At 69.2% G+C, this 53,939-nt stretch carries 60 protein-coding genes and 2 pseudogenes (1 of these 62 running past the window's edge); 24 read left to right on the plus strand and 38 right to left on the minus strand.

The window, feature by feature from the left end:
* Positions 1 to 461: 461 nt before the first annotated feature.
* The 3 genes and pseudogenes from ACFKCF_RS16750 to ACFKCF_RS16760 all read right to left on the minus strand — a co-directional run bounded on the left by ACFKCF_RS16750 (position 462) and on the right by ACFKCF_RS16760 (position 2,293).
* Complete coding sequence (locus ACFKCF_RS16750) at positions 462 to 599, minus strand: hypothetical protein (protein WP_394494520.1); 138 nt, start codon at positions 597 to 599, stop codon at positions 462 to 464.
* Between the two features lie 562 nt (positions 600 to 1,161).
* Positions 1,162 to 1,254 (minus strand): annotated as a pseudogene (locus tag ACFKCF_RS16755) (GntR family transcriptional regulator); the annotation flags it as partial.
* A 487-nt stretch (positions 1,255 to 1,741) separates the two neighbouring features.
* Positions 1,742 to 2,293, minus strand: a complete 552-nt coding sequence (locus ACFKCF_RS16760) for a hypothetical protein (RefSeq protein WP_394494522.1) — start codon at positions 2,291 to 2,293, stop codon at positions 1,742 to 1,744.
* Between the two features lie 245 nt (positions 2,294 to 2,538).
* On the opposite strand from ACFKCF_RS16760, the gene ACFKCF_RS16765 reads away from it, so the two are divergent.
* Both ACFKCF_RS16765 and ACFKCF_RS16770 read left to right on the plus strand, forming a co-directional pair.
* A complete protein-coding gene (locus ACFKCF_RS16765; protein ID WP_394494524.1) occupies positions 2,539 to 3,174 on the plus strand; it encodes a TetR/AcrR family transcriptional regulator in 636 nt (211 codons plus the stop codon).
* A gap of 216 nt (positions 3,175 to 3,390) precedes the next feature.
* Positions 3,391 to 6,900 (plus strand): WD40 repeat domain-containing serine/threonine protein kinase, encoded by a 3,510-nt coding sequence (locus ACFKCF_RS16770; RefSeq protein ID WP_394494525.1) that lies wholly within the window; start codon positions 3,391 to 3,393, stop codon positions 6,898 to 6,900.
* 351 nt (positions 6,901 to 7,251) lie between these two features.
* On the opposite strand, the gene ACFKCF_RS16775 is transcribed toward ACFKCF_RS16770, so the two are convergent.
* From ACFKCF_RS16775 to ACFKCF_RS16795, 5 genes are all read right to left on the minus strand, one after another.
* The gene (locus ACFKCF_RS16775; RefSeq protein WP_394494527.1) at positions 7,252 to 7,581 is read right to left on the minus strand and encodes a hypothetical protein; all 330 of its coding nucleotides are present in this window, start codon (positions 7,579 to 7,581) and stop codon (positions 7,252 to 7,254) included.
* Between the two features lie 381 nt (positions 7,582 to 7,962).
* Positions 7,963 to 8,481 (minus strand): hypothetical protein, encoded by a 519-nt coding sequence (locus ACFKCF_RS16780; RefSeq protein WP_394494528.1) that lies wholly within the window; start codon positions 8,479 to 8,481, stop codon positions 7,963 to 7,965.
* A 314-nt stretch (positions 8,482 to 8,795) separates the two neighbouring features.
* On the minus strand, positions 8,796 to 9,941 hold the full coding sequence (locus ACFKCF_RS16785) for a hypothetical protein (RefSeq protein WP_394494530.1): 1,146 nt from the start codon (positions 9,939 to 9,941) through the stop codon (positions 8,796 to 8,798).
* Between the two features lie 244 nt (positions 9,942 to 10,185).
* Complete coding sequence (locus ACFKCF_RS16790; protein WP_394494532.1) at positions 10,186 to 10,584, minus strand: hypothetical protein; 399 nt, start codon at positions 10,582 to 10,584, stop codon at positions 10,186 to 10,188.
* Between the two features lie 311 nt (positions 10,585 to 10,895).
* Positions 10,896 to 11,396, minus strand: coding sequence for a MarR family winged helix-turn-helix transcriptional regulator (locus ACFKCF_RS16795; protein WP_394494534.1), 501 nt, complete (start codon positions 11,394 to 11,396; stop codon positions 10,896 to 10,898).
* Between the two features lie 72 nt (positions 11,397 to 11,468).
* Here ACFKCF_RS16795 and ACFKCF_RS16800 point away from each other — a divergent pair, with 72 nt between their 5' ends.
* Positions 11,469 to 12,326, plus strand: coding sequence for an LLM class flavin-dependent oxidoreductase (locus ACFKCF_RS16800; RefSeq protein WP_394494536.1), 858 nt, complete (start codon positions 11,469 to 11,471; stop codon positions 12,324 to 12,326).
* Positions 12,327 to 12,364: 38 nt separating this feature from the next.
* Here ACFKCF_RS16800 and ACFKCF_RS16805 read toward each other — a convergent pair whose 3' ends face one another.
* From ACFKCF_RS16805 to ACFKCF_RS16815, 3 genes are all read right to left on the minus strand, one after another.
* Positions 12,365 to 13,369: a LysR family transcriptional regulator gene (locus ACFKCF_RS16805; RefSeq protein WP_394494538.1), complete on the minus strand. Its 1,005-nt coding sequence runs from the start codon at positions 13,367 to 13,369 to the stop codon at positions 12,365 to 12,367.
* A gap of 79 nt (positions 13,370 to 13,448) precedes the next feature.
* The gene (locus tag ACFKCF_RS16810) at positions 13,449 to 13,880 is read right to left on the minus strand and encodes a nucleoside deaminase (RefSeq protein WP_394494539.1); all 432 of its coding nucleotides are present in this window, start codon (positions 13,878 to 13,880) and stop codon (positions 13,449 to 13,451) included.
* Between the two features lie 94 nt (positions 13,881 to 13,974).
* Positions 13,975 to 14,169, minus strand: a complete 195-nt coding sequence (locus ACFKCF_RS16815; RefSeq protein ID WP_394494540.1) for a hypothetical protein — start codon at positions 14,167 to 14,169, stop codon at positions 13,975 to 13,977.
* 118 nt (positions 14,170 to 14,287) lie between these two features.
* Between ACFKCF_RS16815 and ACFKCF_RS16820 the strand changes: the two genes are divergently transcribed.
* On the plus strand, positions 14,288 to 14,734 hold the full coding sequence (locus tag ACFKCF_RS16820) for an Lrp/AsnC family transcriptional regulator (protein WP_394494541.1): 447 nt from the start codon (positions 14,288 to 14,290) through the stop codon (positions 14,732 to 14,734).
* Here ACFKCF_RS16820 and ACFKCF_RS16825 read toward each other — a convergent pair.
* The gene (locus ACFKCF_RS16825) at positions 14,731 to 15,054 is read right to left on the minus strand and encodes a hypothetical protein (protein ID WP_394494543.1); all 324 of its coding nucleotides are present in this window, start codon (positions 15,052 to 15,054) and stop codon (positions 14,731 to 14,733) included. The genes ACFKCF_RS16820 and ACFKCF_RS16825 overlap by 4 nt on opposite strands.
* Positions 15,055 to 15,186: 132 nt before the next feature.
* Entirely contained in the window at positions 15,187 to 16,017 is an 831-nt protein-coding gene (locus ACFKCF_RS16830) for an NAD(P)H-binding protein (protein ID WP_394494545.1), read from the minus strand.
* Between the two features lie 20 nt (positions 16,018 to 16,037).
* On the opposite strand from ACFKCF_RS16830, the gene ACFKCF_RS16835 reads away from it, so the two are divergent.
* A complete protein-coding gene (locus ACFKCF_RS16835) occupies positions 16,038 to 16,160 on the plus strand; it encodes a hypothetical protein (protein ID WP_394495114.1) in 123 nt (40 codons plus the stop codon).
* A 24-nt stretch (positions 16,161 to 16,184) separates the two neighbouring features.
* On the opposite strand, the pseudogene ACFKCF_RS16840 reads toward ACFKCF_RS16835, so the two are convergent.
* Both ACFKCF_RS16840 and ACFKCF_RS16845 read right to left on the minus strand, forming a co-directional pair.
* Positions 16,185 to 16,328, minus strand: a pseudogene (locus ACFKCF_RS16840) (hypothetical protein); the annotation flags it as partial.
* A 24-nt stretch (positions 16,329 to 16,352) separates the two neighbouring features.
* On the minus strand, positions 16,353 to 17,744 hold the full coding sequence (locus ACFKCF_RS16845) for an NAD(P)/FAD-dependent oxidoreductase (RefSeq protein ID WP_394494547.1): 1,392 nt from the start codon (positions 17,742 to 17,744) through the stop codon (positions 16,353 to 16,355).
* 432 nt (positions 17,745 to 18,176) lie between these two features.
* Here ACFKCF_RS16845 and ACFKCF_RS16850 point away from each other — a divergent pair, with 432 nt between their 5' ends.
* Together ACFKCF_RS16850 and ACFKCF_RS16855 are read left to right on the plus strand one after the other, a co-directional pair.
* Entirely contained in the window at positions 18,177 to 18,362 is a 186-nt protein-coding gene (locus tag ACFKCF_RS16850; protein ID WP_394494549.1) for a hypothetical protein, read from the plus strand.
* Positions 18,359 to 19,696, plus strand: a complete 1,338-nt coding sequence (locus tag ACFKCF_RS16855) for a cytochrome bc complex cytochrome b subunit (protein ID WP_394494551.1) — start codon at positions 18,359 to 18,361, stop codon at positions 19,694 to 19,696. Before ACFKCF_RS16850 ends, ACFKCF_RS16855 begins: the two co-directional genes overlap by 4 nt.
* 137 nt (positions 19,697 to 19,833) lie before the next feature.
* Here ACFKCF_RS16855 and ACFKCF_RS16860 read toward each other — a convergent pair whose 3' ends face one another.
* The 3 genes from ACFKCF_RS16860 to dnaE all read right to left on the minus strand — a co-directional run bounded on the left by ACFKCF_RS16860 (position 19,834) and on the right by dnaE (position 24,882).
* Positions 19,834 to 20,712: an alpha/beta fold hydrolase gene (locus ACFKCF_RS16860; protein WP_394494553.1), complete on the minus strand. Its 879-nt coding sequence runs from the start codon at positions 20,710 to 20,712 to the stop codon at positions 19,834 to 19,836.
* A gap of 253 nt (positions 20,713 to 20,965) precedes the next feature.
* Positions 20,966 to 21,403: a DUF6300 family protein gene (locus ACFKCF_RS16865; protein WP_394494554.1), complete on the minus strand. Its 438-nt coding sequence runs from the start codon at positions 21,401 to 21,403 to the stop codon at positions 20,966 to 20,968.
* Entirely contained in the window at positions 21,328 to 24,882 is a 3,555-nt protein-coding gene (dnaE, locus tag ACFKCF_RS16870) for a DNA polymerase III subunit alpha (RefSeq protein ID WP_394494556.1), read from the minus strand. The genes ACFKCF_RS16865 and dnaE overlap by 76 nt, the downstream gene beginning before the upstream one ends.
* 469 nt (positions 24,883 to 25,351) lie before the next feature.
* On the opposite strand from dnaE, the gene ACFKCF_RS16875 reads away from it, so the two are divergent.
* A complete protein-coding gene (locus ACFKCF_RS16875) occupies positions 25,352 to 25,897 on the plus strand; it encodes an RNA polymerase sigma factor (RefSeq protein WP_394494558.1) in 546 nt (181 codons plus the stop codon).
* Entirely contained in the window at positions 25,890 to 26,156 is a 267-nt protein-coding gene (locus ACFKCF_RS16880) for a hypothetical protein (protein WP_394494560.1), read from the plus strand. The genes ACFKCF_RS16875 and ACFKCF_RS16880 overlap by 8 nt, the downstream gene beginning before the upstream one ends.
* Before the next feature lie 21 nt (positions 26,157 to 26,177).
* Here the strand turns inward: ACFKCF_RS16880 and ACFKCF_RS16885 are convergent, their stop codons facing one another.
* Together ACFKCF_RS16885 and ACFKCF_RS16890 are read right to left on the minus strand one after the other, a co-directional pair.
* Complete coding sequence (locus ACFKCF_RS16885; RefSeq protein ID WP_394495099.1) at positions 26,178 to 27,383, minus strand: MFS transporter; 1,206 nt, start codon at positions 27,381 to 27,383, stop codon at positions 26,178 to 26,180.
* A gap of 50 nt (positions 27,384 to 27,433) precedes the next feature.
* Positions 27,434 to 28,594 (minus strand): pyridoxal phosphate-dependent aminotransferase, encoded by a 1,161-nt coding sequence (locus ACFKCF_RS16890; RefSeq protein WP_394494562.1) that lies wholly within the window; start codon positions 28,592 to 28,594, stop codon positions 27,434 to 27,436.
* A 47-nt stretch (positions 28,595 to 28,641) separates the two neighbouring features.
* Here ACFKCF_RS16890 and ACFKCF_RS16895 point away from each other — a divergent pair, with 47 nt between their 5' ends.
* Complete coding sequence (locus ACFKCF_RS16895; protein ID WP_394494564.1) at positions 28,642 to 29,187, plus strand: helix-turn-helix domain-containing protein; 546 nt, start codon at positions 28,642 to 28,644, stop codon at positions 29,185 to 29,187.
* Positions 29,188 to 29,220: 33 nt separating this feature from the next.
* Positions 29,221 to 30,048 carry an alpha/beta hydrolase gene (locus ACFKCF_RS16900; RefSeq protein WP_394494565.1) on the plus strand — a complete coding sequence of 276 codons (828 nt, stop codon included), beginning with the start codon at positions 29,221 to 29,223 and terminating at the stop codon, positions 30,046 to 30,048.
* Between the two features lie 36 nt (positions 30,049 to 30,084).
* Here the strand turns inward: ACFKCF_RS16900 and ACFKCF_RS16905 are convergent, their stop codons facing one another.
* Positions 30,085 to 30,579, minus strand: coding sequence for a hypothetical protein (locus ACFKCF_RS16905; RefSeq protein ID WP_394494566.1), 495 nt, complete (start codon positions 30,577 to 30,579; stop codon positions 30,085 to 30,087).
* An 85-nt stretch (positions 30,580 to 30,664) separates the two neighbouring features.
* Positions 30,665 to 31,156 (minus strand): RrF2 family transcriptional regulator, encoded by a 492-nt coding sequence (locus tag ACFKCF_RS16910; RefSeq protein WP_394494568.1) that lies wholly within the window; start codon positions 31,154 to 31,156, stop codon positions 30,665 to 30,667.
* 82 nt (positions 31,157 to 31,238) lie between these two features.
* Here ACFKCF_RS16910 and ACFKCF_RS16915 point away from each other — a divergent pair, with 82 nt between their 5' ends.
* Complete coding sequence (locus ACFKCF_RS16915) at positions 31,239 to 31,982, plus strand: SDR family oxidoreductase (RefSeq protein ID WP_394494570.1); 744 nt, start codon at positions 31,239 to 31,241, stop codon at positions 31,980 to 31,982.
* Positions 31,983 to 31,995: 13 nt separating this feature from the next.
* Here ACFKCF_RS16915 and ACFKCF_RS16920 read toward each other — a convergent pair whose 3' ends face one another.
* On the minus strand, positions 31,996 to 32,370 hold the full coding sequence (locus tag ACFKCF_RS16920) for a nuclear transport factor 2 family protein (protein WP_394494571.1): 375 nt from the start codon (positions 32,368 to 32,370) through the stop codon (positions 31,996 to 31,998).
* A gap of 106 nt (positions 32,371 to 32,476) precedes the next feature.
* Here ACFKCF_RS16920 and ACFKCF_RS16925 point away from each other — a divergent pair, with 106 nt between their 5' ends.
* Positions 32,477 to 34,048, plus strand: a complete 1,572-nt coding sequence (locus tag ACFKCF_RS16925) for a WYL domain-containing protein (protein WP_394494572.1) — start codon at positions 32,477 to 32,479, stop codon at positions 34,046 to 34,048.
* Between the two features lie 102 nt (positions 34,049 to 34,150).
* On the opposite strand, the gene ACFKCF_RS16930 is transcribed toward ACFKCF_RS16925, so the two are convergent.
* From ACFKCF_RS16930 to ACFKCF_RS16940, 3 genes are all read right to left on the minus strand, one after another.
* Positions 34,151 to 34,684 (minus strand): MerR family transcriptional regulator, encoded by a 534-nt coding sequence (locus ACFKCF_RS16930; RefSeq protein ID WP_394494574.1) that lies wholly within the window; start codon positions 34,682 to 34,684, stop codon positions 34,151 to 34,153.
* A gap of 10 nt (positions 34,685 to 34,694) precedes the next feature.
* On the minus strand, positions 34,695 to 35,555 hold the full coding sequence (locus ACFKCF_RS16935; protein ID WP_394494576.1) for an SDR family NAD(P)-dependent oxidoreductase: 861 nt from the start codon (positions 35,553 to 35,555) through the stop codon (positions 34,695 to 34,697).
* A gap of 99 nt (positions 35,556 to 35,654) precedes the next feature.
* Positions 35,655 to 36,056 carry a MerR family transcriptional regulator gene (locus ACFKCF_RS16940; protein WP_394494578.1) on the minus strand — a complete coding sequence of 134 codons (402 nt, stop codon included), beginning with the start codon at positions 36,054 to 36,056 and terminating at the stop codon, positions 35,655 to 35,657.
* Positions 36,057 to 36,083: 27 nt separating this feature from the next.
* Here ACFKCF_RS16940 and ACFKCF_RS16945 point away from each other — a divergent pair, with 27 nt between their 5' ends.
* From ACFKCF_RS16945 to ACFKCF_RS16955, 3 genes are read left to right on the plus strand one after another with little or no spacing between them, the layout of a single operon-like run.
* On the plus strand, positions 36,084 to 36,965 hold the full coding sequence (locus ACFKCF_RS16945) for an NAD(P)-dependent oxidoreductase (RefSeq protein WP_394494580.1): 882 nt from the start codon (positions 36,084 to 36,086) through the stop codon (positions 36,963 to 36,965).
* Positions 36,962 to 37,393, plus strand: a complete 432-nt coding sequence (locus tag ACFKCF_RS16950) for a PPOX class F420-dependent oxidoreductase (protein WP_394494582.1) — start codon at positions 36,962 to 36,964, stop codon at positions 37,391 to 37,393. Before ACFKCF_RS16945 ends, ACFKCF_RS16950 begins: the two co-directional genes overlap by 4 nt.
* Before the next feature lie 9 nt (positions 37,394 to 37,402).
* Entirely contained in the window at positions 37,403 to 37,534 is a 132-nt protein-coding gene (locus tag ACFKCF_RS16955; RefSeq protein ID WP_394494583.1) for a hypothetical protein, read from the plus strand.
* Here the strand turns inward: ACFKCF_RS16955 and ACFKCF_RS16960 are convergent, their stop codons facing one another.
* Positions 37,535 to 37,948, minus strand: coding sequence for a hypothetical protein (locus ACFKCF_RS16960; protein ID WP_394494585.1), 414 nt, complete (start codon positions 37,946 to 37,948; stop codon positions 37,535 to 37,537).
* 93 nt (positions 37,949 to 38,041) lie between these two features.
* On the opposite strand from ACFKCF_RS16960, the gene ACFKCF_RS16965 reads away from it, so the two are divergent.
* From ACFKCF_RS16965 to ACFKCF_RS16975, 3 genes are all read left to right on the plus strand, one after another.
* A complete protein-coding gene (locus tag ACFKCF_RS16965; RefSeq protein ID WP_394494586.1) occupies positions 38,042 to 38,518 on the plus strand; it encodes a GNAT family N-acetyltransferase in 477 nt (158 codons plus the stop codon).
* Between the two features lie 63 nt (positions 38,519 to 38,581).
* Positions 38,582 to 39,964: an SUKH-4 family immunity protein gene (locus ACFKCF_RS16970; RefSeq protein WP_394494587.1), complete on the plus strand. Its 1,383-nt coding sequence runs from the start codon at positions 38,582 to 38,584 to the stop codon at positions 39,962 to 39,964.
* Between the two features lie 42 nt (positions 39,965 to 40,006).
* Positions 40,007 to 40,732: a hypothetical protein gene (locus tag ACFKCF_RS16975; protein WP_394494589.1), complete on the plus strand. Its 726-nt coding sequence runs from the start codon at positions 40,007 to 40,009 to the stop codon at positions 40,730 to 40,732.
* A gap of 273 nt (positions 40,733 to 41,005) precedes the next feature.
* On the opposite strand, the gene ACFKCF_RS16980 is transcribed toward ACFKCF_RS16975, so the two are convergent.
* The gene (locus ACFKCF_RS16980; protein ID WP_394494591.1) at positions 41,006 to 41,461 is read right to left on the minus strand and encodes a GbsR/MarR family transcriptional regulator; all 456 of its coding nucleotides are present in this window, start codon (positions 41,459 to 41,461) and stop codon (positions 41,006 to 41,008) included.
* 59 nt (positions 41,462 to 41,520) lie between these two features.
* Complete coding sequence (locus ACFKCF_RS16985; protein WP_394494593.1) at positions 41,521 to 42,147, minus strand: FMN-binding negative transcriptional regulator; 627 nt, start codon at positions 42,145 to 42,147, stop codon at positions 41,521 to 41,523.
* Between the two features lie 34 nt (positions 42,148 to 42,181).
* Here ACFKCF_RS16985 and ACFKCF_RS16990 point away from each other — a divergent pair, with 34 nt between their 5' ends.
* The gene (locus ACFKCF_RS16990) at positions 42,182 to 43,510 is read left to right on the plus strand and encodes an aminotransferase class I/II-fold pyridoxal phosphate-dependent enzyme (RefSeq protein ID WP_394494595.1); all 1,329 of its coding nucleotides are present in this window, start codon (positions 42,182 to 42,184) and stop codon (positions 43,508 to 43,510) included.
* A gap of 2 nt (positions 43,511 to 43,512) precedes the next feature.
* Here ACFKCF_RS16990 and ACFKCF_RS16995 read toward each other — a convergent pair whose 3' ends face one another.
* Positions 43,513 to 44,172, minus strand: a complete 660-nt coding sequence (locus ACFKCF_RS16995; RefSeq protein ID WP_394494597.1) for a hypothetical protein — start codon at positions 44,170 to 44,172, stop codon at positions 43,513 to 43,515.
* A 379-nt stretch (positions 44,173 to 44,551) separates the two neighbouring features.
* Between ACFKCF_RS16995 and ACFKCF_RS17000 the strand changes: the two genes are divergently transcribed.
* A complete protein-coding gene (locus ACFKCF_RS17000; protein ID WP_394494599.1) occupies positions 44,552 to 45,460 on the plus strand; it encodes a M23 family metallopeptidase in 909 nt (302 codons plus the stop codon).
* 51 nt (positions 45,461 to 45,511) lie between these two features.
* Here ACFKCF_RS17000 and ACFKCF_RS17005 read toward each other — a convergent pair whose 3' ends face one another.
* Genes ACFKCF_RS17005 through ACFKCF_RS17025 form a run of 5 tightly spaced genes read right to left on the minus strand, consistent with a single transcriptional unit; the run spans position 45,512 to position 49,478 of the window.
* Positions 45,512 to 45,646 carry a hypothetical protein gene (locus tag ACFKCF_RS17005; protein WP_394494600.1) on the minus strand — a complete coding sequence of 45 codons (135 nt, stop codon included), beginning with the start codon at positions 45,644 to 45,646 and terminating at the stop codon, positions 45,512 to 45,514.
* 14 nt (positions 45,647 to 45,660) lie between these two features.
* A complete protein-coding gene (locus ACFKCF_RS17010) occupies positions 45,661 to 46,260 on the minus strand; it encodes an ATP/GTP-binding protein (protein ID WP_394494602.1) in 600 nt (199 codons plus the stop codon).
* Complete coding sequence (locus ACFKCF_RS17015; protein ID WP_394494604.1) at positions 46,241 to 46,639, minus strand: DUF742 domain-containing protein; 399 nt, start codon at positions 46,637 to 46,639, stop codon at positions 46,241 to 46,243. The genes ACFKCF_RS17010 and ACFKCF_RS17015 overlap by 20 nt, the downstream gene beginning before the upstream one ends.
* Positions 46,636 to 47,070: a roadblock/LC7 domain-containing protein gene (locus ACFKCF_RS17020; RefSeq protein ID WP_394494606.1), complete on the minus strand. Its 435-nt coding sequence runs from the start codon at positions 47,068 to 47,070 to the stop codon at positions 46,636 to 46,638. The genes ACFKCF_RS17015 and ACFKCF_RS17020 overlap by 4 nt, the downstream gene beginning before the upstream one ends.
* On the minus strand, positions 47,067 to 49,478 hold the full coding sequence (locus ACFKCF_RS17025) for a nitrate- and nitrite sensing domain-containing protein (RefSeq protein ID WP_394494608.1): 2,412 nt from the start codon (positions 49,476 to 49,478) through the stop codon (positions 47,067 to 47,069). Before ACFKCF_RS17025 ends, ACFKCF_RS17020 begins: the two co-directional genes overlap by 4 nt.
* 650 nt (positions 49,479 to 50,128) lie before the next feature.
* On the opposite strand from ACFKCF_RS17025, the gene ACFKCF_RS17030 reads away from it, so the two are divergent.
* Both ACFKCF_RS17030 and ACFKCF_RS17035 read left to right on the plus strand, forming a co-directional pair.
* Complete coding sequence (locus tag ACFKCF_RS17030; protein WP_394494610.1) at positions 50,129 to 50,383, plus strand: hypothetical protein; 255 nt, start codon at positions 50,129 to 50,131, stop codon at positions 50,381 to 50,383.
* A gap of 155 nt (positions 50,384 to 50,538) precedes the next feature.
* Complete coding sequence (locus ACFKCF_RS17035) at positions 50,539 to 51,528, plus strand: S66 peptidase family protein (protein ID WP_394494612.1); 990 nt, start codon at positions 50,539 to 50,541, stop codon at positions 51,526 to 51,528.
* Positions 51,529 to 51,536: 8 nt separating this feature from the next.
* Here ACFKCF_RS17035 and ACFKCF_RS17040 read toward each other — a convergent pair whose 3' ends face one another.
* Complete coding sequence (locus ACFKCF_RS17040) at positions 51,537 to 52,229, minus strand: MFS transporter (protein ID WP_394494614.1); 693 nt, start codon at positions 52,227 to 52,229, stop codon at positions 51,537 to 51,539.
* A 50-nt stretch (positions 52,230 to 52,279) separates the two neighbouring features.
* Between ACFKCF_RS17040 and ACFKCF_RS17045 the strand changes: the two genes are divergently transcribed.
* Positions 52,280 to 52,921: a class I SAM-dependent methyltransferase gene (locus ACFKCF_RS17045; protein WP_394494616.1), complete on the plus strand. Its 642-nt coding sequence runs from the start codon at positions 52,280 to 52,282 to the stop codon at positions 52,919 to 52,921.
* 74 nt (positions 52,922 to 52,995) lie between these two features.
* Here the strand turns inward: ACFKCF_RS17045 and ACFKCF_RS17050 are convergent, their stop codons facing one another.
* Together ACFKCF_RS17050 and ACFKCF_RS17055 are read right to left on the minus strand one after the other, a co-directional pair.
* Positions 52,996 to 53,580, minus strand: a complete 585-nt coding sequence (locus ACFKCF_RS17050) for a hypothetical protein (protein WP_394494618.1) — start codon at positions 53,578 to 53,580, stop codon at positions 52,996 to 52,998.
* A gap of 169 nt (positions 53,581 to 53,749) precedes the next feature.
* A protein-coding gene (locus ACFKCF_RS17055) for a hypothetical protein (RefSeq protein WP_394494620.1) crosses the window boundary here: on the minus strand, positions 53,750 to 53,939 show its end. Its footprint extends 200 nt past the window's final position; 190 of the gene's 390 nt are visible here — the last part of the coding sequence; its start codon lies off the right edge, out of view; its stop codon occupies positions 53,750 to 53,752.

Below are 53,939 nucleotides of genomic sequence, written 5' to 3' on the forward strand. Positions count from 1 at the left end.
ATACAACGCGACGGCGTCCGCCTTGAACTCCGGCGGGTACGACTTCATCGCCACGTGGAACTCCTTGTCTCCGGATCTCCATCATCCGGTACTCAAGGTGTCCACACATCGGGGGCAAGGGCCCCTCTTGTTGTCCGGAGTCTTTGCCGCGTTGTCCTGGACCCACGGAGGGCTATTTCGGACATCCCCGGGCCGCCTTAGACCTTAGATCTCCAGCACGACAAGAGGGGCAAATAATGGGATTTCACGTACTGGGACCCTTGGAGATCCACACGGGGGGTGGAGCCGTCGACGCCTACGTGAACCGGGCCGGGCTCCTGCGCGGCATGGGCGACAGCGTCCACGTCCGGCGAGACGTCGAGGCCGGCATGGCGCTCGCGCCCTCCGACCCCCACCTGCTGCGCCTGCGCGGCCAACTCCTGGCCGAGGACAACGACATTCCGGCCGCCGAGGCGGCCCTGTCAGCCGCGGTCGCAGCCGATTCCAGGCTGGCCGAGGCGGGAGCGTCCCGCGATGCGCCGGCCGACCAGGACGGAGACCTGGACGCCCCCGTCCAGTTCTTTGACATCCACGCGGACGTTGCCGCGGTTGTAGAACACCTCGGGAGAGGGCGGGGGCCGGCCGGGCGGCCTGGTCGTAGTCGTTCAGCGCCTCGGTCAAGCGCCCGAGGTGCCGGTGGAGGGCAGCGCGCTCGAAATAGGCGCGTGACTCGTGCGGGCCGACGGTGATGACCGCGCTGTAGTCGCCGATGACCTGCTCGTGGTCGCCGGACAGAGCCCGGACGGTGGCCTGGTGCGTAAGCATCACCAGCCGCAGCAGCGCGTGCTCGTCCGGGCCGAACGTTTCGTCCAGTACGGTCAGCCCTGTCTCGAGCAGGCGCAGCGCTCGTGCGGGTCCGTGCCGTGCGGGTGGGGTCAACGGGCAGTTCCGGCCCGGCCATGGCGACGGCCATCAGCGGGCAGCGGTCGATCGCGCCGTACGTCGAGGCGAGCCGACCGGCTGCGCCAGGACCTGGCCGCCGCCAATGAACAGCTTGGCGAGGTGCGCGGGCAACTCACCGCTGCCCAGGCCGCAGCGCAGACCGCAGCAGGCGGAAGCCGCAGGCACCGTCGCGGCCGGTGGCCGCGACGGGCGGTGCGGAGGCGAGGACTATGGAGTCCCGGACGGCTTGCCGCCAGCGCCTTCCGTCTCTGCGATGAACGCCGCCTTACCCTGCTCGCGGTGACGGCGCGCGAACCGGTCGGAGGCCAGCCGGCGAGAAGTGAAAGGCGATCCCGGGGCAAGGCGCTGGACTGTGACGCAACGACCCCGAACGAAGTCGAATGATCTCACGCAGCTACATCAGCGTTGATCACGGCGAGACTCGTATGACGCGGTGAATGATCGTGCTGATAAGCAAGAGGCCCCGGTTCAAGTCCTGGTAGCCCCACAGAGTTTCACCAGCTCAGAGGCTAGATCCCAAGATCGATGATCTGGCCTCTTGATCGTTTGGCCGTCGCGCCGAACCTCGTGAGCGCGTGGTCCCGTGTTCAAGTAGATTCTCCGGGTTCCTTCCGAGGATCTGGAGTCTCCAGCCCAATCGGGAGTCTCTTGCCATCGGTATCCGCGCCCTCGAAGTCGAGAACCAGGGCGGACTCGGCAAGATCAGCGCGGCTGGGCTCCGTGCACTTCGCATGGAACGCGGGTTAGCCGTGAAGCCGAACAGCGGCGCGAGGGCGCTGTCATGCGCGGCGCTGTCGTGTCACCGCCACGTGGCCCGTTTGATGATGTCGCGCAGGCCTCGGGTGTTCCAGCCGTCGACGATGAGGAGTCCCTCCTTGGGGAGGTACCACTCGCGCTGGATGAAGGTCCTGGTGCGCTTGTCGGTCTTCTGGGCGTAGCACTCGCCGGTCCATTCGCGGTACTGAGCCTCGTGGCCGCGACCCACCTGGCGCTGAGCCGACACCGCCGGCTTGTCTCCGGGGAACTTTTCGGAGTACTTGGATTCGAACCGGCAGGGGGCCGGGAGCCCATCCGGAGCGAAGGGGCGGTCGGCGCGGTAAGGCTCGAGACCCTGACCGCCCGTGAGGACCTTGCCGGAGACCAGTTCGAAGCTCGGGCAGTCGGAGTTCGCGGCCTCACACGGCCCAGTCGTCACCGTGATCCAATCGTTGCCGTGAGTTTGGGCGTTGACCTTCAGCTTCTGCCAGTTGGAGGGGACGGTCAGAGTCATCCCCCGATAGGTGATGTTCTTGGTCTTCGAGGCGGACGCCGATGCGGTGGCAGCCGTCGGCACGCTGACCGATGCCGCCACACTCGCCACAACCGCTGCCACGATTACACGCTTGAACATGCATCGTCTGACTACTGAGTCCACACAGAAGTTCTCACCAATGGCAATCTGGCCGGAACCCGGCGAAGTTTGGCCTGGAAGATCAGGGCCAAGCCGGCCACCAGGATGCCCAGGCCCAGCATCGGGCGATGCGGGGAGTGCTGCCATGCCTTATTTCGCACGCTTGTACTTTATAGGAGACCGTACAGGTGTGCTGTAATAGAGGCATGCCGAAGATCGTGGACCACGAGCAGCGGCGCGAGGAGCTCACCCGGATCGTGTGGGGCATCATCAGCCGGGACGGGATCGAAGGGGCCACGGTCCGCAAGGTGGCCGAGGCGGCAGGAGTCTCGGTCGGCGGGTTGCGCCACTATTTCGACAATCAGCGCGGCCTGCTCAGCTTCGCGGCGCAGGCGGTCGCCAGAAGCGTCGCCAAGCGCATCACCGGCCACCTCGATGCGGACCTGCCGGGCACACAGCGCGCCCAGCTCATCCTCGAAGAGCTTCTTCCCCTCGATGACAACCGCCGCGTCGAGGTGGACGTATGGCTGGCATGTCTGGTGCGCTCGCATGTGGATGAGTCCCTGGCGGACCTGCGTGACGCGAGTTGGTCGGGGGAGCGCCACATCTGCCGGCTGGCGATCGCCTCTTGCCACGGGCTGCCGCTCCCCGATCGCGTGGGACAGGAGTTCGCCGACACCGGGCTGGAAGGCCAGGCCACGCGCCTCCACATGTTCGTGGACGGCCTGACGCTCCAGACGGCGACCTTTCCGCACAACTTCACGCCTCAAGCCATCCGTCGAATCGTGCACGACGAACTACGCCTCATTGAGGCGCAGTTCACGTCACTGAGGCCTGGCTGACAGCGCGCGGCGATGTCGCCCTGAACGTCGCGCACGCGATGGCGATGATCGTCGAGAGCCCGCTTCCGAACGGACGCAGGACGGAGAGGCATGATTCGGGTTCGAGGAGGACACGCCGGTCGACTGTGCGTTCGGGCTTGGCGTGCTTGGGCTCCACACCGATGTTCAGCCTCCGGCAGACGTCCTTGACCTTCAGCTCATCCGGAGTTTCCCGCAATGGCACTCTCCACGGTCCCTCTCACCCCATCCGATCCGCGGCGTCTGGGTCGTTACTGGCTGGCCGGCCGGTTGGGCGCGGGCGGCCAGGGCGTCGTCTACGAGGGCTACGGGGAAGCGGGAGAGCGGGTCGCGATCAAGGTCCCCAGGTACGACAGCGCCGAATCACAGGCCAGGCTCGCGAAGGAGGCGGCAGCGGCCCAGCGGGTGGCCTCGTTCTGCACCGCCAAGGTGATCGAGGCACAGGTCGACTCGGCGCCGCTGTACATCGTCAGTGAGTTCGTGCCGGGGCCGAGCCTGAGGCAGGTGGTGGCGGAGTCGGGCTCGTACGAGGAGGACGCGCTGCACCGGTTGGCGATCGGGGTGGCGACCGCGCTGACCGCCATCCACCAGGACGGGATTGTGCATCGCGATCTCAAGCCGGACAACATCATCATGGGGCCGGACGGGCCGCGCGTGATCGATTTCGGTGTGGCCCGTGAGGTGGGGCCGACGACGAGCGGGCCGATCATGGGCACGCCCGGATACATGCCGCCGGAGGTGTTCTCGGGGTGGGGCGCGAGCGAGGCGGCCGACCTGTGGGCATGGGCGATGGTGGTGCTGTTCGCGGCCCGGGGCAAGGACGTGATCGAAACGGGGGATCCGGCCGCCGTCATCGGGCGGGTGATGAAGTTCGAGCCGGACGTGTGCGACCTTCCTGAACCCCTGGACACGTTGGTGGCCGCGGCGCTTGCCCGGGATCCCACGCAGCGGCCGACCGCCGGGGAGGTGCTGCTGCGGCTGCTGGGCCATGGCGGCGATGACCTGCTCGAACGCGGACTTACGCAGGCGGGTGCCCTGACCGGACGGCCCGAGCCCGATCTGGGCGCGATCGCGGAGGAGCTCTACGGCGAGCTGACCGAGGCCGAGCGTGCGACCGTGCCCGAGGTGTTCCTGCGGATGATCGACGGCGACGAACTCCGGCCCGTCGGCAGGGACGAGCTGCCGGACTCGCAGGCCGTGGACGCGATGCTCACCTTGTTCGGCGCCGCGGGCCTGGTCACGCGGTCCGGCACCGCGTACGAACTGGCCACGCCCGGCCTCCTGCACGCCTGGCCCCGGCTGCGCGACTGGGTGGCGGGCAACCGTGAAGGGCTGCCCGTCCACCGGCGACTCGCCGAGGCGGCCGCGCTGTGGAATGAGCACGGCAGGAGACCGGCCGACCTGCTGCACGGCTCGGCGCTCGACCGGACGCTGCAGTGGGCCGCCACCGCGCACAAGGACCTCACGCTGGGACGGCGCGAACGCGAGTTCCTCGACGAGGCGGTAAGCCTGGCCCGTACGAGGGCGAGGAGACGCCGTCTGGTCGCGGCGGCCCTGGCCGTACTGCTCGTGGTCGCGCTCGGCGGGCTCGGCACCGCGGAGTACCTGCGCAGGGAGTCGAGCCGCCAGCGCGACGACGCGCTGGCGCGGGAGCTCGCGCTGCGGGCCGCCGACCTGCGGCAGAGCGATCCTCAGGTCGCGAAGCTGCTGAGCGTGGCCGGCTGGCGATTGAGCCCGGAGCTGCCCGAGACCCGCGGCGCGCTCTACGACTCGCTCTCTCAGACCGCGGCCTCCGTCTTCCTCGACCCCGACTACACGGCCGCGACCGTGCAGAACCTCAGCCAGGACGGCCGCGTGCTCGTGTCCGTGGACGGCGGGACAGCCAGGATCTGGGACGTCACCGGCCAACGGCGGATCGGCGTGCTGTCCGGGGTGAGCGCGGGCGTGTCCCAAGCCGCGCTCGCCCCCGACAAGCACACCCTTGCCCTCCTCGACCACGAGGGGGTACGGCTGTGGGACACACGCACCGGAAGACCGCTCGGCGCCCCCATCGCCCGCCGAGGCAGGCAATCGGGCGGCGGCACGCTGAGCTTCGACGGCTCCGGGCGTTACCTCGCCATTCCCTGGGGAGCGAAAGCCCTGCCCGAATGGTGGGACGTCGCCAAGCGTAAGCAACTCACCGCTCCCTCGGGAGCCGCGCTCAACGCGATCAGCCGGAACGGCCGCTTCGGCTACGTGGTGAAGGGCTACGACGCGGAGTTGTGGGACCTGCGCCGGGGCAAGAGGATGCCGATCCCGCCGGTCGGGCGGGACAAGGGCGCCATCAACCAGACCACCTTCAGCGACGACGGCAAGCTGATGATGACCACGGAGCTGGTGAATTCGAAAGAGACGAGCAGGATCCGTATGTTCGAGCTGCCGTCCGGCGAGGAGGTGATGAGCCAGGAGGGCGGGATGGGCCCGGGGGGCGGGGTGGGCCCGGAGGCCGGTTTCGTCTTCGGCGACGCTTTCATCGCCAACTGGGGCGGCCAGGAGCGACTGACCTTTCAGCGCCGCTCCACCCCTGACACGGTGTACAGCCAGGCCATGCCCGCCTTCTTTGACACGGTGTACAGCCAGGCCATGCCCGCCTTCGTCGGCGGGCTCCGCTTCGACCTCGACGGCCGGGCCGTCCGCTATCTGGATGAACACGGCGCCGTCCACACCGAGGACGTCTCGATGGTCTTCGACCCGCCGATCGGCGGCGGCAGCGAGAGCGGGAACGTACGGCTGGCTCCCTCCACGCGCGTGCTGGCCGCGATCTGGGGGGACCGGGTAGAGGCCAGGGACGCGGCGACGGGCCGCGCTTTGATGAAACTGATCAGCCGGTCGGGCGGTGGCGGCGCGACCGCCTTCAGTCCCGACGGCCGCCGGCTCGCCCTGGCCGCCGACGACACGGTCCACATCGTGGATCTGACCGCGTTCAAGGTGTCGGCCCGGCTCAAGCTGGGGGGCGGCGTCGAGCAGGGCGCCCAGGCGCTGGCGTTCAGTCCGGACGCACGCACGCTGGCCGTGTCGCGCTACGGGGAGCACGGTCGCGTCGAACTGTGGGACCTCGAACGCGGATCTCGACGAGCGGAGACCGGGACGGGGGCGAACGACCTCGCCTTCCGCCCCGACGGACGGCTGCTCGTGACCGGAAACCCGCTCCAACTCATCGATCCTGAGAAGGGCGCCACCCGGCCTCCCGAACAGGGCACCGGGCAGCTCGCCGGCGCCTTCGCCTTCAGCCCGGACGGCCGGCAGGTGGCCTTCTCCGGGCCCGGCCGACTCACTCTGTGGGACGGCGACGTCAGGACCAGAATCGCCGAGTTCCCCGCGGTGCCGGGCAGCGAGGCCACCATGCTGGCCTGGTCGCCCGATGGGCGCACGATCGCGACGTACGAGAAGGGCTTGCGCGTACGTCTCTGGGACGTGCCGAGCCGGCGACCGCTGGGCGTCGTCTTCGACGGCAAGCAGGCGGCGGACGGCGCCGACGGCGGGTGGGTGGCATTCTCTGCGGACGGCACGAAACTCCACACCGCCGCCCCCGACGGCACGATCCGTGTGTTCGACGTGGACGAGCGGCACGTGGCCACGACCCTGTGCGCGCGCGCCGGTCGTACGCTTACCGCCGGTGAATGGTCCCGCCACCTGCCTGGCATCGAACCGTTCACGATGTGCCCCTAGCCAGTAGGGCCTCGGCGAATGCCGGAGCACCCGGTGAGGTGGTCGGGGTGAAGGGTGCCGGTACGCCGACACGCAGCGCCTCGGCGAACCCTCCGCTGTGTTTCCACGACCCTGGATCGTCACCACCTGGGTGCCGGGCACGCCTTCCGACCGCGCCCCCCGTCACGCGCGCGGGCCGCTTCAACCGCCAGTGGTCGCTGGCCGACTGCTCTGAGGGGCTTTACCAAGCAGGCCACCGAAGCCACTGAGCCGGGGCTGCTCCCCGACAGGCGTCCGTCGAAGCCGGACACGCCTATGGTGGGTCCGAATGCACCGGTTCGTCGGCTTCGCGATTGCTCTACGCGATTCGGCCTAGCGGACCATTTTGAGCCCGGTGTGCCAGACGTACCCGTGTCCTCCGCCGTTCAGGTTCCAGACTTCGGTCCACTTCCAGGTGGGCTTGTTGTCCCAGCAGTAGCCGTGGAACTTGGTGCCCTTCTTGGCCACCCGGTAGCCGGAGCTGAGGCTCTTGCGCTTGTGCACCTTGACCGCCCACTTCGCCTGGACGATGCAGGGCCACAGAGCGGTCGAGGCCTTGGTGGCGCCTTCGGTGGCGCTGGTGGCGTGTGCTGAGGAGACCAGCACGCCGGAGGTGAGCGCGGCCGCCACGGCCAGGGTGGCGATCTTTCCTACGGATCTCATGTCCGGCAATTTAGGCTTGCAGGTGTTGAGGATATGTTGAGTATCCGTCGAGCTTCCTGGACGGGGCCGCAGGCCAGAGGGAGACGCCGTCTGCACAAGGCTCTCGACGGCTGTGGGGGTCCCACAGGTTGCCCGCGGCGCCCTGGACAAGCCGTCGCCATCGAGCGCCCTTGGCCCCGTACGGCGGGTGCCGAAGTGAGGCGATCGTGAGGCCTCAGCCCGATGCGGTCGTGGTCGGGCGTCAGCGATCCAGGACGTTGCGGCCGAAGGAAGGCCGCGTGGCATTTCGCATCATGGGCCTGCTCAAGGCACGCGACGATGACGGCCGAGATCGCACGTCGACCGGGCTCGGCCCTGTTTCAGGCCGCTGTCGATCGCTTCCTAAGATCTCAGTCGCCGATCTGCACGAGCGCCCGGTTCTCCCCACGCCAGCACGGCCTGGCAGATCGCGAGAACGAAGAATCCGAAGGCGGCCACTACAGGCCCAATACCGGGGACCAGATCGGGATGAGACGGCACGACGGCCGCACCGCACGCGACAACGTCCACTGCGGCGAGTGCGGCGCCCAGCACATGAACGCCACCTGACGGCCGGATTAGGGCGACCGCCGCCAGCAACGACGCGATGATCGCGCCACCCGCGAACGCGAACGTCACCAGGAGCATCACCGGAACTGCGCGATGAACGTCCAGATAGGACAGTCCCAGATGGCCGACCACGACTTGGCCGAAACCCGGAGCGAATCCCTCGGCTTGTCCGGCCGTGCCCGACCGGGCCGGCGCGATCCAGGGCAGCGATCCCGAAACGACCACGGCGGACAGCCCCGCCACCAGCCCAGCGCGGGCCGCACGATGGGCCCCGCTCTGATGGCCGCGCGGCCGCGCCGACAACTCGCTCATTCGCCTCCGGACCCGACCGCCATGATCTCCCCGCCAGGGGTTGATGGTGCTACGGGCACCAACCATCTCTCGCCTGGTGTGCGGTCCTCGTGGAGGCGGCGGAAAGTCACCCTCCAGAGCGTCCCGGAGCCGGGGATCCGCTCGTCCTGAACGGGACCGTCATCCGCGACCTGGAGTCGACGTTCCCCGGCGGCGTGGTGACCGGCGTGCAGGCGAGCACCAGGGCCGACAGGACGGGCGGAGCCACAAGGGATGGGGAGACCAGGCTTTCCGGCCCAGCCACGTACAGGCGTGCGCCGACAGATGATCACATTTCAGCGCCACTCGATGAACGCGGCAGCGTCGCCGAGCGCGGAGAACTTCCCGGTTCGCTCGACCTTCTGGGGTGTGGATCCCGGCTTGGTGTCGCAGAGGTAGTAATCCTTTGCGGCGCCATTCTCGGAGAGAAACGCGAATCTCTGACCGTCGGGGGAGATCACCATGGCGTGGTTGCTGTAGTCGTTGCTGGGGATTATGGGCGCTCCAGGCTTCGCATCCGAGGCGGTGTCAAGCGCGGCGAACCTGCCGTCCTCGCTACAGAGCACCGTGTCGTTGTCGAGCCACCCGACGCCGCCACAAGAGACGTATCTGCCCTTCTCCACGAGGTCCGGGCCCACCCCTTGGCCCTCCGCAGGAACGTCCAGGACGCGACCTTCAGCCAGGAGGCGTTTGCCGTCCGGCGAGAGGAAGGCGCTGCTGGCCACCACCGCCCTGCTCGGCGTTCCCCCCACCATGATGAGGCGGTAGGCGATCCTGACCTCCAACTGGTCGACCGCCTTGTGGTCCCCGGCAAGTGCTCGGCTCGCGACGCGGTCCTTGGTTGAGATCCCAGGCTGGTCGGTTACCTCGTACGTGAACCAGACCGCGCTCCCGTCCCGCGAGAAGGCCGCGTTGTGCTCGTGCGGAGTATTGCCGAAGCCCTCGTTCCCGGTCAGATCGGTGAACCTGCCCGAACGGTCGACGTACCCGACATGAGTCGCCGCGGTCTGCGGGTCCTCGGTGACCACGGCCATCTTCGTGAAGTCCTGGTCGAAGAGTGATCGGATGGCAGCCACATCCCCGGCATCAGCGGGCAGCTCATCCGGCTCGCACAGTTGCCTTACGGCGGTATTGGGCTCGGACTTGTCGTACTCGACAATCGCCGTCTCCGGCAGCCGAAACTCCGCATGCGCCATGTGCTTCCAGCTTTGCGGGTTCCAGCCGTCGACGTTGATGACTCCTCCGCGGTCGTTCCCCCGCGAGCAGACAGCCGTAATGATGATGTTCTGCTGGGTGAAGTCTCCACCGGTGCCGGTCTCCGAAGACCCCTGACTGGTGTCTGCTTCCGGCCCGCGCTCTTCGCCGGCTGCGGAACAGGCAACGAGACCTGCTGCCAAGACCACCGAGAAAAGGGCCGCCGTTGCTCTCGGCGTGTCAACCATTCGTCTGTCCCCTGTCCAATTTCGGCCCGCTTCCTACAAATGGCGTTGACGAGTCGACACCCCATCAGTGGCCGATGAAAGCGAGTGGTTTCGAGATAAGGCCGAGGTTGCAGCGTCGGCCGTGATCAACACCTGTGCTGCTTTCCGCAGTGGCCGAGCAACCTGCTGACGACAGCAAATCCGGGGACCCGCCGCCAGGATGAAGGGGATGGCTGCGCGTCTTTTGACTCACATAATGGGGTGCCTACGTGTGATCACGATCGGCGTTCGGCCGGCAGGTCTCGTAGTTCGAGTGGCGGATGCTTCGGAAGTTGTCGACGGACATCCAGCCGTACGTCCCCGTCCCCTTGACTCGGCCGTAGACCCAGAGATTGCCGCGCCCGTTCCGTGTCCAGCAGTGAAAGTAGATGACCCGGCCCCTGCCGAGCCTGGTCACGTTCCCGCACCGGTCCGCGTAGGGCCCCTTCTTGAGGTTGAACGAGCCCTTCATCACGCCGTAGCCGCCGTCCAGGTTGGAGGTGGCGGGAGCGATGCACGGGCTGGGAGGGCCGGCCGCCGACGCCGCCGGCCCGTACACGAGCGTCCCCGCCATGACCGCGCCGACCGCTGCCAGCATCCCTAGCGTCCTGGTTTTCCACTGCATGTTGCCCCCTTTGCCGTGTGATCGACTGGTGATCCTCATGGTGCGGCGGGCAGTGTTGAGACCAGGTTGAGGATTTGTTGAGGCGGGCCGGGATCGGGCGCCCCGACTCCAGACGACACACCTGCGCCCCGGTTACCTCTCACCCGTCCACGTCCAGCGCGCCAGCTAGGTCCACCAGATCACCCTGCGCGGTCCGATCGCGCCCGACTCCAGCTCTCAGGCCAATGCCGGCAGCGGGTTCGACGAATCCGCCTTCGTCATCGATGGGGGAGCCAGATAGCCATATGGAAAGCGGATATCACGGACATACATCAAACTCTCTTCGCAGGCCCTTCGCCTTGGGCCTCTGGGATTGTCCCGGCATCCGACAGGTGGGTGAGGACGGTCGCGGCGATTGTCCCCAGCGCCTGGATCTGCTCGGCGGAAAGCAGGTCGATGAAATGGCGGCGGACGGACTCGACGTGAGCCGGAGCGGCCTCCTGGATGGCGCGCAGCCCGCCCTCAGTCAGCACGATCATCGCTCCTCGGGCGTCGCCCTTGGGCTCCTCCCTCCTGACCAGACCTCGCTGCTCCATCCGGGAGATGTGCCGTGACAGGCGGCTCTTCGACCAGAGCATGCGATCGGCCAGTTTGGTGAGCCGCCACCGATGATCCTCGGTGGACGTCAGCGCCGAAAGGACGTCGTAGTCGGGGGCCGACAACCCCGTGTCACGCATGAGATCCCGGCTGACCTGCGCGTCCAGGAGCAGCCGCATCCTCCGGTATCCGATCCAGGCCCTGAACTCGGCGTCATCCAACCAACGTGGCTCCATGCCGGCCGAGCTTAGTTGACGTGTAACCAACTCCAAGTTTAGGTTTACATGTAAACCACAGACTAGGGAGCAATGGTGTTCGGATTGAACATCTCGACCTCGGCGGCGCCGGGGGCTGCCCCGGCAGGTGACGCTCGGGCGGCCGAGGAGCTCGGATTCGACTTCGTCTCGGCCTCGGACCATCCCTGCGGGAGCGAGCCATCGTACGAGGTGTGGACAATGCTGACCTGGGTCGCGGCCGCAACCTCAAGGATCAGGGTCGCCACGCGCGTGTTGGGAGTGCCGTACCGATCGCCCGCGATGGTGGCCAAAATGGCCGAGGCCCTGCACCGGCTCTCCGGCGGCCGGCTGATCCTGGGGCTCGGGGGCGGTTATTCGGATGAGGAGTTCCGGGCGTTCGGGCTGGGGGTGCCCACAGCCCGGGAGAAGGTCGACGGCATGGTCGAGGCGATCCACATCATCCGCGGCCTCTGGTCAGAACCACGCTTCACGTTCGAGGGCACCCGATACCACACGCACGATGCCGCCATGGAGCCGAAGCCCGCCAGCCCCATCCCGATCTGGCTCGGCACATACGGCAAGCGGGCCCTGGAGGCGACCGGCCGGCTGGCCGATGGCTGGATCCCGTCTCTCGGCTTCGCCCCACCGGAGCAGGCGGCCGGCATGAGGGAGCGCGTCCTGTCCCACGGACGTCCCGTGGAGTGCGTCTACAACGTCTCCTTCCACATCGGCGGCCGCGCGGATGAGGGCGCGGTGGTGGCGGGATCGGCGCAGGAGGTGACCGACCGGCTCGCGAGCTTCGTCGGCCTGGGCTTCACATCGATGAACTTCACGCCGGTCGGCCCGAACCCGCGCGAACAGGCGGAACGCTTGGCCACGGAGGTCCTCCCGGTTCTACGCGCCGCCGTGGGGAGTCGAGGGCGCGGCTGACCGGGACACCACTCAGCGGCGTGTAGAGCCCTGGTAGATCACCTGGGTCGTACAGGAAGGTCGGGAAGATCCCGGTGACGATCAGCAGGATCAGGTTGTGGATCGCGATCTGGCCGAGCAGGAACGACCACTGGTCCGGTAAGCCTCACGTTACCGCCGTCAAGGCTCCCGAGGTCACGTACGACCCGCGCGAGTGACCTGATGAGTTCGTTCTCCGCATCGCTGCTGCGCCACACCATGGCATACAGGAGTGCGTCCAGGTCCTTGACGGGCAGATAGGTGATGTCCGGCCGTACCCAGTAGCGGGTCATGTGGGCGGGGAAGAGGGTGACGGTCTCCGCCATGCTGGTCCAGGTGAGGGCGTCTTCGGCGTCTCGCACGAGAGGGCCGCGTTCGATCACGCGACCTCGGCGGGTCTGGCGGGGCGCAAAACTGTCGAACCAGTAGGCAGGCACGGTTTCGTTGTCGGGATGCTGGAAATCGGCGACCATCTCCAGCGAGACCGACGTCCGCTGGGCGAGCTCATGGTCTGCGGAGACGGCAAGCACCCGGGGGTCGGTCAACAGGACCGGCCCCACGGTGAGGTCGGGTTCTTCCACCGGTAGCCAGGCGACCAGGACGTCGACGTCTCCGCGCCGCAGCGCAGTGAAGGCGTCAGGGAATGCGATGCTCTGGACGTGCAGTCTCCACCGCGGGTGGCGTGCGCGGAAGGTGTCCCAATAAGAGCGCAGGTCGTGGGCGTTGATGGGAAGCATGCCGACGCGGAGCACGCCGGTGATGCCCCGGGCGGCCAGTCGGGCGCGCTGCACGCTGTCCTTGAGCCCGGCGTACAGGGGTAGGAGTTCATCTCTGAGCTGCTCGCCGATCGGCGTCAGCCGTACGCTGCGGCTGGTCCGGTAGAACAGCTCGCCGCCGATCTTCCGCTCCTGCTGCTTGATCACCTGGCTCACCCGCGCGGGGGTGATGTGCAGCCGCGCGGCGGTGCGGCCGAAATGCAGCTCCTCGGCCAAGGTCAGGAAGATCTCGACGTCTCGTAGTTCCATGCACGTCCCTCAAGGTGAAGCTACACCGAACCGCAGGTCGCGCTTCGCTGGAGATCCTGCACGACATGCCTCTGCCGGATCAACTCCGGTAGTAGCCGTCGATGGGGACGCGTGCCTCCTCGAACAGCGCCGGGCCGTCCTGCTCGACCGTCGGCCAGCCTGATCCTGGATTGAGTTCGACGAGCTGCTCGGTGGACAGCGCGTAGACGACCCGGCCCAGCCCGGAGCGGATGATGCCGCCGGTGCACATGCCGCACGGCTGGCAGCTGGTGTACATGGTGGTGCGGGCGGCGGTGCGCTCGTCGAGTTCGCGGGCCGCCCAGCGGGCGAGCTTGAGCTCCGGGTGGGCGCTGATGTCGTTGTCGCGCCGTACGGTGTTGTGGGCCTCGATCAGGATCTCGCCGTCCGGCCCGGCCAGCAGGGAGCCGTACGGCGCGTCGCCCAGGGTGACGGCGGCCGCGGCGATGTCGATCGCGCGGCGCAGCAGCTTCTCGTCAGCGGCGGTGATCATGAGCAGGTCCTCCACTGTGTGGCCACGGCGGTGAGGGCCTGCCACGCTTCCTGTGGCCGGCGGGTCTCCTGAAGGTCTCCGTGGTAGGGATCGATCACGACGGTGCCGACCCCGAGCAGGCGGAGCTGGTCGAGGGTGCCGACCCGGCGAGGCGCTCGGGGCCGTCGACCTGCGTGGTCGTCAGCCGAAGGGTGGCCCGGTACTCGTCGGTCGGCTTCCCGCGCTCGGCGAACGGCACGCGCAGCGCCTCGAAGCCCTGGCGCGCCCGGCCGACGCCGACCCCCGGCATTCGGTACGTTGACCCCCAGACGCATGGGTCGAGGTTATAGCGGTCAGCCGGGCAAGCGGAACCCACTTTGCCCGGCTCTGGTCGCCTATCTCCGCGAATCTTTCGCTAAATTCCCCCTATGGCCGTGAATCTCGACGAGGTCGACTGGGCGATCATCGACCAGTTGAAGCAGGAAGCCCGCATCTCCCTGAGCGAGCTGGGGCGGCGGGTGAATCTCAGCCCGTCAGCCACCACCGAGCGCGTGCGTCAGCTGGAGGCGCAGGGCGTCATCACCGGCTACCACGCCGTGGTCGACCTGGCCAAGGTCGGCTATCCGGTGCTCGCCCTGGTCCGGCTGAAGTACCCGGGCAACCGCCACCAGCCGTTGCGCCAGCTGCTCGCCGAGCGACGGGAGATCCTGGAGTGCCTGCGCACCACCGGGGACGACTGCTACACCCTGAAGGTGGCCGCGACCTCGATGGGGCACCTGGAGACCCTCATGGACGAGCTGGCCGGCCTCGGCAGCACGACCACGAGCGTCGTCTACAGCCAGACGCTGCCCTATCGCGGACCCCACCGGCCTTAGGCGATTCCCGGAGCGCCGTGCGCCTCCACCGAAAGATCCTGCCAATCGTCCCAGGTCTTGAGCCGGTCGGCGTAGGCCTGCTGGATCATCGGGTGGAAACCCTGACCGAACAGCCCCCGCAGGGGCGGGTTGTCGGCGTCGACAAGCTTGAGAAGGGCCTGCGCCGCGGCGACTGGATCGCCGGAGGGCAGCTCGCCCACGACTCCGGCCAGGGCCTGGCGGAGACCGTCGTGGTTCGGGTCGAGCTCGACTTGGTAGCCGTTGTCGAGCGGATTCGGGCTCTTGCCCGACCTGGTGGCGAAGGTGCCGGGCTCGACCATGGTCACCTTGATACCGAAGCCGGCGACCTCGAGCAGGCGGGCCGGGACCTCCTCCGGCAGCCCATGTGCGAGCAGGCCCTGCCGTACGTGGCCCCGCGCGCCACCGAACCGACATCGCGGCTCCTTCCAGCGTCAAGCCGCGAAGTCCTGGGCGCGGGAGGCGACCCACTGGCCGTAGGTGAAGGCGGCCCGTCCGGTGACTTCCTCGATCGTCGGCAGGACCGATGCGGTCTTGCCGTCCCAGGCGGCCAGCCCGGTGATCATGTCGTCGATCGCGGGGGCGGGCATGCCGTGGCGGAGCATCTGCTCCCGGAACAGCTCCTGAGGCAGTTCCTCGAAGCGCAGCGGCCGTCCGATCGTCTCGGCGATGATCCGTACCCGGTCGATCCCCGTGAGCGACTGCGGCCCGGTGAGCAGGAAGGACTCGCCCACGCGCTCATCGAGCAGTGCCCGGACGGATACGGCGGCGATGTCGCGGGGATCGACCGGAGCCACGGCGGCATTGCCGTACAGGCCGCGGACGACGTCGCCGGCCTTGATCTGCGGCGCCCAGGCCAGGTCATTGGTCGTGAAGAAGCCAGGGCGGACGAACGTCCAGGCCAGCCCGGAGGCGGCGACGGCCTGCTCCAGGTTCAGGTGCTGTTCGCCGATCCACGAAGGTGTGGTGTGCGTGATTGCCGCGGAGGACAGCAGAACGACGTGCTGCAGGTCGGACAGCCGGGCCGCGTCGAGGAAGGCGCCAAGCCCGGTGAAGACGGGAAACACGAACGCCCGCTCCACGCTGTCCAGCGCCTCCGGCAGGGTGTCCGGCTGGGTGAGGTCGCCGGGCACGACCTCGACCTGCTCGGGAAAGGAATGGCCGCCGGGGTTGCGGGTGATGACGCGGACCTTCTCGCCGGCGGCGAGCAACTGGTCGACGACGTGAGATCCGACGTTTCCGGTGGCGCCGGTTACCAGGATCATGGTTGAGGTCTCCTTATTCGGTGAGCCGACCCGTCGGGTCGATGTCGGGGGGCAAGAGCAGCCAGGCAGGCGAGCTCGGGGGCGGGTTCAAGCAGGGCGCGGCTGCCGACCCGGAGTTCGCGGTCGTCCATCGAGACTTCTAGGGTCCTGGTCAGCGATTCGTCCAGCTCCGGGTGGTCGCTGCGGTTGTGACAGCCCCTGGTCTGTCTGCGAGCGATCGCTCCCGGAGCGGTCGCCTCGGCCACGAGCAGCGATGCCCGCAGGTCGAGCAGGTGCGCGAGGTCCTCGAAGCCTTCCGCGGTGGGAGGCACACCGACCTTGCCGTGCGCGGTCGGTCAGCGCCTCGATTGGGCACAGAGGTCTCCAGCGACGGAAAGGGGGACCGCCTCGGCGTGCTCACCCTGTGGCGAGCCGGTCGGGTACACCCGCCGGGGAAGCTCAGGGTCGGGGCCGGCCAGCGGTACGGCGTCGCCTCTGACCAGGCCGAGCTGCACGACCTGGCGCGGCAGCACCGCGTCCAGCAGCAGGTCGGCGGCGACCCTGATCCGGTTGCCCGGCATGACGTACAGGTGGTAGCCCCGGGTGACCAGCTTCGCGGCCACTCCGGACAGCGGCACGCCCAGCGGGTCCGCCGCCGCCTGCCACCCGCCGAGGTCGACGAGGAAGCCCAGCAGCCGGTGCCGGTACGGCTTGGCGCCCCGGCCCAGTCCGAGCGAGGCCGCGACGTTGCGGGCCACGGCCGCGCCGTGCCGTTGGGCGTGCTGCCCCGTCATCGGGGTGAGCTCGCCCGGACCGGCCAGGTCGGGGACCGCGGCCGCGTCGCCGGCGGCGTAGATCTCCGGGTGGCCGCTCACCGCCATGAATTCGTCGGTCTGGATCCTGCCGCCCACGGTGGGCAGGCCGAACGTGTCGATGACCGGATCGGGACGGACGCCCGTCGTCCAGACGATGGTCCTGGCCGGGACGAACTCGCCATCGCTGAGCAGCACTCCATCCGGCGCGGCCCTGCGCACCGTGGTACCCAGCCGCAGCTCGGCTCCGCGCTTGCGCAGGACCCGCTCGGCGGTCCTGCCCAGGGAAGGGCGCAGTTCGGGAAGGAGGCGGTCGTCGTACTGCACGACGATCCAGCGCACCGGCACGCCTGCCAAGCTCCGGTACGTGCGCAGCAGCGACCGGGTGAACAACTGCCCGACAGCGGCCGTCTCGGTGCCCGTGTAGCCCGCTCCCACCACGACGAAGGTCAGCCGGGCCCGCCGCTCCTCCGGGTCTTCGGCGACAGCGGCCAGCTCGACCTGCCGGATGATGTGGTCGCGCAGGTAGAGAGCTTCGGGCAGACTCTTCAGTCCGTGGCTGTAGGTCTGGCTGCCCTCGATCGGCAGGACCTTGTTCACCGCGCCCACGCTGACGATCAGCCGGTCGTAGCCGACCTGCCGCGATCGGCCCTCGGAGTCGACGTAACGGACCTCTCGCTGATCGGCGTCCAGGCCGGTAACGGTGCCGGGCAGCAACCGGGTGTACGGCAGCGCCGCAGCCAGGGACACCGCGACATGACGCGGATGCACGATCCCGGCCACCACGTCCGGCAGCAAGGGCTGGTAGAGCATGAAATCGGTCGGGTTCAGCAGGGTGACGTCGATCTCCCGCCGGTGCTTGCGGTTCAGGGTCCGCGCGGCGTTGTAACCGGCGAACCCGCCGCCGATGATCACGACTCGCGGTCGATGCGTCATGATCTTTCTCCTCACTCCGCTTGATGACGGCTCCCCAAATGGTGGTTTTATGGGGCGATCTAGATCAACGACGCAATTCGCTATGCTCCGGTAAGCGCGACTTACCGATGGCAGGCCGACGTGGAATCCGTGACATCGGGATCTTCCTGACGCTCGCCGAAGAGCTGCACTTCGGGCGCACCGCCGAGCGCTCGCCGGCCGGGCTGCCAAAGGCCGGACCGGCGTGCTCCGCGTCGGCATGATCCCCGGCTTCGCTCATGGGCGTTTTCCGCACGTCATCCGCTACAACGCCCGCCCCGACTCGCCTACCTGCCCATCCGGGACGCACTCCTTCACGTAGCAGGAGCCCGCTTCCGGCGGTAAGCCGGACTTACCAGTGCATGGCGTGATCCGTCGTTGATCCTCATGGACCCCAAAACTCACGATGGCGGCATGAGATTGACGATTGAAATCCTTCGCCGCGACCTCCCCGAACCGGGTATGGAGCAGTACGCGCCGGCCAGTCATTCGCTCCTGGCCTCGAGAAACCCGGCCTTCGACGGCGTCGTGGTGATCGACCTCAGCTACGAGGACCCTCATCCGGTACGGATCGGCGACACCCGGGACCTCCACGCATGAAGGGCCTGCTCGCACGGCCGGCGCGGCAGGGCGGCCGGACGGACCACTGGTCGTTCCTGTTCGGCCAGATCGCGATCCACAGCCTGATCGTGCTGATCTTCACCGGGATCTGCCTGACCTTCCTGTACGACCCCGATACGACCCAGGTGATCTACCAGGGCGCCTACCTGCCGCTGCGCGGCGTGCCCGTCAGCCGCGCCTTCGACTCCACCCTGGCGATCAGCCTGGAGGTACGCGGTGGTCTGCTGATGCGGCAGATCCACCACTGGGCCACGCTGATCCTCGTCGCCGCCATCTGCCTGCACCTGCTGAGGCTGTTCTTCACCGGCGCCTTCCGCCGCCCCCGCGGCCTGAACTGGCTGATCTGGGTCGCCCTGTTCCTCCTGGCGATCGCCGCGGGCGTGACCGGCGGCATCCTGCCCGACGACCTGCTCTCCGGCGGCAGCCTCGCCCTGATCCAAGGCGTGACCCAGTCCATCCCGCTCATCGGGAGCCACCTGACGGGCCTGCTGTTCGGCGAGGCCGTACCGGGAGACCGGGTGCTCCCGGTGTTCTACTGGCTGCACGTCTCACTCATCCCGGCGACCATGACCGGGCTGTTCATGATCAGAGGCCGGCTGCTGCGCAGGCACGGCCGCACGCACTACCCGGGCGCGACCTACGTGCCGCCGCTCAGCTCGCTGGCGTTGTTCCTCGCCACCTGCGCCATGCTCACCCTGCTGGGCACCGTCGGGCAGATCAACCCCATATGGCTGTACGGCCCGGCCAACCCGAGCACCACCAGCGCGGGAGCCGTACCCGACTGGTACATGGGCTTCCTGGACGGCGCCCTGCGCATCATGCCCGCCTGGGAACCCCTCGTCTTCGGCCATCCGCTCTCCTTGTCGATCCTCATTCCCGCTCTCATCGTGCCGGGCGCCTTCTTCACCGTCCTGGCGGCCTATCCGCTCATCGAACGCAGGCTCACCGGTGCCCGTACCCTCCACCACGCCCTGGACCGGCCCCGCGAGGCGGCTGTCCGGACCGCGCTCGGCGCGGCGGGCATGACCTTCTTCGGCCTGCTGTGGGTCGCCGCGGCCAACGACCAGATCGCCCACCAGTTCGACCTGTCACTCTTCGCCGTCACGTGGTTCTTCCGCATCGCGGTCCTCGCCGGTCCCCTCATGGCCTTCGAGGTCACCCGGCGCCTGTGCCTGGCCCTGCAAGCACAGGAGCGGGAAGAACGCGCGCACGGCATCGAGACCGGCATCATCCACCGCTCGCCCCATGGCGGATACACCGAGACGATCGCCGCGCCCCCTGCGCAGGGACGAATCCCTGCAAACCGACCCTGAGGAGAACCAGGTCACCGGCGCCGCAGGAAACGTCGGCTCCCCTCTTGCCACCCGACTGCTCGATGCCGGCTCACCGGCTAAGGCCGCTTCACCGATCGCTGTCTCCTGCGGCAGCTTCACCCGAGCCTGAACACGCGTCACTCGGCCGTGTGCGCGAGGATGGCGGCGGCCAGTTCCTCGTGCACCTCCGGCGGCAGTGTGTGTCCCATGCCCGCCACGATCGTCAGCCGGGCTCCCGGGATCTGCTCGGCGATGATCGCGCTGTGACCCGGCTTGGCCGGCTCGTGGCTGCCCTCGATGACCAGCGTGGGCGCCTTCACCTGGTGCAGCACGCCCACCGGCTCGAAGTCGGGCTTGGCCATGGCGGCCAGCCGGTGGTTGGCCACCGCCGACAGGTCGCGGGCCCGGTCGTAGATCCGCTCCTGCAGGCGCCGCGCCGCGTCCTCGTCGAACGGCAGCCCGGTGCCGTGCAACATGCGCTGCTCGGCGATCATGCCGTCGATCCGCGCGCGCCGGTCCGCCGGTGGCGGGGCGGCCATCAGCGTACGGTAGAAGGCCACGAACTCCGGCGCCGGCTCCGGCAGGCTCCCCTCGGGCTGCTGCTGTCCCATCAGGGCCCGCATGATCACCTGGCCCTCGCCGCCACCGAGGGGGGAGGAGCCGATGACGGTCAGCGAGCGCACCCGCTCCGGCCGCTCCACGGCGACGAACTGGCCGAGCAGCCCGCCCGCCGAATGGCAGACCAGATGCGCGCTCTCCAGTCCGTGGGCGTCCATCACGCGATAGACGTCGTTCTTGATGTCGTCCCACGTGTACGGCTGCGCCTCGAAGTCGACGGTGCCCGACATGCCGGTGTCACGGTGGTCGTACCGGATCACCCGGCGGCCTCCGGCGGTCAGGCGGCCGACGAACTCCTCCGGCCACAGGATGCCCTGCGACATCGAACCCATGATCAACAGGATCGGCGCGTCCGTCTCGGCGCCGAACTCTTCGCTCCAGATGTTCACGTTTTGCATGCCTCAAAGCATGCCGTCACCGGCTACGGGCGCCTTCTGTAGAACTACTGGTCCCGCCAGATCCGTACGGGAGCCCAAACCACCCTCGGATGGTGAAGCTTCCGCCCCCGCTGACGCGGGGATGTCGTCGTCCAGCGCGACCTGCGTGTGCCGATGGCCGACGGTGTGGAGTTGCCGGCCGACCGATGGGCGCCCAAGGGGTACGGCAGGCGCGCCACCCCTGACCGGCGAGCCCGGTCAGCAGACGAAGAGCTCAGCCGATGGGGGTCGTCGATGAGGCTGCGGGGTCGCGCCGCCACTGCTCGATCTCGTCCTCCAGCGCCTGCTCATTCAGCATCGGCACGAACACGTTGGTCGCCCACGCGATGAACAGGCGCACGAACTCGCGATCCTCGTCGTTCGCCTCGCCGTTGACGTGGAACCACGAGATCAGCGGAGCGGCGTGCAGATCCTGCGCGCCGCAGTCCGAGCACAGCACCACCCCGGTGTAGCCCTCCACCCGCGCGCCGGCGGCGTTGTACCAGCCGTTCGGCACGCGGGCGTACAGCAACCCCGCTCGGTCGCAGTGGGGGCACTCCGGCGCGTCGTCGGAGCTGATGACCTCGATCCGCCGGTTCAGAGCGACAGTGCTTCCGGCCCGAGCAGCGCCTTGATGTCGGCGGCGAAACTCGGTTCGGCATTGACCGGCCACTCCGGTAGCGACATCACCATGACCTTGCCCGCCGGCCGCCGCAGGTTGATGTGCAGCGGTACGCGACCCTGGTGCATCTTCAGCACCTGACGCAATTCGTCCAGCAGGGTCGCGGTGATGCGCTCTTCCCGCAGGAGAAGCGTGATCGGGGCGCCGGACTCGCTGTTGACGCCGGATATGTCGATGAGGGTCATCTCCTGGGCGAAGACCGAGATGGCGCCGTCCCGGTTGTTGATCTGGCCCTTGACCGACACCACGATGTCCGGCCGCAGTTCCGGCCCGTACAGCTCGTAGGTACGGGGGAAGAACAGGCATTCGACGGCGGCGTCCATGTCCTCGACCGTGAGGATGGCCCACGTGTTGCCTGCTTTGTTCACCCGCCGATCCACCTTGGTGACCAGGCCGGACACCTGGACGTCACCGCGGTCGTCGCGGCCGCTGTCCAGCAGGTCGGCGATCGTGGTGTCCCGGTTCCTGGCCAGGAGGCGTTCGGTGCCGGCCAGCGGGTGGTCGGACACGTACAGGCCGAGCATCTCCCGCTCGAAGTCGAGCTTGGTCTTCTTGTCCCACTCACCTTCAGGGATGGCGATCGTGAACGCCGTGTCGTCGCCCGTGTCGTCCATCCCGCCGAACAGCGAGTCCTGGCCGTGCGCCTCGTTCTTCTTGATGTCGATGACGGAATCGACGGCCTGCTCGTGAACCATGAGCAGGCCCTTGCGCGGATGTTCGAGCGAGTCGTACGCGCCCGCCTTGATCAGTGATTCGATGACGCGCTTGTTGCAGGCGGTGAGCGGCACCTTGCCGAGGAAGTCGTTGAAGTCGGTGAAGCGGCCCTTCTCGGTGCGGGCCTTGACGATCCCGTCGACGACGTTCTCGCCGACGTTGCGGACCGCGCCCATCCCGAACCGGACCTGGGTGTCTCCGACGGCGACGAAGTCGAGCTGGGAGTCGTTGACGTCGGGCGGGAGCACCTGGATGCCCATCTTGCGGCACTCGGCCAGGTAGACGGCCGCCTTGTCCTTGTCGTCGCCCACCGACGTGAGCAGGGCGGCCATGTACTCGGCGGGGTAGTTGGCCTTCAGGTAGGCGGTCCAGTAGGCGACGAGGCCGTATCCGGCGGTGTGGGACTTGTTGAACGCGTACCCGGAGAAGGGCAGCATGACGTCCCACAGCGCCTGGATCGCCTCGTCGCTGTAGCCGTTGCCGCGCATGCCGGCCTGGAAGTTGGCGAACTCCTTGGCCAGGATCTCGGGCTTCTTCTTGCCCATGGCGCGGCGCAGCAGGTCGGCGCCACCGAGGGAGTAGCCGGCCAGCTCGCGGGCGACGGCCATGATCTGCTCCTGGTAGACGAGCAGGTGGAAGGTGGGGCCGAGGATGGGTTCGAGCGCCTCCTTGAGCTCCGGGTGGATCGGCTCGATGTCCTGGCGGCCGTTCTTGCGGTGGGCGTAGTTGGTGTGCGCGTTGGCCGCCATCGGGCCCGGCCGGTACAGGGCGAGCACGGCGGCGATGTCCTCGAACCGGGTCGGTTCCATCAGCTTCAGCAGCGACCGCATGGGGCCGCCGTCGAGCTGGAACACGCCGAGCGTGTCGCCGCGGGCCAGGAGCTGGTAGGTCTTGGTGTCGTCGAGCGGCATCGTCAGGGTGTCGAGTTCGACGCCCCGGTTCTGCTTGATGATCTTGATGGCATGGTCGATGATACCCAGGTTCCGCAGTCCCAGGAAGTCCATCTTGACCAGACCCATGTCCTCACAGGACGGGTAGTCGAATCCTGTGATGACCACGCCGTCCTTGTCCCGCATGTGCATGGGGATGAGGTCCAGCAGCGGGGTCGAGGACAGGATGACCGCGGCGGCGTGCACGCCGGTGCCCCGGATCAGCCCTTCGATGCCGCGGCCGGTGTCGATGACCTTCTTGACGTCGGGGTCGTTCTCGTACAGGGCGCGAAGCTCGGTGCCCTCGTTGTAGCGGGGGTGGTCCTCGTTGAACATGTCCGCGAGGGGGACGCCCTTGCCCATGACATCCGGCGGCATCGCCTTGGTGATCTTGTCGCCCATCGCGAACGGATAGCCGAGAATCCTGCTCGAGTCCTTGACGGCGGCCTTGGCCTTGATCGTGCCGAACGTATTGACCTGCGCGGTGAACTCGCTGCCGTACTTCTGGGTGACGTAGGCCACCATGCGATCGCGCTGGCGGTCGTCGAAGTCGAGGTCGACGTCGGGCGGGTTGATCCGCTCAGGGTTGAGGAACCGCTCGAACAGCAGGCCGTGCTCCAGCGGGTCGAGTTCGGTGATGCGGGTGGCGTACGCCACGATCGAGCCGGTCGCCGATCCACGGCCGGGGCCGACCGGGATGCCGTTGTCACGGGCGTACTTGCAGATGTCGGCCACGACGAGGAAGTACGAGGAGAACCCCATCGGACCGATGACCTTCATCTCGGTCTCGTACCGCTCCATCACCTCGGCCGGAACCGGGGTGCCGTACCGCATCTCCAGGCCTCGCTCGCACTCCTTACGCAGCCACGACTCCTGGGTCTCCCCCTCGGGCACGTCCGGATAGTCGGGCATCCGGTCCACCTGGGCGAACACGTCGCCGTAGTCGCCGATCATCTCGGCCACGAGCAGCGTGTTGTCACATGCCTCGGGCAGTTCCGGGAACAGGGCGTACATCTCGTCGGCGGGCTTGAGATAGTAGCCGGATCCGTTGAACCGGAACCGGTTCGGGTCGTCCTTGTTCTTGCCCACGCCGACGCACAGGAGGCTGTCGTGGGCGTCGGCCTGGTCCTCGGTCACGTAGTGGGAGTCGTTGGTGACCAGCAGCGGGATGTTGAGCTGCTTGGCCAACCTGAGCAGGTCGTCCCGAACCTCCCGCTCGATGCTGATGCCGTGGTCCATGAGTTCCAGGAAGTAGTTCTCCTTGCCGAAGATCTCCTGGTACTCGCCGGCGACCTTGACGGCTTCGTCGTACTGGCCCAGCCGGATCCGGGTCTGCACCGCGCCGGACGGGCAGCCGGTCGTGGCGATGATCCCGGACGCGTGCTGCGAGATCAGGTCCTGATCCATGCGCGGCTTGGAGTAGTAGCCCTCGAACGACGCCAGGGACGACAGCCGGAACAGGTTGCGTAGCCCGTCCGCGTCCTTGGCCCACATGGTCATATGCGTGAACCGGCCGCCGCCGGAGACGTCCTTGCCGCCCTCACCGTCCGCCACGCCAGTCTCGGCCCGCTGCCCCCAGAACACCGGCTTCTTCACGAACCGGCTGTGCGGGGCCACATACGCTTCGATGCCGATGATCGGCTTGACCGGTGAGCCCGACGCGACCTTCTGGAACTCGTACGCGCCGAACATGTTGCCGTGGTCGCTCATGGCGATCGCCGGCATGTTCAGTCGTTCGGCTTCCTTGAACAGCGGCTTCAACTTGGCCGCCCCGTCCAGCATGCTGTACTCGGTGTGGACGTGCAGATGCACGAACGACTTGCTCACCCGATCCCCCAACTTCGCATCGGCCCGAATGCTCGCATGAGCCTATTCCGTCTCGCGAGGCTCATGGGGCGTCGCGCCCACAGGGCGGGACGGTTGTTGCCAGGCTGTTGTTGACGCTGCGTGAAGGACGTACCACCCCCAGCGTGAGCTGGGGAAACGCTCACGTCGGAGATTCCCGGAGGATCGCCGGACCCCTCGACCCGCTCCCGGGATGTACCGGAGATGGCCGCTCCGGGCTTTTCGCCGGACGGTCCCGGCATGGCACGCCCGCCCGGTGGAGGCGCTGCGCGAACCGGCCGGCATTCCTCGCGTGGCGGGTGAATCCTTCGGTGGGCTCGGCGCCTCTCATATCCGTTCCGTCATCGACGAATGGAAGAGGTTGTCGTGATCGTTGCTGTGGGCGTCGCGGTCGCCGTCGTACTCATCTGCACCTGTAGCGTGGTCGTGCTGCGGCGGAGGAGGCGTACGCGTGGCTGAGACGATGACCTGGCCGGACGAGACGCTGATCGCGGCGGCCCGGGACGGCGACGCCGAGTCGATCGCCGCGCTGGTGTCGGGGGCGCACCCGCACGTGCGGCGCTTCGCCCGCCACCTGTGCGCCACGCCGGAGGACGCCGAGGACGCGGCGCAGGAGGCGTTGATCGTCCTCTACCGCAAGATCGGTACGCTGCGCGCCACCGGCGCTCTGGTGTCGTGGATGTTCCGGATCATCCGCAACGAATGCGTACGCCGGGCCAGGCTGGCGCTGCGGCCACCGCCTCCCCTCCACGGCACCGCCATCCGGTCCGCGGAGGACGAGGTGTTCCAGCGGCTGGAGGCGGCGAGGGTGGCGGCGGCCATCGCGGCACTGCCCGCCGACCAGCGGCAGGTGCTGATCATGCGGGACGTCCAGGGCCTCAGCGGCCGGACGACCGCCGACGCGCTGGGCCTGACCGTGGCGGCGATGAAGTCGCGCCTGCACCGCGCCCGCGCGGCCGTGCAGCACCGGCTGGGTGAGGGGGCGTGCGATGACTGACGGGCACGAGTTCGCCAGCGCGTCGCTGCCCCGGCACCTGGCGCGCGGCGTGGTGGGGTTCGGGGCGTTGATCGGCTCGTTCGCGCTGATCCCGGTGATCGGGCCGGTCAGCCTGGCGCTGGCGCCGCTGGCGCTCGTGGCCTTCCGCGGGTGTCCGACCTGCTGGCTGATCGGCCTGGCGCAGACCGTCTCGATGGGACGGCTGCGGCGGTCGTGCTCGGACGGCGTGTGCGAGCTGCACGTCGCCAAGAAGACGTAGCCGCCGGCAGACTCGGCGAGGTTACGCACTGGCTGCGGCTCTCGATTCCCGCTGAGCCCAGCGGACGGCGAAAGGGGCCGTCAGGCCCGTCAGGGCGAACAGCCCTCCGACGACGTACCAGCCGGGACGGCCCCAGGTGATGCAGAGCGCGATGAGCAACGCCGGGCCGAGCCCTTCGGCCAGCCCGGCGCCCAGCCCGAACGCGCCCAGGTACTGCCCCGTGGCGTGCTCCGGCGCGAGCGCGAAGGAGACCTCGAAGCCCGCTGCCGAATGCCACAGCTCGCCGATCGTGTGGATCACCACCGCGATCACCAGAAGCGCCGCCGCTCCCCATGCCGGCAGCCCGGCGGCCAACGGGATCAGCGAGCAGGAGACGAGGAAGGCGCCGCCGGCCCGGCGGTAGGCGCCGCCGCCGGCCGCAGGGGAGTCGATGCCGCGGCTGGCCCGTACCTGGAGCGCGACCACCATGACGGTGCTGATCAGCATGGTGCCCGAGACGAGCCAGCGCGGCGCGGCGGTGAACCCGACCAGCCAGAGGGGGATGGCCACGGTGAGCACCTTGAACTGGACGGCCATGATGCCGTCGAGCGCGGTGAGCAGCAGGTAGGGACGATCCCGCAGGGCGATCCAGCGGGGCCCGTGGACGACCGGTCCGGGCGCGACCGGCGGCAGGCAGACCAGGATCGCCGCGGAGGCGGCGAAGGCGAGGGCGTTGCCGGCCACGAGGAGTCGGTAGGCCATGAGGGTGTCGGCCTGGACGGCCCAGCCGGCCAGCAGGGCGCCGAAGGAGACGCCGACGTTGGTGACGGCGCGGAGGTAGGCGCGGAACTCCTGGGGCCGGTCGCCGCCGTAGTGTCTGATGAGCGGACTGCGTGCCGCCAGCCCGGCCGCCTTGGCTCCGGTAGCGGCGCAGACGGCGAGGAGGAACGGCCAGAAGCTGTCGGCCAGCACGAAACCGGCCGTGGCCAGCGCCTGGACGACCAGCGTGATCGTGTAGACGCCGCGTGCGCCGTGCCGGTCCGCGAGGTGGCCGACGGCGATGCCCAAGGCCAGCGAGACGATCCCGGCGATGCCGAGCCCCAGGCCCACCTGGCTCGCCGGGAGGTGGACCCCCTCGGTGAAGTACAGCACCCCGGCGGTCAGGTAGAGGCCGCTGCCGAGGGTGTAGACGAAGTTGGAGGCGGCGAGGACACGCTGCGGCCCGGCTTCCGGCACCAGGTGGGGCATTGACACGCTCCTATTGCAAGAGAATTGCAATAGCAAGATAAGCGCAAATATCAGCCGATGGCCAGGCGGAAGCGGTCGCCGAGGCCGGTGAGGCGTTCGACGGGTTCGTTGGCGAACACGAGCCGCAGGTAGTGCCCCCCGCTGGGGCCCCAGCCGTCCATGTGGGTGGCCGCGATCTTCGCCCGCTCGAACAGGCGCCGCGACAGTTCAGCAGGGCTCAGCTCCAGCGGTCTGGTGTCGATGAGGAGCGACCACCCGCCGTGCGGCCGGATGACCGGGTACGCGGCGAGCTGGTGCAGGACCGTCTCGCAGCGCCGTTGCCATTCGGCGGTGGCCGCGGCGACGTCGGCATCGGCGTCGGGCGCGTCCAGGGCGGCGGCCACGGCGTGCTGTGCCAGGCCGACCTGGCAGACCACGTTGGTCAGGCCGACCAGGCGGATGTCGGCGATGATGTCGGCGGGCCCGGTCACCCAGCCGACGCGCCAGCCGATGAGCCGCAGCTCCTTGGAGGCCGAACCGACGGTGATGGTACGCCGTGCCAGGCCCTCGTGGGCCGCCGGGTGGCTGGGCGGGCGGCCGTCGAAGCGGATGCGTTCCATGGCCGCGTCGTAGATCAGCCAGGCGTCGTGGCGTTCGCAGGCGTCGGCGAGGGCGGACCAGTGACGCTCGTCCAGGACGAGGCCGGTCGGCATCGCCGGTCCCATCATCAGGACGGCCGCCGTGCCGGGTCCGACGGCGGCGGCGAGTCGTTCGGCGTCGACGGTCCAGCCGTCCGCGGTGGGCTGGGCGGGGACGAAGCGGGGGATGCCGCCCGCGAGCCGGACCCGGTTGACCAGGCCGGCGTAGATGGGATCGCACAGCACGACCTCCTGCCCGGGCTCCACGGTGGCCAGCAGCGTGTTGAGGATGCCGTTGAGCCCGCCGGCCACGCTGACGCATTCCGTGTCGGCGTCGTAGGCGCGCCCGGCGATGCGCCCGACGTGCGCCGCGGCGGCCGCGCGAAGCGAGCGGTGCCCCTGGAACGGCAGATAGCTGTTGGCCGCGTCGTCGTCGACGGCGGCATGCGTGGCGGCGATGGCGACGGCGGGCGGCCGCAGGTCGGTGTCGAGATTCTCCAGCCGCAGGAACTCCGGGTCGCCCGCGGCGTCGGCCGCGTCGCCGACGGCGTCCACACCGATGCCCGGGATGTCGCGCAGCCGAGTCACCGTCATGTCAGCCTCCATTTCATTGGTACGTTCATACCACTATGCTGATACGCATGGATCTTACGCAAGTGGTGGGGACGAACGTGCACCGGCTGCGTACGGCGGCCGGCATCTCGCTGGCCGACCTGGCCTCGGCCAGCGGCATCAGCAAGACCACGCTGCACGGCATCGAGCAGGGCCAGGGCAATCCCACCCTGAGCACCCTGTGGGCCCTGGCCACCGCGCTGCAGGCGTCCCTCGGTGAGCTGCTGGAAGCGCCCGCCTCGGCGGTCGAGGTGGTACGCGCCGACGACAGGCGGCCGCAGGTCGAGGGCGAGGCGGTCAGCGCGCGCCTGCTCCACCGCATCAGGCTGCGCGGCACCGTGGAGGTCTACGACATCGCCATCGCCGGGAGCACCCAGCACTCCGACGCCCACCTGCCCGGCGTCGAGGAATGCCTCGTGCTCACCCACGGACACGTCACCACCGGCCCCGCCGACTCCCCCACCGACCTGGCCGAAGGCGATTCCATCCGGTTCGACGCCGCCCGCCCGCACCTGTACCGCGGTCACTCCGCACACAATCGCGCTGTGCTACTCATGGTCCACCCGGAGGGCTGACCACCGCACACCCTGTTGGAGAGAAGAGACCTCATGACCGTTCCCGACGTGTCCGAACTGCGCGAAGGCTCACGCCGGCGAGCCGGCGACCGGCCCCGAGGTCCCGCACTGGCCCAGGTGGAAGACGTGCAGGGGCCGGACGGGCTGCCGCTGCGCCACTACCGGCCCTCCGAACAGGCCCGGCCGCTGATGGTGTTCGCCCATGGCGGCGCCTTAATCATCGGCGACCTGGACACCCATGACCGCACCTGCCGGCGCATCGCCCACGCCTGCGACGTCGAGGTGCTGGCCGTCGACTACCGCCGCGCACCCGAGCATCCCTACCCGGCGGCCGTCCAGGACGTGACGGCGGTGCTGCGCTGGGCCCGCCCGGCGGCGGTGGCCGGCGACAGCGCCGGCGGCTACCTGGCCACCATGGCCTGCCTGCGGCTGCGCGACGCCGGCGAGCCGGTGCCCGGCGCGCAGATCCTCATCTGCCCCAACACCGACCTGACGCTCTCCCAGCCCAGCATCGTCAGCAAGGGCTCCGGCCACTCGCTGGACGCCGACTTCCTCGCCGGGGCGATCGAGCTGTGGACGCCCGACCCCGCCGACCGCGCGCCCGCCAGTCCGCTGCTGGCGGCAGAGCTGTCCGGCATGCCGGACACCCTCATCGTGACCGCCGAGCACGACGCCCTGCGCGACGAAGGCGACGCCTACGCCCGACGGCTGGCGCGGGCCGGCGTACGCGTGACGCACCGGCAAGAGCCCGGCCTGGAGCACGGCTTCATCCAGAACATGGACCTGACCTCCGCGGAGGCGGCCGCCGCGCACGAGCGGCTGTTCGAGGACATCAAGGCCCTCATGCGCACTGAGCGGTGATCAGGGCCCGGCGGAAGTCGTCCTTCCGCCGCGCCGTCAGCCGGCGGCGCCATGGTCGGGGAAGAGGCCCTGAAGGAGGGTGTAGCCCGGCATGCGTTCGGCCGGACGCACGCCGACCGTGAACATCTCCGGTTCGTCGAACACCGGCTCGCCGTTCGGGCGACGCGTGTACGGGACGCGCCCGTAGTCCACGCCGTCGCTCTGGTCGAAGCTCATCCAGGTGATCGCTTCCTGCTCCCCTTCGCGTAGAGGGAGGTTCGAGACGGCTCGGCTGAAGACCGTGTCCGGGGTGATCACCCATACCTGAGGGACCGCGAAGATCCATCGTGTCGCGGCGATCTCCTGGGCCTTGGTGGCGGCTCGATTCTCGAAGTCCGTGGCCGACTGCTGGTCGCGAAGGTAGTCGTAGTCGCTGAGCACGAGTTGGCGATCGCCTTGGAGGGCGACGATGGCGGGGGAGTCGCGAGCGAGGATGCTCTTCTCCAGACGGGCGATCACGTCGAAGAGCAACGTGGCCGTCTCGTTGTTCATCGCGCCTCCGAACCTTGCAGTCCCCCACAGATCCTGTCATGACGCGCTGCGAGGGGAAGGTTAAGCGTCAACGCGGAGCGCCGCCCTATCCGGTGCCCGGCGCCTCCTTCGTGCCGGTGAGCAGCGATCGGGTGCGTGCCGGCGCCCAGGGAGGCAGGTCGGCGAGGATATCGGCGAGCGAGATCCCGGCCAGGCTGCCTCGCCACGCCTGATGCGCCTCGGCCATCTTCGCCGCAAGGACGCAGGCCTGCCGGCACTCTTCGGCCGGGAGCGCGCCGCGTCCCTGCCGGCGGATCTCGCGGCATTCGTACGGAGCGGAGGCGCCGTCCACCGCCTCCACGATCTGCAGCAACGTGATCTCCGCGGGCGTGCGCGCGAGCCGGAACCCGCCGCGCGGGCCCGTCGTCGCCGACAGCACGCCCGCCTTGACGAGCGACTGGAGCTGCTTGGCGAGGTAGGGCGCGGGCAGGTCGTAGTAGTCCGCCAGCTGGGCGGCCGACGCGGTGGCCCCCGGTTCGAGCTGCGCCAGCGAGGTGGCGCAGTGCAAAAGCCATTCGGTGCTCACGGGCAGCTTCACGGCCACCAGCATATCGCGGATATTGCGGACCTGTTTAGTCCGAGATATGGTCCTGGGTGTTCGCAGACAAGGAGTGATCATCATGCGGATCGCCGTCGCCGGCGCTACCGGCAACATCGGTTCCCTGACCGTGGCCGCCCTCGAACGGGGCGGGCACGAGGTCGTACGCATCAGCCGCTCGCTCGGCCTGGACCTGCTGACCGGTGAGGGGCTCGACGACGCCCTCGCCGGAGTCGAGGCCGTCGTGGACGTCACCAACGGTCCGGCGGGGGATCGGGACGAGACCGTGGCCTACTTCGCGACAGCCACCCGCAACCTGCTCGCCGCCGAGGAACGCGCCGGCGTGCGCCATCATGTGCTGCTGTCGATCGTCGGGGTCTGCCGGATCGAGGGCAACGCGCACTACGCCGGCAAGCGGGAGCAGGAACGACTGGTGGCCGCGGGCCCGGTGCCGTGGACGGTCGTGCCAGCCACGCAGTTCCATGACTTCGCCGAGATGGTGGCCGGCTGGACCGAGCAGGACGGCACGGCCACGCTCGCGCCCCTGCTCGTGCAGCCGATCGCGCCCGCGGACGTGGCCGACATCCTGGCCGAGCTCGCGGTGGGCGAGCCGCGGGGCCGCTACGCCGACGTCGCCGGGCCCGAGCCGCAGGACCTCGTCGACATGGCCCGGCGTACGCATCGGGCGCGCGGCCGGGAGGTGAAGCTGGTGCCGACGTGGTCGGGGTTGTTCGGCCCGGAGATGGCCGGCGACGTGCTGCTGCCGGGCGAGCACGCCCGTATCGCGCCGACCACGTTCGACGCCTGGCTCCGGGAACAGAAGTAACCACAAGGCAGGGTCACTGCTGGACGGCGCTTCTGGCCCGGTGCATCGGGAGCATGTCGAAGATGCTGATCACGCGCGTGATCTTGCCGTTCTCGACGGTGAAGTAGTCGATGCCGCGGAAGTCCTTCAGCAGCGGGGTGTCGGTGGTGTACACGGTCGCCGCGTTCGTGTCGTTGCCCAGGACGTCGATGACGGCGGCGCTGATCAGCGAGTTCGCGAATGGCTCGAGGAACCCGCGGTAGCCCTCCACTCCCTCGAACGTGCCGGTCGGGGCCTCGCACACGACGTCGTCGGCGAGCAGGCTCAGGGCCTTGTCGACGTTCTTGCTGGTCCACGCGTGGACGAAGTCCTCGGCGATCTTCTGGGCGAGCGCGTTCGTTCCGGTCACAGCACAGTTCCTTTCAGGGACGCTTGGTGCCGCCCCTCGTGGGCGGCCCGTCTACCTGCATCTTCACGGAGATATATGTCAGGTAGCGTCATATACCTTGGAAGATGTGAGATCCGAGCGCCTGCTGTCGATCATGCTGCTGCTGCAGACCCACGGGCAGCTGCCCGCCGGTGACCTGGCCGGGCGGCTGGAGGTGTCGGTCCGCACCGTCATGCGCGACGTCGAGGCGCTGTCGGCGGCCGGCGTGCCCGTCTACACCGTGCGCGGTCCCCACGGCGGCATCGCGCTGCTGCCCGGCTACCGCACCAACGTCACCGGCATGACCGCCGACGAGGCCCGCGCCCTGTTCGTGCTGCTGTCCGACCACGCTCACACCGAGCTGGGCCTGGGCCAGGCCCTCGGCTCCGCGCTGCGCAAGCTGATGGCCGCACTGCCCGCCCCGCACCGGCCGGACGCCGACCTGGCCAGCCGCCGCATCCTCATCGACCCCGTACGCTGGCGCGGCGGACCGGCCCGCCCCGGCACCGGCCCCGCCGCCGACCTGGCCGTGCTCCAGCAGGCCGTCTTCAACGACCGGCGGCTGCGCCTGCGCTACCGGCACGGCCGCGACAACCGCGTCCGCTCCTACACGCTCGATCCGTACGGCCTGGTCAACAAGGCCGGTGTCTGGTATCTGGTCGCCGACCACCGCGGCGAGCCCGCACTCTTCCGCGCCGACCGGGCCCTGTCGGCCGGCCTCCTCGACGAGCCCGTACGTCGCCGCGACGGCCTCGAACTGGCCGACGTCTGGGACGGCCTGCGCCGCCACATCGACGAGATCCCCGTTCCGCTGCCCGTCACGGTCAGCGTCCACCGGGACGTCCTCGCCAGGTTCCTGCGCATCCACCAGGCCGACCTGGCCGGCCCCCCTCCCTCGACCGACCGGCCACCGGAGCGGGTGCACGTCCAGCTGCACTTCCGCTCCCTGCCCGCGGCCGAGGTGCTCCTGGCCTTCGGCACCGACGCCGAAGTCCTCGCCCCGGCCGAGCTCCGCCAGGCCCTGGCCCGCAAGGCGGCCCAAGCCGCCGCCCGCTACACCGCCGACCCGCACCGCTTTCCGCCTCCACCTGCCCGGCGGAGAACCGGTGCGGTAATACATCGATTCGAGATATACCCTGGCGGCATGCTGGAACTCGCGATACTCGGCTTCCTCGCCGACGGCCCGCTGCACGGCTACGAGCTGCGCCGCCGTGTCGCCCAGCTGTCCGGCTACACCAGGCCGGTCAGCGACGGCAGCCTCTACCCGGCGATCAACCGCATGCTGAAGCGGAGCCTGCTCGACCGGCGCGTCGAGCCCGGCGCCGCGGCCGCCCAGCGGTACGTCCTGAGCCTGACCGAGGCCGGCCGCGCCGAGCTGCTGCGACGCCTGCGCGAGCCCGCCGACCACGAGATCACCGACGGCAGCCGGTTCTTCACGATCCTGGCCTTCCTGTCATTGCTCCCCGACGAGGCCGGCCGCGCCGCGGTGCTGCGCCGTCGCCTGGAGTTCCTCGAACAACCGGCGAGCTTCTTCTACGAAGGCGAGCGCCCGCTGCGCGCCGACGAGCTCGCCGACCCCTACCGCCGCGGCATGCTCCGGATCGCCCGCGCCACCAGCAGCGCCGAACGCGCGTGGCTGCACGAGCAGCTCGACGACTGAAGAAACGGCGCGGCCGGCCAACGGGTGCCGCGCGGAAAATGGCGGGCAGGCGGGATGACGCCTCCCGCCGGCTACGTCGACTTCGTCACCGCTGAGACCGCCTCAGTGCTGTCCCCACGACTGCGCCGGTAGGGCCGGTCGCGCCGGTCCGTCGGTGGCGGGGGGCTGGACGTCCGGCCCCGTCGAGCCCCCGTACGTGGCGATCTTGTACTCGACCGCCGTGAGCGAGAGGGTCAGCTCACGGATCCGGCGGCGGATGGTGTCGCGATGCTCGATCAGCATGTCGAGCCGCTCGGGCACCGTGTCCTCCCCGGCGTCGACGAGCGAGATGTAGTCCTGCAGGTCGCGCATCGGCATGCCGGACAGCCGCATCCGGGTGAGGAACACCAGGCGCCGCACCGCTTCGGCGTCGTAGACGCGATGACCGTGGCCGTCGCGGGCCACCTCGACCAGCCCGGCCCGCTCGTAGTAGCGCAGCGTGTGGGCGGAGATGCCGAGAAGGTCGGCGACGTCCGCGATCGTCATCGGCTCGGGCAGGTCGGCCGGCTCGGTGAGGCGGTGGATCGCCTCGACCGACATCGGGCCGTCGTCCCCGAGCGTTTCGAGCGCCCTGGTCATCAGATCGTCGGTGGCCATGACAGCCAGCCTAAATCGGGCGGACCGATGCCGGGACGTCCGCGAAGTCGGCGCTACGGGCGGTCTCGGCCCACCGCTCGACCTCCTCCAGGCCACGCCGGTACGTACCCGAGATCCGCTCGACGGCCTCGCGCCCGAGCGGCAGCCGCAGCGGCACCTCGTCACCGTGCGCGAGGGACACGATGATCTCGGCCGCCCGCACCGGGTCGCCTTCCTGGAGGCCGTCGGCCCCGGCCATGTCCGCGCGTACGGCGGCCAGCAGCTCACGGTAGGTCTCGGAGGTCTCCACGAACTCCAGCACGTCACCCGCGTTGAAGTCGGTCCGGAACCGGCTCGGCTCGACGATCATCACCCGGATCCCGAACGGCGCGACCTCCCCGGCCAGCGCCTCGGACCAGCCTTCGAGCGCGAACTTCGACGCGGAGTACGCCGACACCCCCGGGAACGACATCCGCCCGCCCTGGCTGCTCATCTGCACGATCGTCCCGGTGCCCCGCGCGCGCATCGCGGGCAGCGCCGCGCGGACGAGCGCGGCAGGGCCGAACAGGTGCAGATCCATCAGCTCACGCAGCTGCGCGTCGCCGACCTCCTCGACCGCTCCGACCACGGCCCGGCCCGCGTTGTTCACGAGCACGTCGAGCTGTCCGAAACGGACAAGGGCGGCACGTACGAGCTCGCCGGCCGCGGTGGCGTCCCGGGCGTCGAACTTCGCGATCAGGCAGTTGTCGGGGTGCTTCGCCGCCAGGTCGGCCACGCTCTCGGGCCGGCGCACCGCCGCCACCACGCGGTCGCCCGCCGCGAGCGCCGCCTCGGCCAGCGCGCGTCCGAAACCGCGGGACGCGCCGGTGATGATCCAGGTCTGTGTCGTCATGGCGGCGACGCTATGGCTTCGAGCGCGCTCGAACGCAACTACTTGGGACCGGTCGTCCGAGCGATCAGCGCCATGTAGCGCGTGCCCGTCTCCAAGCCCTCAAGCATGTGACCCGCTCTCCACAAGCCGCCGCTCCGTGGCGTCGATGTAGTCGCGGAGGGACTGGCGGGAGCGGGTGAGCGTGTCGATGTGCTCGTCCAGGCCGTTCAGGCGGACGCGCAGCGTGTCCAGGAGCTCGGGACAGGGCTCGAGGTCGGGCGCCGTGCCGGTGGCGCAGGGCAGCAGGTACGCGATCTCCGGAGTCGACAGCCCGGCTTCGAGCAGCCTGCGGATCTGGGTCACGGTCAGTACGGCGTCGTCGCCGTACTCGCGGTAGCCGTTGGCGCCGCGCTCGGGCTCGAGCAGGCCCTGGGCCTCGTAGTAACGCAGCTGATGCGTGTGAACTCCGGTCTGCCGGCTCAACTCCCCGATCAGCACGCTCGTTCCCCCCTTGACCTTCATATCGGTATGAACGTTGAGGATTCTGCCATGAGCAACAATGCCAACCACACTCCCGTGACAGTCATCGGCCTGGGGCTGATGGGCCAGGCGCTGGCCGGAGCGTTCCTGCGCGACGGGTATCCCACGACCGTGTGGAACCGTACGGCGGCCAAAGCCGACCAGCTGGTGGCACAGGGCGCGAAGCTCGCCGACTCGGTCGGCGAGGCCGTCGCGGCCAGCCCGCTCGTGATCGTCTGCGTCACGGACTACGACGCCGTGCACGGGCTCCTCGGCTCGCTGGATGCTGTGCTCGACGGCCGCGTCCTGGTGAACCTGGGGTCGGGCACGTCGCAGGGCGCCCGTGAGACCGCCGAGTGGGCGGCGCGGCAGGGCGGCGCCTACCTCGACGGCGCGATCATGGCCGTCCCCGCCGAGATCGGGACGGACGCCATCATCACCTACAGCGGGCCGCGGCCGGCCTTCGAGCAGTACGAGCCCGTCCTGAGGAGCCTCGGTTCGGGAGCGACGTACCTCGGCGACGACCACACCCTGTCGGCGCTGCACGAGATGGCCGTGCTGAGCCTGATGTGGAACATCCTGAACGGCTTCCTGCAGGGTGCCGCCCTGCTCGGCGCGGCGGGGGTGCGAGCCGGAGCGTACGCCCCGCTCGCGAGCAAGGGGATCGAGACCGTGAACGGCTGGCTCGCGGCCTACGCGGAGCAGGTCGACGCCGGCACGTACCCGGCCCTGGATTCCACCATCGACACCCACCTCGCCGCGATGGACCACCTCATCCACGAGAGCGAGTCCCTCGGCGTCAGCGCCGAACTCCCGAGGCTCCTCAAGGCCCTGACCGCTCGCGCCGTGGCCGACGGGCGCGGCGGCGACGGCTACGCGGCGATGGTCGAGCAGTTCCGCAAGCCCTCATGACCGCCATACCGTTCGACCCGCGCGCGCTGCTCGCGGAGAGCCGGCTGGGCGTCCTCGCGACGATCAAGTCGGACGGCCGTCCCCAGCTCTCCCCCGTCATGCCCTTCTACGACCGGGAGGCCGAGGTCATCTACGTCTCGATGACCGAGGGCCGGGCCAAGACGGCGAACCTGCGCCGGGACCCGCGGGCCGCGCTGGAGGTCACCAGCCCTGACGGCTGGTCGTGGGTCACCGCCGAGGGCACGGTGACGCTCACGGGGCCGGGCGCCGACCCCCACGGTCCCGAGGTCGAGGCGCTGGTGGACTACTACCGCCGGGCCGCGGGGGAGCATCCGGACTGGGACGAGTACCGGTCGGTGATGGTGTCCGACCGCAGGGTGCTCATGACGATGAGGGTCGAGCACGTGTACGGCGAAAGGCTGCGCTGACCGGCCGGTGTGGGGGGTGTCGACAGCCGTCCGTATCCGACGACGGCGAGCTCCTCGAAGAACGCGGTCGGCTACGGCGGGCGCGCCACGGTGCACCGGTACATGTTCGACTGGCTCAACGGGATCTTCTCCGGCGAGTGATCAGGCGCGCCGCCCCGGTCCCCCGGCGGCGACCGTGGGATAGGCGAACGGGGCGGGGGTGTGGCGGCGCAGCGCCGCGGCGGCGAGGACCGCGATGACGGTCAGGTCGAGGGTCATTCTGGCCAGGTCGAGGTCGAGCCAGAGGGCGACCTGGGGAAGCGGCACGGGTCCGGTGCCGGTCCAGCTCAGGACGGTGGGGGCGAAGTACAGGTAGGTGGTGATGCGCTGGAGGTAGTACACGGCGGCGGCGATCAGCAGCGGCCGGCGCTGCCGTCCGGTGTGCCAGGCCAAGGTGAGTGCGGCTGGGATGAGCAGCCATTCGAGCAGCGGGTTGACGGCCATGTACAGGCCGGTGGCGCCGGCGGCGGCATCTGAGCGCATGAGGTGCAGGTAGGCGTCCGGGGTGGGGTACATGACGAAGGGCTGGGACGCGCTGCGCCGTACCGTCGCCGTCGTGACGCGGTGGGGTGGGCGGGGCGTGGAGCCGGCCGACGGCAGAATGGGCCGGTGACCAGACCCATCGAGGCGCCCGCGCTCGTCCTCGTCCCGTTGCGCCCGGAGCACGCCGACGAGATGGCCGCCGTGCTGTCGGACCCGGCCCTGCACGCGTTCACCGGCGGCGCCCCGCTCACCGCGCCGGAGCTGCGCGCCCGCTACGAGCGGCTCGTCGCCGGGCCGCCTGGCTGGCGCAACTGGGTGATCTGGTCGCGGGAGGAAGAGCGACTGGTCGGATATGTGCAGGCCACGATCGACGGCCGGACCGCCGAGATCGCCTGGGTGATCGGCACGCCCTGGCAGGGCCGCGGCCTGGCCACCGCGTCCGCCCGCGCCCTGGTCGACCAGCTCCTACGGGAGGGGATCGACACGATCGTCGCGCACATCCACCCCGACCACGCGGCCTCGGCCGCCGTCGCCACGTCGGCCGGTTTGAGTCCCACCGACCGGTGGTACGAGGGGGAGGTCCGCTGGGAACGTACGGTCTGATCCGCAAAGATCCCCTACCCTTGGGGAAACTTGATCCAGGGTCTGACGTCGGGGTGTTGAATCGTGGTCACGCACGAAGAGATGGTCGAGGCTTTCGGTGACGAGGGCCTGCTGCTGATGGACGTCGAGCAGTGCCGCGAGAAGGGGCTGTCGGAGGCGGACGTCCAGATCCTGTCCGAGGTCGGGCTGCCGGTGCGCGCGGACCAGGCGTTCACCACCTTCCTCGCCGACGAGCCGCGGGTGGGCTCCCTCGTCGTGTTCCGGACGCCGGGCGGGGACCTCAACGTCCTCACGCTGGGCGGCACGTCGGGAGACACGGGCATGCGCTACTTTCTCGACATCCGCACCGGCGTCGTCGGCCTGCTCTCGATGGACGAGACCCCGCAGGCGGAAATGGTCAACAGCTCGCTCGCGAACTTCGTCGAGTTCCTCTACCGGCTCAGGCTGCGCCAGCAGGCGTTGAACGGCGAGTCCTCGGAGGCCGGCAAGGACTACACGGAGAAGCTGTGGCTCTCGCTCAAGGAGCTGGATCCGGACGCCTTCAGCGAGGCCGAAGCCTGGTGGTCGATGGTGATGGACACGCTGATGAGCCGGAACCTCATCTCCGAGACCCGCGCGTTCCTCGAACAGCGTCGCGCCGAGGTCGCCGACACGCTGTCCAAGCTGATCGAGTTCGAGGAGGCCGTCTCGCCGCGCGGCACGCAGCGCGAGGGGTTCGACCGGGCTCTCAGCCGGTTGGAGCACGAGGGCTGGCAGATCGTCGACGCCCAACGCTTCGCGTCCGAGACCGAGACCAGCGGCCTGCTGAGCCAGTGCGCCGACCACTTCACCCCGGACGGCGCGCTGGCCGACGACGTGCCGCTCGCGTGGCGGGGTGGGCTGCCCTCCAACATCCAGGCGGCGTTCGCCCGCGAGGGTCTCGTGGTCTCCGTTCCCGGGCAGGCGGGTCAGGAGGACGACTACGACGCCCTGCTGAAGATGGACGACGACGAGCTGTCCAGGCACAGCGACGCCCTGATGGACTCGCTGATCGCCTCGGCCCACGGCCTGAACAAGCCGGAGGAAGGGGTCGTGACCTGCCTGGCCGCCGACCGGTCGTCCGACCTGTGCCGGATCGCGGCGGCCTTCGACCGGCTGGCCGCGCACGGCTACCTCGCCGAGCCCGACCTCTGGCCGACCGCCTCCGGCGCCTGGCAGCAGGTCCACGAGGCGGCCGCCGCTGCCGGGCAGCCGCCCAGGGCCGTCTTCTGGACGACGCAGTCGCACACGGCGAGCTTCGACGCGTACGGCGATCTGGTGGACGAGCTCGTCCTGCAGTGGGCCGGCGATCGGGAGCTGATCGCGCAGGCGCTGGCCGGCACCGGGCTCGAGGTGGAGGTTCCCGAACACGAGAGCACGGCGTTCCTCCTCCGCCCGGCCTCGAAGGGGCGTTTCGAAGATTCTTGATGTGAGCCGCCGCGCGCCGCGGGGCTCTGTAGCGTGCCGGCGGTGAAGATCCAGAAGATGGGAACGCGGCCGTGGCTCGTCGCCGGCGCGGCGATGATCACGGTGCTCGCGGAGGCGGCCGGCCCGGCTCGGGCGGGGGAGAACTACGGGCAGTACTCCCGGTTCGCCGAGCGCAGCGCCGGACAGCACTGGTCCGGCGGGCAGGCGGCCGGGCAGTGGACCTGGAAGCCCCTGTCGTCCACGACCTCGGAGATCAGCTGGGGCGATCCGAAGACGTGGCCGCCGGACTACGCGGAGAAGTTCGTGCGCGACGGCGACTGGCTGACGCTGGACGGGTGGCGGGACAACGGCACGTACTACACCGTCAGGGTGACCAAGGAGCAGATCGGCGACGCCAAGTGCGGCAACCTGCGCACGTTCGCCACGTCGGGCCCGCAGCACTACGTGAAGTGGGACATTCCCTCACAGGCGTACTGCCTCAAGGCGTGGGGGACCATCACCGAGAAGTCGTCGGGGAAGGTCATCGACTTCGGCCACACCCAGATCTGGTCGCCGCCCGCGCCCTGCTCGAACCAGTATCTGAGCGGGAAGACCTGCATCAAGCAGTGGGAGTCCTGGTGGGACAACAAGGGCGAACCAGGCAAGCCGATCACCAGGAAGCTGGACCGCGACCAGTACATCGCCCGCGGCCTCGGCATGGCGTTCAAGATCCAGCAGTATTTCCCTAAGGACTGGAAGTCGGAGGCGCGCTCCTACTGGACTTGGTGATCAACGATCGGCTCGGCTGAGGGCGTTCATCCACAGGTGTGTACCCAGGCCGGTGGACAGCCGGGCGGAGGTGGTCACGGGCTGTGGTGTGGCGACGCCAAGCCCTGATTCTCCAGCGTTCCGGCCCTGCCGGAGCGCTGAGCGCAGGTGCTTCCGCTGCCCCTGGTGAGGGCCGGTACGGGCCTGGTTATCCACAGGAAGAGCCCGTTATCCACAGCTCCACGAGGGCGCCACCGACACCCGCGGAGAGCCCGCCCGCGTCCGCTCGCAGTTTCAGCCGGTGGCCTGGTCGAGCACCTTGGCCAGGCCGGCGATGGCGGTCCTGGCCGACTCGATGCGCCTGGTCTGCGCCTCGTCGGTCCAGCCGAGCCGCAGGCCCTCCGCGGCCAGCTCGTCGAACGCGGTGAACGCGGCGAGCTTCTGCCGGATGACCTTGGACCAGGCGTCGTCCTCGATCTCGTAGTAGACGTTCCGCTCCCCTGGCCTGCGGAACCTGCGGATGAGCTTGATGGACGTCAGGAGGTGCAGGTTCGTCGTGAGCGACGCGCGGCTCGCGCCGATGGCGCCGGCGATGTCGCCGGCGGTCTGGGCCGGCGGGTCGCAGACCATGAGCCAGCCCAGGACGCGGCCGGTGATCGGCGCGAGTCCCCATTCCGCGGAGACGAACGCGGCCACCCGCTCGACCCACTCGAGCACCTGCTCGCGGCCGGGGCCGTCCTGCGTACTCATGCGGCCATCGTAACGTTCGGCTTTACAGCCGGTAATTTCCTCCTGTCCGCCCCGGGAGTTCACCGTCCGACGGACATCCGCCTGAGCTGCTGCGCCCGCGCGCCCGCGTCGCCGGGCAGGTCCCGCCCGGCGAGCCCGTCCGCGATCCGCTCGCGGAACTCGACCGGCCGGTGGTCGTCGTACTTGAACTTGGCCCGCACGTCCACCACCTCCAGCCGCAGCCCCCGGATCGCCGAGAGCATCTTCCGGTACGGCCCCGCGTCCGCGGCCACCTCGCCGTGCCCGCCGTCGGGCTCGTGGTGGGCCAGCTGGCGGCGCAGGATCTCGGCCTTGCCCTCCTTGTCGTCCACTATCCGGGCCTGGCAGACGAGCTGCGCCGAGGCGTAATAGCTGGTCGGCACGCCGGTCTCCGGGACGTCGGAGCGCCAGCCCGACGGGATGTAGGCGTAGTCGTCGTGCACGCTCACCACCACGGCCGGGTCGGCCTCCAGCGCCGGCCAGATCGGGTTGGGCCTGGCCAGGTGGAGCACGACCTCACTCCCGCCGTCGAACAGGAAATGCGTCGGCACCACGACCGGCGGACCGCCGTCCACGCCGTTCGCGGCGAGTTGCCCGAAGTCGCGCGTACGCAGCCAGGTCCGCCATTCGTCGCCGTCGTGGGCCGCGTCCCAAGGATGAATAAGCACGCTTACCTCTTTGTATTAGTACATAATATATTTTGTGTCAGAAAATTACCTGATTGTGGGTGGAACTGCCAGCGAGATTGCGGCCGGGGTCGAGGTCGCCGTGTCGGAGGGTCGGCTGTCACCAGGCGCGATGCTGCCACCGGTGCGCGAGCTGGCCTCCCGGGCCGGGGTCAGCCCCAACACGGCGGCGGCCGCGTACCGGCTGCTGCGCGAGCGCGGCGTCATCGAGACCGCCGGGCGACGTGGCACCCGGGTCAGGCCGCGCCCGGCCAGCACGCTCCGGGAGGAGATCCGCATCGAGGTGCCTCCTGGCGCGCGCGACCTGTCCAAGGGCAACCCCGACCCGGCCCTGCTGCCGCCCCTCGGGGAGGCGCTCGCCGCCGCGGCCCGCGCGCACGAGGAGCGGCCCGCCATGTACGGGACGGGCGACGACGAGGAGCTGATCGCCGTGGCCGGCGAGCGCCTGCGCGCGGACGGCGTACCGGCCGGCCCACTGGCGATCACCTCGGGCACCCTCGACGCGGTCGAACGGGTGCTGGCCGCTCAGTTGCGCCCCGGCGACGCGGTGGCCTTGGAGGATCCGAGCTGGACGGCCCTGCTCGACCTGGTCGGCGTCATGGGGCTGCGTCCCGTGCCGATGCGGGTGGACGACGAAGGCCCCCTGCCCGACGAACTCGGCCGGGCCCTGCGGTCCGGGGTCCGAGCCGTCGTGATCACGGCCCGCGCCCAGAACCCGTTCGGCGCCGCCGTCTCCTCCGAACGGGCCGGGGCCCTGCGCGAGGTGCTGGGGGCCTGCCCGGGGGTGCTGCTCATCGAGGACGACCACGGGTCCGGCTTCGTGGACCTTCCCCTGCACCCGCTGGCGGGGGTCACGCAGCGCTGGGTCCTCACGCGTTCGACGGCCAAGGCGTACGGACCCGACCTACGCGTCGCCCTGACCACCGGTGACCCGGTCACGCTCGGCCGGCTGCGCGGCCGCCAGCGCCTGGCCGCGGGCTGGGTCAGTCACCTGCTGCAGCGCGCCGTCGCGCACCTCTGGCGTACGGGGGCGGTGGACGCGGCGGCGGTGGCGGCCTCGTACGCGCGCCGCAGGGACGGCCTGGTGACGGCGCTGGCCGGGCGCGGCATTCCGGCGCACGGGCGCAGCGGGCTCAACGTGTGGGTCCCCGTCCCGGACGAGGCCACCGCGATCACCCGCCTGCTCGCCCGCGGCTGGGCCGTCGCGCCCGGCGCCCGCAACCGCCTCGCCACGCCGCCCGCGATCCGCCTCACCGTCTCGACCCTGGCCGTCGACGAGGTGGACCGGCTCGCGGACGACGTCACCGCCGCCCTGCGCCCGGCTCCGAGCGGCCGGTACGGCTAGGCTCAGGACGGATACCGGGCTTCCGCGAGGTCCTCGGCGAGATCCTTGAGCATGAGGTCGGCGTTCAACGCGGTGACGACCGCCTGCGTCAGCGGGCGAAGTTCGTGGACGTGCCGTATCGCGTCGAGGTCCACGGAAACTTCGTGGTAGTCCTCGGCGAACCGCCGGAACCCCTCCGGCGACGGGTCCGTGAGCAGCGCGAACAGGTAGCCCGACCCGTCAGGGTCGCGCACGCCGTCCGGATAGTCGATCTCACCCACCCGCCAGGCGTCGTCGCCGGCCTCCCGCCACAGACAGGCGGTCACCACGGGCATGCCGTCCTCGTCGCGGAACGCGGGCTCCTCCACGCACCGGCGGAAGACGTCGGGAACCGAGTCGAGCACGCCCGGCCACGGCCCGTCGTTCCCGTAGGGGCTCATCACCGCCTCGTGGTCGAAACCGCGCAGGTACGCACCACCCGCCACGAAGACGATGGAGTATTCGTCTCCGGAGCCGTTCCGCATGGACGCCATCTCCTCCCCCGGGGCCCAACCGGCGTCGAAGGAGTGGCGGCGGCCGGCCCAGTCGGGGCTCAGGATGGCCTCCAGCACCGCCAAGGACCGGCAGAAGTCACGGAGCACGGGGACCTCGGGGAGAAGCCGGGCGACGTCATGAGCAGTCATGCGCCTCATCCAACCGGGGTCCCGGCCGGTCATCGCACGCGGGGCCGCCCAGGAAAGGCCAAATCTATAATTTCGGGTGTGCATAAAGTAAGCTCTTCATCGGCTTGGCCGAAGCGGGCTGCGGTTTTGACATGTAGTTGACGGCAGATTGAAGAGCCGCAAAATTTCATGTCCGTAGAGATTGATGAAGAGAACTTTCAGGGATATCTTCATGATCGACCGCCCTCCCCCCGGGCGGTGAGATGTCGAAATGCTCCTTCAAGGCGGCCTTCCCCCCTCCCATCACGCTGTTCAGCATGTCGCCATGGGGCTCATCGACATCATGGGGAACCGGGTGCCTAACCGTGTCTCCCATACGCACCTGTTCAGAGAGGTGAGCATGCCCACAATCGGCAGGCCGACCTGGCCGAAGGCCCTCAAGCCCGCGATCACTGTCCTGTTGGTCACTGTCGCGGCGGCGCTGATTCCCCAGGCCGCCTCAGCGCAGGACGCCGGCGTCCTGGCTGTGTCTCACAAGAGCCCGTTCAACTGCGGTAAGACCTTCTACGCCAACAACTGGACCGGGACCCCCGCCCACAACCCGTCGGGTTCCATCGACTGGCAGGACTACGGGGGCGACGACATCAACGGCGAAACCGTCCGTGCCACCGCTGCGGGCACCGCGTACTTCTACGACGCGGGAAGCACGAGCTACGGCAAGTGGATAGAGATCCGCCACAGTGACGGCACCAGGACCCGCTACGCCCACCTCGCGACCATGGTGCGGTCGGCCGGCGGCTCGTTGACCGTCAGCCAGGGCACCGTGATCGGGACCGTCGGCTCGACCGGCGGCTCGAACGCGCCGCACCTGCACTACGAACAGCGGACCTCCGGCGGTGGGATGGACACCAGCCCGACGGTGGACGGCGTGACCGTGTCCCTGGGCCAGAAGAAGGCCGTCACGAGCACCAACGGCTGCGGCAGCGGCAACCCCCACACCCCTGAGGAGGTCTGCGGCAGCGGTTACTCGGTCATCGACTCGGCCGCACTCGTGGGTGGCCGCACGTACCTGCTCTACAACTCGGGCAACGGCTACAACTGCGTCGTGACGCTGAAGTCGACCAACCTCGGCACGGCGTCGGCGGTGTCGGCCTTCCTGGAGCCGCAGGGAGAAAGCAGGACGACCGACTCGGGCAGCTTCGACTACTACGCGGGTCCCGTCAGGCGCGACGCGGCCGGACAATGCGTCAAGTGGGGCGGCTCGGTCGGCAGCAGCTCCTACACCAGTGGCTTCGAACACTGCGATTAGAAACGTGACGTCAATGGCCACTCCCCGATCGCGGGGGGTGGCCATTGACGTTTATTCACGGCGACGCAGCAACGCCATGGCAAGCGATATCAGCGTGGGCATGAGGACCAGGATGATGACGATGCCCAAAGCGAAAAGGTATGCGCCGTCGTCAGGCGACGAGATGTAGGCGTCGTCGTGGTCCACCTGATGACAGGGCGTCAGGCCACGGGGTGGGGGGCGGTGCGGGAGCGGGCGGCCAGCAGGTGGTCGATGAGCGCGAGCAGCACGTCGCGGGCCGCCGCCCGGTCGCGGGCGTCGCAGAGCACCAGCGGCACCTGCGGGTCGAGATCGAGCGCCTTGCGGATCTCCTCCTGCGTCCGGTCCTTGACGCCGTGGAAGCAGTTGACGCCGACGACGAAGGGGATGCCGCGGCTCTCGAAGAAGTCGATCGACGCGAAGCTCACGTCCAGCCGCCGGGTGTCGACCAGGACGACCGCGCCCATCGCCCCGTGCACCAGGTCGTTCCACATGAACCAGAAGCGTTCCTGCCCGGGGGTGCCGAACAGGTAGAGCACCAGCTCGCGGTTGATGGTGATGCGGCCGAAGTCGAGCGCGACGGTGGTGGTGGACTTGCCGCTCAACCCTTCCAGATCGTCGATGCCGACGCTGGCGTGGGTGAGGTACTCCTCCGTACGCAGTGGGGCGACCTCGCTCACCGCGCCGACCATGGTCGTCTTCCCGACGCCGAACCCACCGGCGATGAGGATCTTCACCGCCAGGGGAGCGTCGTCCCCTTGGTCAGAGCTTGCGTAAGCCATCCCTCACCGCCTCAAGAATTGTCACATCCGGAAGACCGCCCGCCTGGGCGAAGGCCAGCGGTGGCCGGGCCCGCATCTGACCGTTCTCGATCAGATCGCCAATGAGGATCTTGGTCACTGATACCGGGAGGTTCAGCGCTGAGGCGACTTCGGCCACCGCCAGAGGCCGTTCGCACAAGGTGAAGATGGTGCGGTGCTCCGGCTGCATCCGCCTCAGCCCACGTCCGGTCGGCGAGGAGACGCCGGAGATCGAGGTCACCAGAGTGATCAGCGTGAGGTCGTCCCGCTCGGGGGCGGTCCGTCCGCCGGTGATCGTATAGGGGCGGACAAGGGGTTCGTCGGCGTCATCGTCGTCGAACCCCTCAGTCCAGTGCTTCATCCGCGTCTCCCCGCGTCGTCGGCCTGCGGGGTACGCGCGTCGGTGCCCAGCTTCTGGCCGACCTGCTGGATCAAGGTGTGCATCGCGACGCTCATCAGTTCGGCGTCGACCTCCTGGGAGGCGACCACGGCCAGATGGGTGCCGCGGCCCGCGGTCGTGATGAACAGCCACAGCTCGGCCATCTCGATGATGACCTGTTGCACCGGTCCGCCGCTGAAGAGCTGCCCCACACCGCGAGCCAGGCTCTGCTGGCCGGTCGCGATCGCGGCGAGGCGTTCGGCGTCCGAGCGCTCGATGGTCCGGGACCGGCTGATCACCAGGCCGTCGTCGGACAGCACGATGGCGTGCCGGGTGCCCGCGACCTGATCGACCAGGCCGTCCAGCAGCCAGTCCAGGTCCCTGTTGGTGGCGGTGGTTCGCTGCGTCATCATCGATCTTCCGTCGTAGGTGAACCGGGCTCGGAGGATCCGTCCGGCCGGGGCTGGAAGGCGTCATCACCGGTCCGGCGCCTGCGAGACTGCCTCTGGAACGCGCCGATTGTCGCACTGGATCGGCTGGGCTGCTCGCGTCGGGCCCAGGTCTCCTGTTCGGTCTGTTCATCCGTGTTCGCCGGGACTTTGAGCTCGGTGACCAGGCTGGCCTGGCGCACCCGCTGGGGCAGCGGCCGGCGGGCGGACGGCGGGAGGGCGTCGTCCGGGATTCCGGTGGGCGCTGTCACGTACGCCATCGCGCGTCCCCTGGAGCGGGTCGGCAACTGCCCGTCCTCGCGGGGAGCCGCCGGCTCCTCTTCCTGCGGACGGGCCGGCTCCGGGGCAGGGGCAGGGGCGGATGCCGGTGCCGGGGCGGACTCCTCGGGCACCGCACGGGGGCGGTCCACGATCAGCGCTTCCGGGAGCAGCACGATGACCCGGGTGCCGCCGAAGGCCGACGAACGCAGCTCCACCTGCAGGCCCAGACTCGCGGCGAGCCGGGCGACCACGTACAGGCCGAGCCGGACGTCGTCGGCGTGGGTCATCACGTCGAGCTGCGGCGGCGACTTCATCAGGGCGTTGGCGGCGGCGTACTGCTCGGGCTCCATTCCCAGGCCGCGGTCCTCGATCTCCACGGCGACGCCCCGGCTGACCGGCGCGGCCCGCACCTCGACGGGGGTCATCGGCTTGGAGAAGGTGGTGGCGTTCTCCATGAGCTCCGCCAGGACGTGGACGAGCGGTCCCACCGCGCGCTCGCTCACCCAGGACTCGCCCTCGACGTCGATCGAGATCCGCCGGTAGTCCTGAACCTCGCCCTGCGCGGCGCGCAGCACGTTGAGCAGGTGCACCGGCTTGCGCCAGCGGCGCTGCGGCTGCCCGCCGCCGAGGATCACCAGGTTCTCCTCGTAGCGGCGCAGGCGGGCGGTGAGGTGGTCCAGGTCGAACAGGCCCTCCAGCACCTCGGGGTCCTCGTGCTTGCGTTCCAGCTCGTCGAGCTTCTTCAGCTGCAGGCCGATGAGGATCTGGGTACGGCGGGCGATGCGCTGGAGCATGCGCTGGAAGCCGCGGTGCTGCTCGGCCTGCCGCACGGCGGTGAAGACCGCGCTGCGGCTGGCCAGGTTGAGGGCCTGCCCCAGCGCGCCGAGCTCGTCGGGGGTGGGCTTGAGCATGTGCACTTCCGCGTCCACGTCGACGTCCTCGCCGCGCTCCAGCCGGGCGACCACCTTGGGCAGCCGCTCCTGGAGCTCCTGGGCGTCCTCGCGCAGGTGGAGGATGCGCCGGCGGAGAATGGAGGTGAGGCGCCAGCTGGTGAAGATCACCAGGCCCAGGGCGAGCAGGCCGACGCTGGTGACGCTGATGAAGATTACGAAGAGCATGCCGGCGTGGTCATAGCCGATCTTGCTGACGGCGTCGAGCCGCAGCCGCAGGAGCTGCGTCACCTGCTCGGTGACGGTGTCCACCGAGGAGCGCCACCCGGCGCTGTCTCCGCGCAGGATCACCTGGTTGCCCGAGGGGGTCAGCCGCCCTTCCAGCGCGGTCATTGCCTCCCACGCCTTGCCGGTCATCAGCGTCTCGTACCGCTTCTCGTCGCCGGTGAGGCTGGGGATCACCTGGGACCGCAGGAGGTGCTTCCTGGTGCCGGCGGCGTCGGTGACGAGGCCGTACTCGTCCTTCGTCAGGCGCCCGGTCTTCCAGCCGCGGGCCAGGACGGCGTCCTCGCGGCCGATCATGTTGACGACCCAGAACAGGTCGACCAGGGTCTGCGCGCTGCTGTTCACCTCGCCCTCGTCGGTGTGGCTGAGGACGGTCAACACGCGCAGGTCCGACTCGATGATCCCGCTGTAGTAGTCGAACGCCTTCTGCGGGCTGGCCCAGCCGGCGTCCACCGCCCGGCGCTGCTCGTCGAGGAGGTTGAGGCCGCGGTCGGTACGGGCGATGGCGTCGGCGAGCCCCTCAGGTGCCTTGCCGGTGTCCAGGGATGTCAAAGGACGGAAGGCGCCCACGGCCTGGTCGGTCACCGTGCGCTGCTTGGCGAGCCTGCCGGCGGCGGCGCCACCGGGGTCGGCCTGCGTCTCCGCGGTGAGCCGCCGTTCCTTGTCGAGGCTGAAGAACAGGTCGGACGCGGGTACGCCGACGGTCTTGGTGGCCAGGTCCATCTGGGCCTTCTCGGCCCGCCACTGCGAGGACAGCTGGAACATGCCCGAAGCCAGCAGCGGGGTGAAGGTCAGGCTCGGCACGAACACGATGATGAGCAGCACCGTACGCAAGGGCAGCCGGCGGACACCGGCCAGCCGCCGGGGCTGAGATGACGCGCTCCCGTCGCCCGCGCTCTTCGTCCGCCGTCGCCCGACCCTGCCCCATCCAGCCACGTGCAGGACACTCTCCTCACCAATCGGTGACAATCACCCAACTGGGCGATAGGTGCCTGATAGTAGCCATACGGCAGTTGAGTCGAAAGCCCCGCCGCACCGGGCTTTGCCGCTCTCCTGATCGCCGCCCCAGGCGCGGGCCAGGGGCGGCGGCGGGCTGGACGGTCCCCAGCCGGAGCGAAACGAGCCCGGCCCTCCCCGATTCCGAATCCCCGCTGAATTAGGGCTCGGCGGCTCGACGAACCGGCCCGAAGCAAAACTTTCATCCGGCTCTTCGGAAAAAAGCAGGAGATCGCACGGGGCTGCTGAGGCGGATGCGCTCAAACCCCAAAATCGTGATTACTTACGACCCTTGGGCTTTGAAGTGCTATTTGGGATTAACGAGGTAACTGAGAATATCTGTATGGGTATGTCCGGTTCTATCTGAGTGTCCGCTGAAACGGCGGATGCCAGGTTCCGCACCGATCTATCCATGAACGGAAACGAGACACGTGAACACCAAGAGTCGGCGAACGCGAGCGCCATACCATGGGCGGCTCGCGGCACTAGCTATTACCGGCGCGGTCGCCGGTGTCATGCTCCTCGGCCAGGGGGTGGCCGGCGCCAGCACGGCCGGCGGCCCGCCGCCCGCACCGCGTAAGGTGACCCGCGTGGTGCAGCAGGCCGCGCCGAAGGTCGTCAGCCACGAGAAGCCCGTCTTCATTCCTCGGCCCATCCGCGAAGGGCGCCAGCGCGTCTTCGTCGATGTGGAGAACCGCAACCGCAACCTCAACAGGCACGAGCGCAGGCGCGATCACCGCCACCACGATCACCACAACGACGGCACCTGGACCGACAACTCCGGCACTACCGCCAACACCGAGAACACGGCCCCGGAGTGGTCGGAAGACACCTCGTCAGAGTGAGGCCCTCCCCTGATACCGCGGCAGGCGCCGGGTGAGAATCGCTCGCGCCTTCTCGGTGACGGTGGACGAGATCGGCGTCGCGGAACGATGGAGTGGCTCGTTCCATCGTTCCCGGCGCCGAACTCGGCGTTTGTGGTCGGTTACGCTTCGGTCGTATGGATGTGGTCTTTCCTCCCAAGCTGAAAGCAGGCGACGTCGTACGAGTGGTGGCGCCGGCCAGGTCGCGGGCGATGGTGATGGAGCACGATCACACCGACCTCATCAGGGCCCGGTTCGACGAGCTCGGCCTGACGCTCTCCTACGGCAGCCACGTCGACGAGCGGGACGCGTTCGACTCCTCCAGCGTCGCCTCCCGGGTCGCCGACCTGCACGACGCCTTCGCGGACCCGTCGGTGGCGGCGATCCTGACGGTCATCGGCGGCTACAACTGCAACGAACTCCTGCCGTACCTGGACTGGGAGCTGATCCGCGCCAACCCGAAGATCCTGTGCGGATACTCCGACATCACCGCCCTGCAGAGCGCCATCCTCGCCCGGACCGGGCTGGTCACCTACTCCGGTCCGCACTGGGCGACGTTCGGGATGCGAGATCACCTCGAGGAGACCCTGCGCTGGTTCACCTCGGTCATGTTCGACACCGCCCCGATCGCCCTGACCCCGGCGGCGCAGTGGAGCGACGATCTCTGGTTCCTCGACCAGGACAAGCGCGAACTGCTCCCCAACGAGGGATGGTGGCCGCTGCGGCCCGGCACCGCCGAGGGGCGCATCGTCGGCGGCAATCTGTGCACCCTCAACCTGCTGCAGGGCACCCCGTACATGCCGTCCCTCGACGGCGCGATCCTGATCGTCGAGGACGACTTCGAGTCGCACCCGGCGAGGTTCGCCCGTGACCTGGTCTCCCTGCTGCAGCTCCCCGACGCCCCAGAGATCCGGGGACTGGCGATCGGACGGTTCCAGCAGGCCAGCCACATGTCCCGCGAGCTGCTGGAACAGATCATCGCCACCCAACCGGTGCTGAGCCGCATCCCCGTCCTGGCCAACCTCGACGTCGGCCACACCAACCCCTTGGTCACCTTCCCGATCGGCGGCCAGGTCCGGCTCACCGTCACCGACGCCGAGACGAGCCTGACCCTGCTACGCCACTGACCTCCGGATCAATGGGCGGGGCGGAGGGCGAAGACGGCCAGTGAGGCGGCGGTCAGGAAGCCGAGGCCGCCGACGACGACGTCGGCGTGCAGGCCCGCCACGAGACCGCCGCCCGCGACCAGCGTGCCGACCAGCGCCACCCCGATCGCGCTGCCGGTCTGGCGGGCGGCGTTGAACACCGCGGAGGCCGCCCCGCCGAGCTCAGGCGGCGCCGCCTCCATGATCGCCGCGGTGGCGGCCGGCATCGTGAAACCGGTCCCGAAGCCGGTGAGCATGAGCGGTACGAGCAGCGCCCAGTAGTTCGTGTCGCCGTCAGCCGGCAGCCAGCTCAGCAGCCCGATCCCGCCGATGATCAGCCCGTACGCCATCGGCGGGCGCGGACCGGTGCGCGCGGCGACCCAGCCGCTCAGCGGCGAGGCGATCGGCGGCATCAGGGCCATCGGCAGCATCGCCAGCCCGGTCGCCATCGCGCCGAGGTGCCGTACCTGCTGGAAGTAGAGCGGCACGACGAACAGCAGGCCGTAGAAGCCGAGGTTGAGCAGCACGCCGATGGCGGCCGAGGCCGAGAAGCGGCGGCTCGCGAACAGCTCCAGCGGCAGCATCGGCGCGCGCGCCCGGCGTTCGAGCAGCAGGAACGCCGTTAGCGCGAGCACGGACAGAACCAGCCCGCCCAGCACGCGCTCGCCCGCCGGCCCGCGCACGGCGCCGACAGTCGTACGACGGCGCCGGGCAAGGTCTAGAGTCGTCCACCGTGACCGAAACCCCCTCCTATCTGACCACGACGGCGGAGTCCTACGACGCCGTTGCCGTCATCTACGCCGAGTTCGTCCAGGGTCAGCTCGACCGCCAGCCCCTGGATCGCGCAGCCCTGGCCGCGTTCGCGGAGTTCGTACGGACCGGCGATGCCGGGACCTCGGTCGCCGAGCTCGGATGCGGCCCCGGCCACATGACGGTGCACCTTCGGGAGCTGGGGCTGGACGCCTTCGGCATCGACCTGTCCCCTGAGATGATCAAGCTTGCCCGCGAGGCCTATCCTGACCTGCGCTTCGAGGTCGGTTCGATGGAGGCCCTCGACCTGGCGGACGGCGAGCTGGACGGCATCCTGTCCTGGTACTCCGTCATCCACACCCCGCCGCAAGAACTGCCGCCGTACTTCGCCGAGTTCCACAGGGTGCTGGCCCCGGGCGGCCACCTCCTGCTCGGTTTCTTCGAATCCGAGGGCGGTCCGGTGGCGGCATTCGATCACAAGGTGACGCCTGCCTACCGCTGGCCGATCGACGACCTCGCCGAGCTGGCGTACAAGGCAGGGTTCGTCGAAGTGGGGCGAATGCTGCGTGAGCCCCAAGAAGGGGAGCGATTCCGCCAAGGCCGTCTGCTGATGCGTAAACAGTAGAGACGACAAGCAGCCGGCGGGCCGCAGTGACCGGGCCTCACTGCGGCCCGGCCTCTCACCGTTCCGCGCCTGCGTCACCGCAGACCGGACGCCACCTCGATGTGCCGAACGACGACCAGCAGATCCCACGAGCACACCCGTTGATCGAGCTCGCTCACCCGGACAGCGAGGACCTCGCGCCGTGCCGCCGTGACGACGCCGCCGGAATCCAGACACTCGCTGACGCAACTGCCGATCTCCAGGAGCACCGGGTCCGTGGAAGGCATCAGAAGAGGCAGGCGTCGCCGATGCCAGAACCGCAATGCGTGCAGCGCCGCTTCCCTGGGAGCGCCGTACCAGTACCAGCGAGCCTGAAGATTCGGATTGGAATCCCCCGCACGCGGAGATCGCCGACCTCGCCTTTTGGCCTCCCGGCGCCTTGTCGCATAAGCCCGGAGCTCGACCTGCAGGGCGGCACGGCTGCTCTCGACGATGTCGAGAGCGCGGAGCAGCGCCGCCTCGTCGAGTTGGAACCTTCCTGCCTGCGACTCGAGAAAACTCAGCGTCGCCTCGAACCCGAGGGGCCGATGCAATTGCACGCAGGAACGGAACGCCGACACCCGCCATCGGTAAGGCAGGGCAGGGTCACGCACCCTACGGGCAAAAGTGCCGAAGCTCACCAGGAAAGGCTAGCCAGCCCCACGGGGCGCGTCCGCTGACCCCAGCGCGGTCGATAGACGTTGCCGGATGATCGGGCACGCTGGTTCTGCACGGGCGGTCGCCATGGCCGCACATGCCCGAAGGCCACTTCCTGGCCTGAGGAAGTGGCCTTCGACGTGGAGTGGAGCCTCAGCTGCAGCGCGCGACCCGGGTCACGGAGTACGGCTTGTAGACGGCGGCGTAGAACTTCTTCTTACCCTTGGTGTGGGCGTTGACCGTCATGCAACGGTACTTGGCGGCCTTGTTGCCGACCGAGCCCTTCCTGACAAACATGATCTTGACGCTGACCTTGTGACTGCAGTGGTTGTTGAAGTAGATG

Source organism: Nonomuraea sp. JJY05, from assembly GCF_043496855.1.
Lineage (GTDB): Bacteria > Actinomycetota > Actinomycetes > Streptosporangiales > Streptosporangiaceae > Nonomuraea.

Coding starts and splice junctions, on each gene's coding strand:
- ACFKCF_RS16765 (WP_394494524.1), top strand. CDS start 2,539: ATGCCGAAGATCGTGGACCACGAGCAGCGGCGCGAGGAGCTCACCCGG.
- ACFKCF_RS16770 (WP_394494525.1), top strand. CDS start 3,391: ATGGCACTCTCCACGGTCCCTCTCACCCCATCCGATCCGCGGCGTCTG.
- ACFKCF_RS16775 (WP_394494527.1), bottom strand. CDS start 7,581: ATGAGATCCGTAGGAAAGATCGCCACCCTGGCCGTGGCGGCCGCGCTC.
- ACFKCF_RS16780 (WP_394494528.1), bottom strand. CDS start 8,481: ATGAGCGAGTTGTCGGCGCGGCCGCGCGGCCATCAGAGCGGGGCCCAT.
- ACFKCF_RS16785 (WP_394494530.1), bottom strand. CDS start 9,941: ATGGTTGACACGCCGAGAGCAACGGCGGCCCTTTTCTCGGTGGTCTTG.
- ACFKCF_RS16790 (WP_394494532.1), bottom strand. CDS start 10,584: ATGCAGTGGAAAACCAGGACGCTAGGGATGCTGGCAGCGGTCGGCGCG.
- ACFKCF_RS16795 (WP_394494534.1), bottom strand. CDS start 11,396: ATGGAGCCACGTTGGTTGGATGACGCCGAGTTCAGGGCCTGGATCGGA.
- ACFKCF_RS16800 (WP_394494536.1), top strand. CDS start 11,469: ATGGTGTTCGGATTGAACATCTCGACCTCGGCGGCGCCGGGGGCTGCC.
- ACFKCF_RS16805 (WP_394494538.1), bottom strand. CDS start 13,369: ATGGAACTACGAGACGTCGAGATCTTCCTGACCTTGGCCGAGGAGCTG.
- ACFKCF_RS16810 (WP_394494539.1), bottom strand. CDS start 13,880: ATGATCACCGCCGCTGACGAGAAGCTGCTGCGCCGCGCGATCGACATC.
- ACFKCF_RS16815 (WP_394494540.1), bottom strand. CDS start 14,169: ATGCCGGGGGTCGGCGTCGGCCGGGCGCGCCAGGGCTTCGAGGCGCTG.
- ACFKCF_RS16820 (WP_394494541.1), top strand. CDS start 14,288: ATGGCCGTGAATCTCGACGAGGTCGACTGGGCGATCATCGACCAGTTG.
- ACFKCF_RS16825 (WP_394494543.1), bottom strand. CDS start 15,054: ATGGTCGAGCCCGGCACCTTCGCCACCAGGTCGGGCAAGAGCCCGAAT.
- ACFKCF_RS16830 (WP_394494545.1), bottom strand. CDS start 16,017: ATGATCCTGGTAACCGGCGCCACCGGAAACGTCGGATCTCACGTCGTC.
- ACFKCF_RS16845 (WP_394494547.1), bottom strand. CDS start 17,744: ATGACGCATCGACCGCGAGTCGTGATCATCGGCGGCGGGTTCGCCGGT.
- ACFKCF_RS16850 (WP_394494549.1), top strand. CDS start 18,177: ATGAGATTGACGATTGAAATCCTTCGCCGCGACCTCCCCGAACCGGGT.
- ACFKCF_RS16855 (WP_394494551.1), top strand. CDS start 18,359: ATGAAGGGCCTGCTCGCACGGCCGGCGCGGCAGGGCGGCCGGACGGAC.
- ACFKCF_RS16860 (WP_394494553.1), bottom strand. CDS start 20,712: ATGCAAAACGTGAACATCTGGAGCGAAGAGTTCGGCGCCGAGACGGAC.
- ACFKCF_RS16880 (WP_394494560.1), top strand. CDS start 25,890: ATGACTGACGGGCACGAGTTCGCCAGCGCGTCGCTGCCCCGGCACCTG.
- ACFKCF_RS16885 (WP_394495099.1), bottom strand. CDS start 27,383: ATGCCCCACCTGGTGCCGGAAGCCGGGCCGCAGCGTGTCCTCGCCGCC.
- ACFKCF_RS16890 (WP_394494562.1), bottom strand. CDS start 28,594: ATGACGGTGACTCGGCTGCGCGACATCCCGGGCATCGGTGTGGACGCC.
- ACFKCF_RS16895 (WP_394494564.1), top strand. CDS start 28,642: ATGGATCTTACGCAAGTGGTGGGGACGAACGTGCACCGGCTGCGTACG.
- ACFKCF_RS16900 (WP_394494565.1), top strand. CDS start 29,221: ATGACCGTTCCCGACGTGTCCGAACTGCGCGAAGGCTCACGCCGGCGA.
- ACFKCF_RS16905 (WP_394494566.1), bottom strand. CDS start 30,579: ATGAACAACGAGACGGCCACGTTGCTCTTCGACGTGATCGCCCGTCTG.
- ACFKCF_RS16915 (WP_394494570.1), top strand. CDS start 31,239: ATGCGGATCGCCGTCGCCGGCGCTACCGGCAACATCGGTTCCCTGACC.
- ACFKCF_RS16930 (WP_394494574.1), bottom strand. CDS start 34,684: ATGGCCACCGACGATCTGATGACCAGGGCGCTCGAAACGCTCGGGGAC.
- ACFKCF_RS16935 (WP_394494576.1), bottom strand. CDS start 35,555: ATGACGACACAGACCTGGATCATCACCGGCGCGTCCCGCGGTTTCGGA.
- ACFKCF_RS16940 (WP_394494578.1), bottom strand. CDS start 36,056: ATGAAGGTCAAGGGGGGAACGAGCGTGCTGATCGGGGAGTTGAGCCGG.
- ACFKCF_RS16945 (WP_394494580.1), top strand. CDS start 36,084: ATGAGCAACAATGCCAACCACACTCCCGTGACAGTCATCGGCCTGGGG.
- ACFKCF_RS16950 (WP_394494582.1), top strand. CDS start 36,962: ATGACCGCCATACCGTTCGACCCGCGCGCGCTGCTCGCGGAGAGCCGG.
- ACFKCF_RS16960 (WP_394494585.1), bottom strand. CDS start 37,948: ATGTACCCCACCCCGGACGCCTACCTGCACCTCATGCGCTCAGATGCC.
- ACFKCF_RS16980 (WP_394494591.1), bottom strand. CDS start 41,461: ATGAGTACGCAGGACGGCCCCGGCCGCGAGCAGGTGCTCGAGTGGGTC.
- ACFKCF_RS16995 (WP_394494597.1), bottom strand. CDS start 44,172: ATGACTGCTCATGACGTCGCCCGGCTTCTCCCCGAGGTCCCCGTGCTC.
- ACFKCF_RS17000 (WP_394494599.1), top strand. CDS start 44,552: ATGCCCACAATCGGCAGGCCGACCTGGCCGAAGGCCCTCAAGCCCGCG.
- ACFKCF_RS17010 (WP_394494602.1), bottom strand. CDS start 46,260: ATGGCTTACGCAAGCTCTGACCAAGGGGACGACGCTCCCCTGGCGGTG.
- ACFKCF_RS17015 (WP_394494604.1), bottom strand. CDS start 46,639: ATGAAGCACTGGACTGAGGGGTTCGACGACGATGACGCCGACGAACCC.
- ACFKCF_RS17020 (WP_394494606.1), bottom strand. CDS start 47,070: ATGATGACGCAGCGAACCACCGCCACCAACAGGGACCTGGACTGGCTG.
- ACFKCF_RS17035 (WP_394494612.1), top strand. CDS start 50,539: ATGGATGTGGTCTTTCCTCCCAAGCTGAAAGCAGGCGACGTCGTACGA.